The sequence below is a fragment of the Pseudomonas sp. S2_H01 genome, assembly GCF_054668305.1.
Genome location: NZ_CP162756.1, coordinates 4,943,708 through 5,001,378, shown reverse-complemented (window position 1 = coordinate 5,001,378; position 57,671 = coordinate 4,943,708). Strand labels below are relative to the sequence as shown.

At 61.9% G+C, this 57,671-nt stretch carries 41 protein-coding genes (2 of these 41 running past the window's edge); 23 read left to right on the top strand and 18 right to left on the bottom strand.

Translation table 11 applies throughout. The annotated features are described in order from the left end of the window. Together fadB and AB4N84_RS22210 are read right to left on the bottom strand one after the other, a co-directional pair. On the bottom strand, positions 1-871 hold the beginning of the coding sequence (fadB, locus tag AB4N84_RS22215) for a fatty acid oxidation complex subunit alpha FadB (protein WP_074749668.1). The gene continues 1,277 nt to the left of window position 1, outside the view; only the first 871 of its 2,148 coding nucleotides appear in the window; it begins with the start codon at positions 869-871; the stop codon falls past the left edge of the window. A 580-nt stretch (positions 872-1,451) separates the two neighbouring features. Further along, a complete protein-coding gene (locus AB4N84_RS22210; protein WP_074749667.1) occupies positions 1,452-1,889 on the bottom strand; it encodes a hypothetical protein in 438 nt (145 codons plus the stop codon). Between the two features lie 110 nt (positions 1,890-1,999). On the opposite strand from AB4N84_RS22210, the gene AB4N84_RS22205 reads away from it, so the two are divergent. Beyond that, positions 2,000-2,443, top strand: a complete 444-nt coding sequence (locus tag AB4N84_RS22205) for a universal stress protein (RefSeq protein ID WP_460043203.1) — start codon at positions 2,000-2,002, stop codon at positions 2,441-2,443. A gap of 69 nt (positions 2,444-2,512) precedes the next feature. On the opposite strand, the gene AB4N84_RS22200 is transcribed toward AB4N84_RS22205, so the two are convergent. Then, complete coding sequence (locus AB4N84_RS22200; RefSeq protein ID WP_460043202.1) at positions 2,513-4,432, bottom strand: ATP-binding cassette domain-containing protein; 1,920 nt, start codon at positions 4,430-4,432, stop codon at positions 2,513-2,515. 213 nt (positions 4,433-4,645) lie between these two features. Between AB4N84_RS22200 and AB4N84_RS22195 the strand changes: the two genes are divergently transcribed. Beyond that, the gene (locus tag AB4N84_RS22195; protein WP_460043201.1) at positions 4,646-6,574 is read left to right on the top strand and encodes a transglycosylase SLT domain-containing protein; all 1,929 of its coding nucleotides are present in this window, start codon (positions 4,646-4,648) and stop codon (positions 6,572-6,574) included. A 560-nt stretch (positions 6,575-7,134) separates the two neighbouring features. Here the strand turns inward: AB4N84_RS22195 and AB4N84_RS22190 are convergent. After that, the gene (locus AB4N84_RS22190) at positions 7,135-7,944 is read right to left on the bottom strand and encodes an MOSC domain-containing protein (RefSeq protein WP_074749663.1); all 810 of its coding nucleotides are present in this window, start codon (positions 7,942-7,944) and stop codon (positions 7,135-7,137) included. Between the two features lie 123 nt (positions 7,945-8,067). After that, positions 8,068-8,994: a chemotaxis protein CheV gene (locus AB4N84_RS22185; RefSeq protein ID WP_074749662.1), complete on the bottom strand. Its 927-nt coding sequence runs from the start codon at positions 8,992-8,994 to the stop codon at positions 8,068-8,070. Positions 8,995-9,525: 531 nt separating this feature from the next. On the opposite strand from AB4N84_RS22185, the gene AB4N84_RS22180 reads away from it, so the two are divergent. The 3 genes from AB4N84_RS22180 to AB4N84_RS22170 all read left to right on the top strand — a co-directional run bounded on the left by AB4N84_RS22180 (position 9,526) and on the right by AB4N84_RS22170 (position 12,058). Beyond that, positions 9,526-10,035, top strand: coding sequence for a hypothetical protein (locus AB4N84_RS22180; protein WP_460043200.1), 510 nt, complete (start codon positions 9,526-9,528; stop codon positions 10,033-10,035). 506 nt (positions 10,036-10,541) lie between these two features. Further along, entirely contained in the window at positions 10,542-11,402 is an 861-nt protein-coding gene (locus AB4N84_RS22175; protein WP_460043198.1) for a sensor histidine kinase, read from the top strand. Continuing rightward, positions 11,399-12,058, top strand: coding sequence for a response regulator (locus AB4N84_RS22170; RefSeq protein ID WP_074749659.1), 660 nt, complete (start codon positions 11,399-11,401; stop codon positions 12,056-12,058). The genes AB4N84_RS22175 and AB4N84_RS22170 overlap by 4 nt, the downstream gene beginning before the upstream one ends. 156 nt (positions 12,059-12,214) lie before the next feature. On the opposite strand, the gene yegS is transcribed toward AB4N84_RS22170, so the two are convergent. After that, a complete protein-coding gene (yegS, locus tag AB4N84_RS22165; protein WP_460043197.1) occupies positions 12,215-13,123 on the bottom strand; it encodes a lipid kinase YegS in 909 nt (302 codons plus the stop codon). 468 nt (positions 13,124-13,591) lie between these two features. Here yegS and AB4N84_RS22160 point away from each other — a divergent pair, with 468 nt between their 5' ends. The 11 genes from AB4N84_RS22160 to AB4N84_RS22110 all read left to right on the top strand — a co-directional run bounded on the left by AB4N84_RS22160 (position 13,592) and on the right by AB4N84_RS22110 (position 27,911). Next, on the top strand, positions 13,592-15,028 hold the full coding sequence (locus AB4N84_RS22160) for an undecaprenyl-phosphate glucose phosphotransferase (protein ID WP_460043196.1): 1,437 nt from the start codon (positions 13,592-13,594) through the stop codon (positions 15,026-15,028). Further along, entirely contained in the window at positions 15,028-16,482 is a 1,455-nt protein-coding gene (locus tag AB4N84_RS22155) for a mannose-1-phosphate guanylyltransferase/mannose-6-phosphate isomerase (protein ID WP_460043195.1), read from the top strand. Before AB4N84_RS22160 ends, AB4N84_RS22155 begins: the two co-directional genes overlap by 1 nt. A gap of 192 nt (positions 16,483-16,674) precedes the next feature. After that, positions 16,675-17,448 (top strand): polysaccharide biosynthesis/export family protein, encoded by a 774-nt coding sequence (locus AB4N84_RS22150; protein WP_460043194.1) that lies wholly within the window; start codon positions 16,675-16,677, stop codon positions 17,446-17,448. An 18-nt stretch (positions 17,449-17,466) separates the two neighbouring features. Beyond that, the gene (locus tag AB4N84_RS22145) at positions 17,467-19,461 is read left to right on the top strand and encodes a GumC family protein (protein ID WP_460043193.1); all 1,995 of its coding nucleotides are present in this window, start codon (positions 17,467-17,469) and stop codon (positions 19,459-19,461) included. A 1-nt stretch (position 19,462) separates the two neighbouring features. Further along, a complete protein-coding gene (locus AB4N84_RS22140; RefSeq protein ID WP_460043191.1) occupies positions 19,463-20,644 on the top strand; it encodes a glycosyltransferase in 1,182 nt (393 codons plus the stop codon). Between the two features lie 20 nt (positions 20,645-20,664). Continuing rightward, positions 20,665-21,954 carry a beta-xylosidase gene (locus tag AB4N84_RS22135; RefSeq protein ID WP_460043190.1) on the top strand — a complete coding sequence of 430 codons (1,290 nt, stop codon included), beginning with the start codon at positions 20,665-20,667 and terminating at the stop codon, positions 21,952-21,954. A 2-nt stretch (positions 21,955-21,956) separates the two neighbouring features. Then, a complete protein-coding gene (locus AB4N84_RS22130; RefSeq protein ID WP_460043188.1) occupies positions 21,957-23,171 on the top strand; it encodes a glycosyltransferase family 4 protein in 1,215 nt (404 codons plus the stop codon). Then, complete coding sequence (locus AB4N84_RS22125) at positions 23,162-24,271, top strand: glycosyltransferase family 4 protein (protein ID WP_460043187.1); 1,110 nt, start codon at positions 23,162-23,164, stop codon at positions 24,269-24,271. Before AB4N84_RS22130 ends, AB4N84_RS22125 begins: the two co-directional genes overlap by 10 nt. Further along, positions 24,271-25,668 (top strand): O-antigen ligase family protein, encoded by a 1,398-nt coding sequence (locus AB4N84_RS22120; RefSeq protein WP_460043186.1) that lies wholly within the window; start codon positions 24,271-24,273, stop codon positions 25,666-25,668. The genes AB4N84_RS22125 and AB4N84_RS22120 overlap by 1 nt, the downstream gene beginning before the upstream one ends. After that, positions 25,665-26,486: an acyltransferase gene (locus tag AB4N84_RS22115; RefSeq protein ID WP_460043185.1), complete on the top strand. Its 822-nt coding sequence runs from the start codon at positions 25,665-25,667 to the stop codon at positions 26,484-26,486. The genes AB4N84_RS22120 and AB4N84_RS22115 overlap by 4 nt, the downstream gene beginning before the upstream one ends. A 9-nt stretch (positions 26,487-26,495) precedes the next feature. After that, positions 26,496-27,911 (top strand): lipid II flippase MurJ, encoded by a 1,416-nt coding sequence (locus AB4N84_RS22110; RefSeq protein WP_460043184.1) that lies wholly within the window; start codon positions 26,496-26,498, stop codon positions 27,909-27,911. A gap of 11 nt (positions 27,912-27,922) precedes the next feature. Here the strand turns inward: AB4N84_RS22110 and AB4N84_RS22105 are convergent, their stop codons facing one another. The 9 genes from AB4N84_RS22105 to moaB all read right to left on the bottom strand — a co-directional run bounded on the left by AB4N84_RS22105 (position 27,923) and on the right by moaB (position 38,002). Continuing rightward, positions 27,923-28,855 (bottom strand): LysR family transcriptional regulator, encoded by a 933-nt coding sequence (locus tag AB4N84_RS22105; RefSeq protein ID WP_074749647.1) that lies wholly within the window; start codon positions 28,853-28,855, stop codon positions 27,923-27,925. 200 nt (positions 28,856-29,055) lie between these two features. Further along, a complete protein-coding gene (locus AB4N84_RS22100) occupies positions 29,056-29,433 on the bottom strand; it encodes a VOC family protein (protein WP_460043182.1) in 378 nt (125 codons plus the stop codon). Positions 29,434-29,458: 25 nt separating this feature from the next. Continuing rightward, positions 29,459-30,649, bottom strand: a complete 1,191-nt coding sequence (locus AB4N84_RS22095; protein WP_074749645.1) for a CaiB/BaiF CoA transferase family protein — start codon at positions 30,647-30,649, stop codon at positions 29,459-29,461. A 108-nt stretch (positions 30,650-30,757) separates the two neighbouring features. Further along, positions 30,758-32,158: an efflux transporter outer membrane subunit gene (locus AB4N84_RS22090; protein ID WP_460043180.1), complete on the bottom strand. Its 1,401-nt coding sequence runs from the start codon at positions 32,156-32,158 to the stop codon at positions 30,758-30,760. A 101-nt stretch (positions 32,159-32,259) separates the two neighbouring features. Further along, on the bottom strand, positions 32,260-33,312 hold the full coding sequence (locus tag AB4N84_RS22085) for an HlyD family secretion protein (protein WP_460043179.1): 1,053 nt from the start codon (positions 33,310-33,312) through the stop codon (positions 32,260-32,262). Positions 33,313-33,337: 25 nt separating this feature from the next. Further along, complete coding sequence (locus tag AB4N84_RS22080; RefSeq protein ID WP_460043177.1) at positions 33,338-34,864, bottom strand: MFS transporter; 1,527 nt, start codon at positions 34,862-34,864, stop codon at positions 33,338-33,340. 360 nt (positions 34,865-35,224) lie between these two features. Continuing rightward, the gene (locus tag AB4N84_RS22075) at positions 35,225-36,151 is read right to left on the bottom strand and encodes a glycosyltransferase family 2 protein (RefSeq protein ID WP_074749642.1); all 927 of its coding nucleotides are present in this window, start codon (positions 36,149-36,151) and stop codon (positions 35,225-35,227) included. 90 nt (positions 36,152-36,241) lie between these two features. Beyond that, positions 36,242-37,456 carry a molybdopterin molybdotransferase MoeA gene (locus tag AB4N84_RS22070; RefSeq protein WP_460043176.1) on the bottom strand — a complete coding sequence of 405 codons (1,215 nt, stop codon included), beginning with the start codon at positions 37,454-37,456 and terminating at the stop codon, positions 36,242-36,244. A 6-nt stretch (positions 37,457-37,462) separates the two neighbouring features. Beyond that, the gene (moaB, locus tag AB4N84_RS22065; RefSeq protein WP_074749640.1) at positions 37,463-38,002 is read right to left on the bottom strand and encodes a molybdenum cofactor biosynthesis protein B; all 540 of its coding nucleotides are present in this window, start codon (positions 38,000-38,002) and stop codon (positions 37,463-37,465) included. 77 nt (positions 38,003-38,079) lie between these two features. On the opposite strand from moaB, the gene mobA reads away from it, so the two are divergent. Further along, the gene (mobA, locus tag AB4N84_RS22060; protein ID WP_460043175.1) at positions 38,080-38,673 is read left to right on the top strand and encodes a molybdenum cofactor guanylyltransferase MobA; all 594 of its coding nucleotides are present in this window, start codon (positions 38,080-38,082) and stop codon (positions 38,671-38,673) included. Between the two features lie 88 nt (positions 38,674-38,761). Continuing rightward, the gene (locus tag AB4N84_RS22055; protein ID WP_074749638.1) at positions 38,762-38,986 is read left to right on the top strand and encodes a YgdI/YgdR family lipoprotein; all 225 of its coding nucleotides are present in this window, start codon (positions 38,762-38,764) and stop codon (positions 38,984-38,986) included. An 884-nt stretch (positions 38,987-39,870) separates the two neighbouring features. On the opposite strand, the gene AB4N84_RS22050 is transcribed toward AB4N84_RS22055, so the two are convergent. The 3 genes from AB4N84_RS22050 to AB4N84_RS22040 are packed head-to-tail and all read right to left on the bottom strand — an operon-like array spanning position 39,871 to position 43,653. Further along, positions 39,871-41,163 carry an NAD(P)/FAD-dependent oxidoreductase gene (locus AB4N84_RS22050; protein WP_074749637.1) on the bottom strand — a complete coding sequence of 431 codons (1,293 nt, stop codon included), beginning with the start codon at positions 41,161-41,163 and terminating at the stop codon, positions 39,871-39,873. Positions 41,164-41,173: 10 nt separating this feature from the next. Continuing rightward, positions 41,174-42,268 carry a polyamine ABC transporter substrate-binding protein gene (locus AB4N84_RS22045; RefSeq protein ID WP_074749636.1) on the bottom strand — a complete coding sequence of 365 codons (1,095 nt, stop codon included), beginning with the start codon at positions 42,266-42,268 and terminating at the stop codon, positions 41,174-41,176. Positions 42,269-42,303: 35 nt separating this feature from the next. Beyond that, positions 42,304-43,653: a glutamine synthetase family protein gene (locus AB4N84_RS22040; protein ID WP_460043173.1), complete on the bottom strand. Its 1,350-nt coding sequence runs from the start codon at positions 43,651-43,653 to the stop codon at positions 42,304-42,306. A gap of 265 nt (positions 43,654-43,918) precedes the next feature. Here AB4N84_RS22040 and AB4N84_RS22035 point away from each other — a divergent pair, with 265 nt between their 5' ends. From AB4N84_RS22035 to AB4N84_RS22015, 5 genes are all read left to right on the top strand, one after another. After that, positions 43,919-44,800 (top strand): helix-turn-helix domain-containing protein, encoded by an 882-nt coding sequence (locus AB4N84_RS22035; RefSeq protein WP_460043172.1) that lies wholly within the window; start codon positions 43,919-43,921, stop codon positions 44,798-44,800. Positions 44,801-45,055: 255 nt separating this feature from the next. Next, positions 45,056-46,075, top strand: a complete 1,020-nt coding sequence (locus tag AB4N84_RS22030; protein WP_460043171.1) for an alpha/beta hydrolase — start codon at positions 45,056-45,058, stop codon at positions 46,073-46,075. A gap of 624 nt (positions 46,076-46,699) precedes the next feature. Next, entirely contained in the window at positions 46,700-47,941 is a 1,242-nt protein-coding gene (locus AB4N84_RS22025) for an MFS transporter (protein WP_460043170.1), read from the top strand. 116 nt (positions 47,942-48,057) lie between these two features. Further along, complete coding sequence (locus tag AB4N84_RS22020; protein ID WP_460043168.1) at positions 48,058-48,747, top strand: YoaK family protein; 690 nt, start codon at positions 48,058-48,060, stop codon at positions 48,745-48,747. A gap of 466 nt (positions 48,748-49,213) precedes the next feature. Further along, a protein-coding gene (locus AB4N84_RS22015) for a BapA/Bap/LapF family large adhesin (protein ID WP_460043166.1) crosses the window boundary here: on the top strand, positions 49,214-57,671 show its 5' portion. 4,076 nt of this gene lie beyond the right edge of the window; the window shows 8,458 of its 12,534 coding nt (coding positions 1-8,458); the start codon lies at positions 49,214-49,216; the stop codon falls past the right edge of the window.

Below are 57,671 nucleotides of genomic sequence, written 5' to 3'. Positions count from 1 at the left end.
TCAGACTCTCGGCGGCCGATGTCTTGGCCATTTTGACGAAGCCAGCGGCCTCGACTTCCAGCGCTTTGTCACGACCAAAGTTCGCGGCTTTCTGGATGGTCTTGATCGCTTCGACCGGGGCCGGGTAGTTCGGACCTGCCTGGCCGGCAACGAAACCCTTGGCGGTTTCGAAGGCCATCATCTGCTCGATGGCGTTCAGTTTCAGCTTCTCCAGTTTCGGCTGGCGCTTGGCCTTGAAGTCGAACTCGCCCGAAATGGCGCGTTTTATCAGGTCCAGTGCCGCTTCCTGAAGCTTCTCTGGCGCGACAACAGCGTCCACCGCGCCCACTTTCAGGGCGTCTTCGGCACGATTATCCTTGCCGGAGGCAATCCACTCGACCGCGTTATCGACGCCAATCAGACGCGGCAGGCGGACGGTGCCACCAAAGCCGGGGTAGATCCCCAACTTGACCTCAGGCAGACCGATCTTGGCAGTCGCAGACATGACCCGGAAGTCGGCTGCCAGGCACATTTCCAGGCCGCCACCCAGCGCGATGCCATTGATGGCAGCGAGGGTTGGCACGTTCAGGTCTTCGAAGTCACTGAAGATCTTGTTCGCTTCAAGGTTTCCGGCAACCAGCTCGGCGTCCGGCAGCTTGAAGTTATCGACGAATTCGGTGATGTCGGCGCCGACGATGAAAACGTCCTTGCCGCTGGTGATGATAACGCCCTTGACTGAGCCGTCGGCCTTGATGGCATCGACAGCCTGACGCAGGTCGTTGAGGGTGAGGCGATTGAACTTGTTGACGGACTCACCCTTGAGGTCGAATTTCAATTCGACGATGCCACTTTCAAGAGCCTTAACCGTGATGGCTTTACCTTCGTAAATCATCAACTGATCTCCACAATATGGAAGCTGAACAATACGCGTCAGACGCTGAAATCCGGCGAAAAACACGACGTTTCCGTCGACGTACACACCAAACGCCAGGCACCCCGTCGACGCGATTGGGCGTCTGTAAGAGCGTTCCTACGGCAAACACTCAATTCATACGCCCGTTTGATTTGGGTGCGCCTACCTTCGGCCATATTCCAGCAATTGTCAATTCACTCAACAGCGGACAAAACCGGCAAAACACAGGTAAAAGACACAGCTGATCAACCTACATTCATCGAAATGATCACGTTGAGTGATGAGGCTGGTGAATAAACACAGGAAGCGACGACTGGTGGGCGTTTCTTGAAAAATGATTGAATCCGCAGCAGACAAACGCACCATTAAGGTCTACATTCAGCGCACTGCGCATCAAGACGGGTCGTTTTTCACAAGCATGTGAAACGAATTCGGACTTTGTTTGCGGCATTGCACCGCAAAGCGCCACGAATTATCGGCCTGCCTGGCCAACCCCCAGCCCGATGTTGTTATCGGGCTTTTTAATGCCCGCGATTTGGCCGGATGCCCCGGCTTGAGGTCATGCCAAGGCCTTGATCACAGCAGAAATGCGATGCAACACTTCCGTTTCGCCCCGCTCCCCCCAATACAGTGCAATCAGCTGCTTGCCCGCCTCGACCTTATAGACATCGGGCGGCAGCGTCAGCAAGTGCGGCAGCACACGTGCATCTTCACAAGGCTCGCGCCACTGATTCACCCAGTTTCCGGGCGTCGTCTGCCAGTACATCCACGTATCCGGTTCACGTGCTCGCCGAGGCCGGTGATATTGCGCACAGGGGCTCGGCGGCTCGACGGGCAGCCAGTGCGGCCAGTCTTGAGGGATCAACTGCATCGCCAGCCCCCTACGCCGCGCCTCCATGCGCATGGCCATCCGGCCACTCTGGGAGCGGGATGGACGCAGCCACACCAATGGACTCAAAACCACCGCAACGATTGACAGCACTATCCACACCGTCATATCTGTATGCCCCAGCTGCGGGGAGCAGCGGACAAAACGTGAAGGCTTGCCATGAGGCGCGTGAAAAAAGCCATAATCAAAACCATCGCAAACCTCAGAAGGAACATCCCATGTCCTATAAACATATTCTGGTAGCTGCGGACCTCACTGAAGAGTGCGACCACGTTATCAAGAAGGCTATCGGCCTGGCCATCGGCAGCGAAGCCAAGTTGTCGCTGGTGCACATCGTGGAGCCGATGGCCATGGCCTTTGGTGGCGATGTACCGATGGACCTGTCGCAACTGCAACAACAGCAGTTCGATCAGGCCAAGGAAAAGCTGGCAGCCCTCAAGCTGAAATACCCCGATGTGCACACCGGCGACAGCCACCTGACCTACGGCCAGCCCAAGCAGGAAATTCACAACCTGGCCAAGGAACACAACGTCGACCTGATCGTCGTGGGCAGCCACGGCCGTCACGGCCTTTCCCTGCTACTCGGCTCTACCGCCAACGACGTACTGCACGGCGCGCCTTGCGACGTTCTGGCCGTGCGCCTTGTCAAACGCACGGATTAATCGCGCCCTCAAACAAAAGCCCGAACCCTTGAAAGGGCTCGGGCTTTTTTGTTGCGAGGCGTCAGCGGATTACTCGTCCAGTTCAGCCCAGCGCTCAACCAGTGCTTCCAGTTCGCTGTTCATCTGCTCAAGAGACGCAAGCACCTTGGTCGTCTCTGCGGCAGGACGCTGATAGAAAGCAGGATCAGCGATTTCCGCCTCAACGGACGCGATCTGCTGTTCCTTGGCATCGATCTCGCCAGGCAAAGCCTCCAGCTCACGCTGCAGCTTGTAGCTGAGCTTCTTCTTCGCAACAGGTGCGGCTTCAGGCGCAGGCGCCGGAGCGGCGACCGGCTCGACAATCGCAGAGTTCAGGTCGGCCTTGCCGGATTTGCTTTCGGTGACGCCCAGCAGACGCGGCGAACCGCCCTGACGCAACCAGTCCTGGTAACCACCGACGAACTCACGCACCTTGCCCTCGCCTTCGAAGACCAGCGTGCTGGTGACGACGTTGTCGAGGAATGCCCGGTCGTGACTGACCATCAGCACCGTGCCCTTGAAGGTCAACAGCACCTCTTCGAGCAGCTCCAGCGTTTCGACGTCCAGGTCGTTGGTGGGTTCGTCGAGGACCAGCAGGTTGGCGGGCTTGCTGAACAGCTTGGCCAGCAGTAAACGCGCACGCTCACCACCCGACAGCGCCTTGACCGGCGTCCGCGCACGTTGCGGGCTGAACAGGAAATCACCGAGATAACTGAGCACGTGGCGGCTCTGACCGTCGATATCGATGAAGTCGCGACCTTCCGCGACGTTGTCGATCACGGTCTTTTCCAGATCAAGCTGGTGACGCAACTGGTCGAAATAAGCGACGTCCAGACGCGTGCCGACTTCCACCGAGCCGCTGGTGGGCTGGAGGTTGTCCAGCATCAGCTTGAGCAAGGTGGTCTTGCCGGTACCGTTGGCGCCCAGCAGACCAATGCGGTCTTCGCGCTGCAGCACCATCGAGAAATCCTTGATCAACATCGGACCGCCCGGGTGCGCGAAGCTGACGTTATCCAGGACCATGACCTGCTTGCCGGACTTGTCGGCGGTGTCCAGCTGGATATTGGCCTTGCCGGTGCGCTCACGACGCTCGCTGCGCTCTACGCGTAATGCCTTGAGGGCGCGCACACGACCTTCGTTGCGGGTGCGACGGGCCTTGATGCCCTGGCGAATCCACACTTCTTCCTGGGCCAGACGCTTGTCGAATAACGCGTTCGCGGTTTCTTCGGCGGCGAGCATCGCTTCCTTGTGCACCAGGAAGCTGGCGTAGTCGCCGTTCCAGTCGATCAGACCGCCACGGTCCAGCTCGAGAATGCGGGTCGCGAGGTTCTGCAGGAAAGACCGGTCGTGCGTGATGAACAGCACGGCACCCTGGAATTCCTTGAGCGCCTCTTCCAGCCAGGCAATCGCGCCGATATCCAGGTGGTTGGTCGGTTCGTCGAGCAGCAGCAAATCAGGTTCGGACACCAGTGCCTGCGCCAGCAGGACACGACGACGCCAGCCACCGGACAGCTCGGCAAGGGTCTTGTCGGCAGGCAGTTGCAGGCGGCTGAGGGTACTGTCGACGAGTTGCTGCAGGCGCCAGCCGTCACGGGCTTCGAGGTCCGACTGAACGTGCATCAGCTTGTCGAGGTCTTCGGCGGTGACGATGTTCTGGCTCAGGTGATGGTATTCGGCAAGCAAGGCACCCACGCCGTCCAGGCCTTCCGCCACAACGTCGAACACGGTGCGACCATCGGCCACGGGCAATTCCTGGGGCAATTCGCCGATTTTCAGGCCGGGTGCGCGCCAGACGCTGCCGTCATCGGGCAATTGCACGCCCTTGACCAGCTTCAGCATGCTGGATTTACCGGTGCCGTTACGACCGATGATGCAGACCCGCTCTCCACGGGCGATCTGCCAGGACACCTTGTCCAACAACGGCATGGCGCCGAACGCAAGGGACACATCGGTGAATTTGAGCAGGGTCATGAGCTTCTCCAAAAACCGGGCGCGCATTCTACCTGAGATAGCGCAAGGATTGGGCGGGATTCGATGACGGGTTGAGAATCCCAAGCCCACCACCTGCTTCAACTGCAAGTATTTGTTTCCTTACCCCCCTCGCCCACACCTTCGCGCTTCAACCCGCGCTGGCAAAAGGCTAAGCTAACGGCACTTTTCACGGTTCATCTGCACGGAAGTCTCATGCGCAGTCGTTTGTTCAGCCTTTTGTCCTGCCTGCTTCTGTCGGCCACCGCCGCCCAGTCCGTCCAAGCGGTCGATATCACCACCCAACGTCAATATTACGATCAAGCCAAGCGCGCGCTGGTCAAAGGCGATGCAGGCCCGTATCGCATGTACGGCGCAGCGCTGGCGGACTATCCGCTCGAACCTTATCTCGCGTACGACGAACTGACGGCTCGTCTGAATACCGCGAGCAACGACGAAGTCGAGAAATTTCTTGCCGATCATGGCGATCTTCCGCAGGCCAACTTCATGAAGTTGCGCTGGTTGCGCCTGCTGGCCTCACGAGGCGACTGGCAACCATTCGTCAAGTATTACGACCCCAAACTCAACTTCGTGGAGCTCGACTGCCTCTACGGGTCTTATCAGCTCAGCCATAATCTGCGGTCGGAGGGCTACGCCAACGCCGAAAAGACCTGGATGACGGGCAAGACCCTGCCAACGGCCTGCGACACTTTCTTCACGCAGTGGGCCGTGGAAGGCCAACTGACTGAACAGAAGCGCTGGCAACGCGCCAAGCTGGCGGCGCAGGCGCGCAACTACGCCCTGGCCAATCAACTGGTCAACAGCATGACCACCCTGGCGCCCCAGGGCCGTTTGCTGATCGCCGTGGCGCAGAAGCCGGAGATGGTCAACAACCAGGGCCAGTTCATGCCGGCAGACGAAGCCATGTCGGATGTCGTCGGCCTGGGCCTGAGACGCCTGGCCAAACAAGACCCCCAGCGCGCGATGGAGCTGCTGGACAGCTACTCCCCTGTCTTGCACTTTTCCCATGAAGAGCAAGTGCAGATCGCCAAGGAAATCGGCCTGACGCTGGCGCGCAGCTACGATGGTCGCGCCCTGGAGGTGATGACCAAATACGACCCTGACCTGCGCGATAACACGGTGACTGAATGGCGTCTGCGTCTGTTGCTGCGCCTGGGTCGCTGGAACGATGCGTACGAACTCACCCGACGCCTGCCTCAGGATCTGGCCACGACCAACCGCTGGCGCTACTGGCAGGCCCGTGCTCTGGAGTTATCCCAACCCAACAACCCGCAACTGCCTGCGCTGTACCGGACGGTTTCGAAAGAGCGCGACTTCTACGGCTTCCTTGCCGCCGACCGCATTCAGACCCCGTACATGCTCAACAACAAGCCATTGATGCTGAGCCAGGCAACGATCAATAAGGTCCGCAATACGCCGGGCGTGCGTCGGGCCCTGGAGTTCTACGAGCGTGGCGAGGTGGTCAACGGGCGTCGCGAGTGGTACCACGTCACCCGCCGCTTCACCCGTGACGAAATGGTTGCCCAGGCCAAGCTGGCCTACGACATGCACTGGTACTTCCCGGCCATTCGCACCATCAGCCAGGCGCAATACTGGGACGACCTCGACATCCGGTTCCCCATGGCGCATCGCGACACCCTGGTGCGTGAAGCACAGATCCGCGGCCTGCATTCCAGCTGGGTGTTCGCCATTACCCGCCAGGAAAGCGCGTTCATGGACGATGCCCGGTCAGGCGTCGGTGCCAGCGGCCTGATGCAACTGATGCCCGCTACCGCCAAGGAGACGGCACGCAAGTTCAGCATCCCGCTGGCCTCCCCGGCGCAGGTGCTGGATCCGGACAAGAACATTCAGTTGGGTGCGGCTTATCTGAGTCAGGTGCATGCTCAGTTCAACGGCAACCGGGTGCTTGCGTCAGCGGCGTACAACGCAGGCCCGGGCCGTGTGCGGCAGTGGCTCAGAGGCGCGAATCATTTGTCGTTCGATGTGTGGGTCGAGAGCATTCCGTTCGACGAGACGCGTCAGTATGTGCAGAACGTGTTGTCGTATGCAGTGATCTATGGCCAGAAGCTGAATGCGCCGCAGCCTCTGGTGGATTGGCACGAGCGGTTTTTTGATGACTTTTGAGCCGTAACGGCTTGATAAAAGGGGCCGATCACTTCAGCGTGATCGGCCCCTTTTTTATCGGCTGGCTGGGGCTGGTTTCGTGTGAATACCCCATTACTCTGGCCGCGCAGATACGGTTTGGCCTGCACCCAAGTCGCGGTTTGTGGTGTTTGAGCCATTAATGTAGAAGAGCAACATCAAAAGCAACAGACACGAAACTCTCAGGTTGACGTGGTCTCTGTAGGAGCGCGCTTGCTCTGGGCCGCACTCGGACGATCTGCCGTGCAGCGGTAGCAAAACCAGGCAACTCGATTCTGCCTGACACTCCGCATCCACAGGTCTTGCTGCCGGTTCCCGGCAGATCGCGGGCAAGCGCGCTCCTACAATTTGGGGCGGTGTGCGGGCGCTTGATGATCGAATCAAGAAAGCGAAGAGCGTTAGCTCCAGCCCGCCTTGCTCCAGTACTCAATAGTCCAGTCACCACAAACCGCGACTCGGGTGCAGGCTGAACGCAGGCCACGGGTTTAAACCGAAATCCCGCGCCAAAGAACACACCTGCGCGTCATTCGCACAACGCAACATCACTCCAGCACTTCAACCTCCATCCCAACCTCCACCACACCGGGCCCGTCATTTACCATGTTCTGCCCAAACCACACCTCACCCTCTTTCTCGCGGTAGGTCTTGAGCGTGCTCAGCGGTTCACGGTCTTCACTGCGCTCGCCGGTGGCCGGGTCGATCGTGGTCAGAATGCAACGGGAGCACCCTTTGAGCAGCCGAAATTCAACGTCACCAATGCGGATACGCTTCCAGCCATCTTCAGCGAACGCCTCAGCACCTTCCACCACCAGATTCGGACGAAAACGCAGCATCTCCTGAGACCGGCCGATTTTTGCGGACAGATCGTCCAGCGACGCCTGGCCGATCAACAACAACGGAAAGCCGTCGGCGAACCCGACTTTGTCCTCGACCGTGCCATACCCGGACGGCAGCCAGCGCGCCCGTTCCTGAGGGATATGCACCATGCGCGTGGGCTTGCCGATGAACTCACTGACCCAGCGGGCCGCCTCGTCGCCCGCATCGGGCACACGCAAGGTGTCGCGCCAGACTGTCACACCGCGCAGGTTGGCTTCGAGATCTTCCGGCAGCGGGACGTCCAGCCCCTCGACACCTGGCGCCGACAGCGTCACACCGCCGCGACCATTCCACAGTACCGACAGTTGCGACATCTGCGGCAAGGCGCGTTGGGTGAAGAATCGACCATTGCTCTCGTCGACCAGCATCCAGCGTCGATCACCTGTCAACCCCAACGCGTCGAAGCTGGCCTGCTGCAGCGGTTCGGCCTTGCAGGATTTCAGGGGATACCGATACAGCGCACTGAGATGCATCATGAACGCGTCCTTGAAGTGATGAGCGCAAAGCCATCACTTTATACGAGGGAAAGCCTCAAGGATCGGTACAGATACAAAAAAGCCCCTCCATACAGCAAGGGGCTCGAAACGCGTGCACGTGAATCAGTGGTCGAGCATCAGACGCTCGCGAACCACATCCACCAGTTTGTCCGGCTGGAATTTGGAGAGGAAGTTGTCGCAGCCGACCTTCTTCACCATCGATTCGTTGAAGCTGCCGGACAGCGACGTATGCAGGACGACGTACAGACCGCGCAGACGCGGATCGTGGCGTATTTCGGTGGTTAACCGGTAACCATCCATTTCAGGCATTTCCGCGTCGGTAAAGACCATCAGCAACTTGTCGGTCATCACCTCGCCGCTGTCGGCCCAGCCCTTGAGCATGTTCAACGCCTTGAGCCCGTCGCTGGCCACGTGCATCTTCACACCCAATTGAGACAAGGTGTCACGCAGCTGCGAAAGCGCCACGTTCGAGTCATCGACCAGCAGCACTTCACGACCACGGGCACGTTCCAGGACAGGGTCTTCCAGCTTTTCGCGGGACACCTTGGCACTGTAGGGGACGATTTCCGCCAACACCTTTTCGACGTCGATGATTTCGACCAACTGGTCGTCGACCTTGCTGATGGCCGTCAGGTAATGCTGGCGCCCTGCACTGCTGGGCGGCGGCAAGATGGCCTCCCAGTTCATGTTGACGATGCGGTCGACGCCGCCGACCAGGAACGCCTGGACCGAGCGGTTGTATTCGGTAACGATGATGGTGCTCGAAGGGCCCGGGACCAGCGGACGCATGCCGATGGCCTGAGACAGATCAATCACGGGAAGGGTTTGACCGCGCAGGTTCACCACGCCACAGACAAACGGATGACGCTGGGGCATCAGCGTCAACTTGGGCAGTTGCAGCACTTCCTGCACCTTGAATACGTTAATCGCGAACAGTTGCCGACCCGCCAGGCGGAACATGAGGATTTCCAGGCGGTTCTCACCCACCAGCTGTGTTCGTTGGTCTACTGTGTCGAGAATGCCAGCCATCTGTTGCTCCTGGAGCAGGTTCTAGTAAGTCCGCCTACCCTTTATCGGCAGAACCGGTGCAGACCTTAATGCTGATAAAAATGCCCGCCGGTACAATTGATATCACATTAACATCATGCTTTACTGACGTGCATCTAAAACACTGAAACTGCTGACGAATAGTGGCTTTTCGCCTAATCTGCAGACGGCCTCAGTGCATCCCCTAGGGGTATTCCTTAACGACAATCAGGGCAAACCTGATATTCGCGGTTTCTAATAGCCATTATTGTGAGGCCATTCTCATTGAATGAATGGAGTCAGGTACGTGGTCGTGTTCGTGGAATCCCCCGATCCCCTCGTCAAACCAGTGATAACAGACCGGACTGTCTGGGCTGCGGCACGAGGTATCGCACACAACTGCACCTTGCTGACTGCAAACAAATCACAACAATCAGAAACGCCCTACAGACATTCAATTGCCTTCAACATTAACTTTGGGCCACTCGCCCCCTGCGACCTTGATTCGCTGTCCATGAAGAGTGGAGATTTCAGATGCTGAACGGCAATGAGTGGCATCAACTGCACGGTGATTTTCTCAGCGACACCCAACACCTGATGGGCCGCGCAGACGAATGCCTGAGTCACCTGGAACTGATCAGTGACGATAAGGATGCAATCGAGTGCCTACTCGGCACGCTGCAACAGATCGCCGGCAAATCAGACGCAGCTCACGTCCAGGCGATCGCCAGCTTCGCCAGACAATTGCGTTACCTCTTGTACTTTGCAAGTGCTGCCGGACGCTTGCAGCCCAAAGCACTTATTTCCCTGCGCCAGTGCCTGTCGCTGCTGTCGTGGCAGATCGAACTGGTCGACCCCCTCACCGGTCAATTGCCGCTGGACGACAGCGAACAGCAACATCTGCTGGAACAGTTCGGCTGCTGTTGCGGCATCGGCCAGGTTGAAAGCAGCCCTGCCGTTCCTGTTGAGTGGCCCGTCCCTCTGACGTCGGTTCATTCGGAAACCGCTCTGGGCGAACGTGCCGAGCGCTCCAGCACACTCTGAGTTCCCCCCGTTGCGCCCTGCCGCTGATGTTCGCCAGGGCGACCCGCCTTGATCAACAGACCTTGTTGCGCGCCCCTCAATTGATCAGATTCAGACCCGCCATGTCTGTGCGCTTCTGTTGCAGCGTAACTTGGCAAGCGGCACGCTGAAGTTCTGCGATACAGACAACGGGCTTATATCTCGCCCGCCGCCTTATTAGCACTGTCGTGCCAATCATAAATCCTGACTAAATGGACAACCTTGTTGCGTGCGTTGTTTGCACGCGATGCTTAATAACGGCGGCATTTAAGGTAAGATCGGCGCCCGCGAATGAAAGCGGGAAGTTTGTGAACACGTTGTTCCTGTTGAAAGTCGACTCCTGGTTTTTGTACACACGTATAAAGGTGAACAGAGCCGTGCCGCTCTGTTGACCACGATAAGTGGCCTGACACATCCTGTTCAGGTATCCGCAACAATTATCCGATGGCTTCATCCGCTATGCATGGCAGCAACAAGACCTTCACGTTATGGCCTATGAGCTCGAACACCGTATTTCGATGGGTAGCGATGGTCTGTCTCGCGATCACCGCGTGCAATGTCGTCGCTTTTTTCTCGACGATGGCCTTTCATCCGCGCTGGCGCTCATTAACGTGCTCGCCTTGCTGGGCATCTGTTACTGCGTAAGTCGCCCCAGCAAAACCATACAGTTCCAGCCCCAAGAGCTGGCCGATCACATGCTGCAGGTTCAAGAAACGGAGCGCCATCGTCTGAGCCGCGAACTGCATGACGATATCGGTCAGATGCTGACCGCCGCCAAACTGCAAAGTGACTGGCTGCAACGTCGGGCGACGGAAGACCTGCATCCCCACTGCGCCATGCTCAACAACATTCTCGACGAAACCCTGGCCAAGGTACGGGACGTGTCGGCCATCCTGAATCCAAGGCAGCTGGCAAGCCTGGGGCTCGAAGCCAGCCTGCGTGCGCACCTGCTGCGCACGCTGGTGGACACCCCTGTGCTCTGGAGTCTTGAATGCCACCAGCGGCTGGCTGGCATTCCTGAGGAAATGGCCGTGGCGGCCTTTCGCATCACGCAGGAAGCGGTCACCAACATGCTGCGCCACGCGCAAGCGAAGAACCTGCTGGTGCGGATTCAGCGTCGCCCCGACGGTCTGGCGCTCAGCATTTCCGATGACGGGCTGGGATTTTTGCCCGCCGCCAATCCGGGTCAGCAAGGGCAACGCGGCATGGCGGGCATGGTCGAGCGGGCCACCCTGCTGGGCGGGCATCTGACCGTAGAAAGCGAGCCTGGTCGCGGCACTCACATTCAAGCCTTGTTTCCCTGGGCACCCCGCGCTCGGGAACGCGCCGACATAAGTAAGCACTCATGATCTGCAATCTTCTTCTGGTCGACGACCACGCTCTGATTCGTGCGGGTGTCCGCGCACTGGTTTCCGACATTCCCGGCTATCAGGTTATCGGCGAAGCCGCCGATGGCGAGCACCTGCTGGAGATGACACAGGAATTGAAGCCGGACATCATCCTGCTCGACATTTCGATGAAGGACAGCAACGGACTCGATGCGCTGGAGCGGCTTCACAAAGCTTTGCCGGACAGCAAGGTGCTGATCCTGTCCATGCACACGGAACCGCAGATGATCATGCGGGCGCTGGAGGCCGGGGCGCACGGTTACCTGCTCAAGGACGCCACCGGCACCGAGATCGAGCAGGCTCTCGAGGCGCTGAGAAACGATGAACGCTACCTCAGCCCCGCCATCGCGCACACGGTGATCAACCAGGCATTGGTCAGTGCTCAGTCGAATAAGGTTGAGCCGGTCGAGAACCACAATCTCACCGCACGCCAGCTGGAGATCCTGCGCCTGATCGTACGCGGCAAATCCACGCGGGAAATCGCCAACGGCCTGAACCTCAGCGTCAAGACCGTCGAGACCCATCGCTCGCAGATCATGAAGCGATTGCAGATCTACGACGTGGCGGGCCTGGTGCTGTTCTGTGTGAGGGAGCAGATCATCAGCCTTGATGATTGACGCTCGCCGCACCGCGCAAACGTTTGTCCATGGTCGGCTGCCCCCCCATGGCTTCGCATTCCTTTCGCAGACGAGCGGGCTGATTGCTGCAACCCCTGAGATTCAAAGGCTGAGTCGCGAAGGCACGCCCGCCTGCGGGTCAAGGCAATGTACGCGTCAGCCGATCCGCTTCGACTGCCCCAGCAACGGCGAATGCGCGGGCAGGTGAATGCGCAATGCGCCGGGACGGGCCTCGAAACGCAGGCTTTCGCCACGCAACGGCTCACCGTCCAGATTGATGTCAAGGCCCTCGGCAGACTTCAATTCAACCCACGGCAAGCGCGCGCGAACGAACAGGTTGTCGATCCCCAACCCGCCCTCCAGCAAGCTCTTGAGCGTACCGACGATTTCCTGTGGCGCCGGCAGAATACTGATGTCGAGCAGACCATCGTCCGCTAACGCATCGGGGCACAACGGATGCCCGCCACCCGCCTGTCGACCATTGCCAATCCCCAACGCGAGCAGGTCGCCGCGCCAATGGAAGTCCGGACCGTTCAATTCGCCGTAAGCCGCTTTCAACTCACTGAAACGCGATAGCCCCGTAAACAGATAGGCGGCGCCGCCCAGCACCTTTTTCAAGTCTTCCGAGGTGTTGGCGGTGACCTGACTGCCGAACCCTCCCGTGGCCATATTCAGGAACATCTGGCCGTCGACAACGCCCATGTCGACCTTGCGCGCCGGCACATCCAGCAAGTCGAGTGCGCGTTCGATCTCCAGTGGGACGCCTGCAGAACGGGCGAAATCGTTGGCGGTGCCCAACGGCAGGATCGTCAGACTCGCGTCGCTGTCCGCCAATGCCAGCGCCTCGGCGATATCGCGCAGCGTCCCGTCGCCGCCGCCTGCAATGATTTGCGTGTGTCCGGCCGCCAGCGCTTCTGCGACCAGACGCTGCGCATCGCCGCCTTCCCACGTCAATCGAACGTCCAGTTCCCAGCCATGCTTGCGTTTACGGTTAACCGCGTCGCGAACGTCGTCGTTGAGCGCCTGTTTACCATGAAGAATCAAGAGTGCCCTGCGCTCCGTCATACCTTTCCCTCTTCCTGTGCGATTCATTGCGTGAAGTGTTGACCTCAAGCCCGCGAAAAAAAGCCCGGACACCGATTTTTTTTTGCATCAGGGCGAAAAGAGCGGAATGCCCATGATCATTGGATCCCAACCGCCACGACTTGCCGTGATGGTCCGGCCCGGGCATCGCCCCGATGGGTCATGACCGCCTTCAGCATGACAGTGGCTGTTTCATGGGCTTTACTCTCGTAAGCACTCGTTTGAGGGACTTTCTGACCTGCTTTTGGAAGTAGTCCTACGCCGCTTGAGAAGAAATAGGATTTTTTCCTAACGACGGGATTGAAAAGCAGGGCAATAGGGTGCTTAATCGACAAATTATTGGCTTATTTTGAATTACCCCGCAGAAAAGTCATTAAATTGACTTTAGGATGGAATGCGGGGCAGCTAAGCCAGTCATGGATTCATGGATCGAAGATGTGAGGACGATGTATGCGACTGCAACCGGTCGACAGCCTTGTGCTGACGCGCACCAGCCTGATCGAGTATTTCCTGTTCGCCGTCCGGCTGGTTCATGGAGTCACAGCCGTTCTACCCGGCATCCTGATCCTCGCCTACTGGAAAACCGACACCCCGACACCGCCTCAAGGCTACCTGATGGTGCAGGTCTTCTTCGGCGTGGTGTGCGTGCTGATGTTTCAGGCGCTGGGGGTTTATTCGGAAAGCATTTTCACCAACCGCTCTCGCTTCAAGATGATCCTGTTCGTCTGGTCGTCGGCGTTCTGCGTGTTGTTGTTCATGTACAAGGCGATGGACCTTTTCGACTACATCACCCAGGAACAACTGATGGTGTGGTTCGTCGCCAGCCTGGCGATGTTCTGCGCCGACCGCATACTGCTCCTGCTGATCTACAAGCGCCTGATGGCGCGCGGGTTCTTCCTGCAGAACGCAGTGATTCTGGGCGCCACCGAGAACGGACAGCGCCTGGCCGAATACATGCTGCAGAACCAGGACATTCGCTCCGGGGTATTGGGGTTCATAGACGACCGCATCGGTCGCCTGCCGAAGACCATGGCCGGCCTGCCCCTGCTCGGTAACACCAAGGACCTTGAAGGCCTGATCCGCGAGGAGAAAGTCACGCAGGTGCTGGTCGCCCTTCCCTGGTCGGCAGAAAACCGCATGGACTACATCATTCGTGAGCTGCGCAGGCTGCCGGTCAACGTGCTGTTGGTGCCGGACATGGTCGCCTTCAGGCACGCGCACAACCGCATCACCGAGGTCGCCAGCCTGCCGATGTTCAATGCCTCCGACGTGCCGTTGCGCGGCTGGTCGCCATTGTTCAAGCGGGTCGAAGACATGTTGCTGTCGAGCCTGGCGATCCTGCTGCTGTCCCCGGTCATGCTGGTCATCGCCGCGGCCATCAAGCTGGACTCCCGAGGGCCGGTGCTGTTCTGGCAAAAACGCTATGGCTACAACAACCGCTTGATCACTGTGTGCAAGTTTCGCTCGATGCACACCCATCATGCGGACGCTACGTCTGAGCAGCAGACCGTCAAGGGCGATGCCAGGGTGACCCGCATCGGCCGTTTCATCCGCAAAACCAGCCTGGATGAGTTGCCGCAATTGTTCAACGTGTTCGCGGGCAGTATGTCAATGGTGGGGCCGCGCCCACATGCCACGGCCACCAAGGCCGCCGGCATTTTATTCGAACAAGCTGTCAAGGAGTACACCTCGCGTCATCGGGTCAAACCGGGCATTACCGGGCTGGCTCAGATCAACGGTTTTCGTGGTGAGACAGATACGGTGGAAAAGATCGAAAAGCGTGTCGAATTCGACCTTGAGTACATCGAAAACTGGTCCGTCTGGTTCGATCTATACATCCTTTTGCGCACTGTTCCGGCAGTGCTCTTCTCCCGCGAGGCTTACTGATGGGCACCCTTATTCCCTGCATTATCGCCGGCGGTGCCGGCACCCGATTGTGGCCAGTGTCACGTGAAGCCATGCCAAAGCCCTTCATGCGGCTGCCAGACGGCGAAAGCCTGCTGCAAAAGACCTTCAATCGTGCCAGCCACCTGGACGGCGTCGAAAGCCTGCTGACGGTAACCAACCGGGAAGTCTATTTCCGGACCGTCGACGACTATCGCCTGTTGAACAAGAACAAGATTCACCTGGACTTCCTGCTGGAGCCGTTCGGACGCAATACCGCGCCTGCCATCGCCGCTGCCGCGCTTCATGTCCAGGCGCTGCGGGGTGACGACGCTCAGTTGCTGATCCTGCCTGCCGATCATCTGATCCACGACGTGGAGGCGTTCGCCACGGCGGTCACAGACGCCCGCAAGCTGGCCGATGAAGGCTGGATGGTGACCTTCGGCCTGATCCCCACACGTGCGGAAACCGGCTTTGGTTACATCGAAAAAGGCCAGGCTTTGAGTGACAAGGCGTACCAGGTGGCGCGATTCGTCGAGAAACCCGACGCGACCACCGCCAACGAATACCTGAACGGTGGCCTGCACCTGTGGAACGCCGGGATGTTTTGCATGCGCGTCGACGTGCTGTTGCACGAACTGGAAACCCACGCCCCCGATGTGCTGGCGGCTGTGCGTCACTGCCTTTCCCAATGCAACAGCAAAGAAGGCAGCAATGAACGGCAGATGGAACTGGACGCCACCACGTTCGCCCTCGCTCCGGACATTTCGATTGACTACGCCTTGATGGAGCGCTCGCAAAAAGTGGCCGTGGTGCCGTGCGAGCTTGGCTGGAGCGACATCGGCTCGTGGTCAGCGATTCGCGAACTGGCTCCGGAGGACGAAAACGGTAACCAGTGCAATGGCCAGGTCGTGCTGCACGACGTCACTAACTGCTACATCGACTCCAAGAAGCGACTGGTCGGTGCCGTCGGTCTGGATAACCTGATCATCATCGACACCCCGGACGCCCTGCTGATCGCCGACGCCGAGCGCAGCCAGGAAGTCAAAGTCATTGCTCAGGAGCTCAAGCGCCAGGGCCACCCCGCTTACCTGTTGCACAACACCGTGACCCGTCCGTGGGGCACCTACACGGTCCTTGAGGAAGGCAAGCGCTTCAAGATCAAACGCATCGTGGTCAAGCCCCAGGCGTCGTTGTCGCTGCAAATGCACCACCATCGCAGCGAGCACTGGATCGTCGTCAGCGGCATGGCCCGCGTCACCAACGGCGAGCGCGAATTCATGCTCGACACCAACGAATCGACCTTTATCAAGCCTGGCCACACTCACCGTCTGGTCAACCCCGGCGTGATCGATCTGGTGATGATCGAGGTACAAAGTGGCGAGTACCTGGGTGAAGACGACATCGTGCGCTTCACCGACGTCTACGGCCGCGTACCGGCTGCACCGTCGGCCTGATCAGCCCCTGAACCGGCCGCGCGCGTCGCGGCTGATACCTCTTCAACGCAGCGAGGCCAGCGTTCTCCCCTGAGCAGCACCCCGTCCACGGCCAAGCCGGGGCACCACAGACATTGGACTTGGCAGTATTGCCGACATGATTGTTTTACCCGCAAGGGAGCCGTATTCATGCATGACAGGAGTTCTGGACCAATGAAAAACACGTTGATGCTCGTCAGCGTGCTGTTGCTGTGCGCGTGCAACACACCCGCACGGATAGGGCTGCCGGAATCACCGGAAATCAAGGCCGCGCAGGATGCAGGCCGAGCCCTGGCCGGCAAACCGCTGCCGCCTGAACGCATTCACGCAGGTGACACCCTGCGTATCGTGCGCAACACCGGCGAAGCGCCTTCGATCTCGGCGTTCACGGCCAACTCCATCTATGAGCTGACGCTGTTCCCGGTGCTCAACGACGGCACGTTTTCCTACCCGTACATCGGCTCGGTGAAAGCGGCCGGGTTGACCGTGCCGCAGCTCATCCAAGTCCTGGAGGACAAGCTGGCGCCGGTCTACCGGGAAACCGCGTTGACCGTCAACATCAGCCAGGCGCCGAGCAACATGGTGTTCGTGGGAGGCGCGGTTCGCAATCCCGCCAACCTGCCCGTGTCGGTGGTCACCAACCTTGAGCAGGCGCTGGTAGGCGCCGGAGGCATCAACCCGGATGCCGATGCGCGCCTCGTCGCGCTGCTACGTCAGGGCGACGACGGCCTCTACAAGACGTATTTCTTTGATTACAGCAAGCTGCTCTACGCGGGCAGCGGAGGCCCGACGGCGCCGGTGTTGTTGCAGCGCGGTGATGTTGTATTCGTCCCTAAATCCGGGGTCGGCAACAAGATCGACGGCGTGAATCTGTACTTCAACCAATTGATCCCCTTCTCTAAATCGTTGGGCTTCGGTGTGAATTACAACTTGCGCGACAACAACTAACCGGAAGGGACCGCCGACATGATAACCATCCGCTCATTGCGCGATGTACTGCGCCTGTTTTTCATCTTCCGGCGGGAGGTGCAGATCACCGTGGTGGCGACGTTCGCGATCATCGTGCTCGGCGCTTTCCTGTTGCCCAACCGGTATGAGTCCACGGCCCTGCTGCTGGTCAAGCCTGGCCGCGACACCAGCACTGTGCCGATCGAACTCGCAGACCGGCAGTCGATCGCCGTGCCGAGTGCCCTGCGCGACCCGTTACTCGACGAAGAGCGCATGCTGACGGGTCGCCCCATCATCCGGCGGGTCGCGCAGCAGTACATGGAAAAGCTGGCCGAGGCACCGAAGCCCTCCGGCGTTTTCGCCGCCATCAAAAACGCCCCAGGTGCGGCCTTCCGAGCCATCATCGATGTGATTCGCAGCGGGCTGGAAATGGTCGGACTGGTCGAGGCCCGTTCACCGGAAGAGCGCCTTGCCGAGGACCTGGAAAAGAATTTCAAGGCCAGTCACGAACCGGGCTCTTCGGTGATGGAGCTCACCTTCACCTGGAACGATCCCGAGGTGGCCCAGGCAGTGTTGAAAAACTGGGTCGATGAGTACGGCAACGAGCGCGCCCGGACGCTGGGCCGGGTAAACCTCTATGCGTTTTACGAGCAAGAGGTGAAGGACACGCAAGCCAACATTCTTTCTCACAAGCACGACATCCAGACACTGCTCGACCAGCTGGGCACCGTGAGCATCCATCAACGAATGGCCGATATCGCCCAAGGCCTGAATGACCTGCGCACCGAGCGCAACAACACCGCCCGCTCCATTGCCTCGACCAAGGCCGGGATGGACAAGATTCAGGAGCAGATGAACAAGCAGACACGGCTGATCAGCTCGGGCAAGGAGCTGGCCCTCAATCCGAGCCGTCAGGACTTGCAAAACCGCATCAACAGCAAGGAAGTCGAACGCCAGGAATTGCTGCGCTCGTTCAAGGAGAGCGCGCCGCCGGTCCAGGCGTTGGACAACGAGATCAAAAACCTCAAGGCGCTGTGGAGCAGTCAGGCAACAACGGTGCAACGCACGGAAAATATCGCGCCCAATCCACTGTTCACCCGCCTGCAAAACATCCTGAACGACCAGCAGGCCAGTTACACCCGCCTGCTGGTACAGCGCGAGCAACTCGACGCCCAACTGGCGCAACTGGAGAAGGATCGTACTCAGGCACTGGACCTCGAACCCCGATTCTCGCGACTGCAAAGCGAGCTGAATGCCGAGGAGAAGAACTTCATTCTCTACACCGACAGCCTGGAAAAGGCGCGCATCGACCGCGAGCTGGATAACAAGCGCATCAGCAATATTGCGATCATCGAACACGCCACGCTCAACCCCAGCCGGGTATTTCCGAAAAGCCTGTTGATGTTGCTGCTGGCCATTCCGTTGAGCCTGGGTGTCGGGCTGCTGGCCTTGTACCTGTTCTATCTGCTGGACCAGCGCATCCACGACGGGGACAGGATCGAGGCGCAGTTCGGCGTGCCGCTCTGGACCAGCCTGCAGGACACGACGGTGGCGCAACCGCATCGCAACAGCGCCTTCATCGCCAGTCTGTATCGCCTGTACAGCGTGCTGCCGCTCAAACAAGTGCCTGACAAAGGGTTGAGCATCGGCCTGACCTCCGCGCATTCGGGCGAAGGGGTGAGCTTCGTCGTCGAACACCTGCGCGCGCTCCTTGAAGAGCATGGCCACAGCGTCCGTGTGGGGGCTGGACGTGCGGCACAACCGGGTGAAATCCAGCTGATCGCTGCGTCCGATTTCTACGCGAACCAGCAAGCGTTCGTGCACTTGCGCGATGCCGACCTCATCGTGCTGGTGGTCCGGGCAGAAAGCTCCACCCTGCCGATGCTGCAAAACGCACTGACGACGCTGACCACCGCGTTCAAGCGTGTCGACGGGATCATCCTCAACCGCCGTCGCTTCGAAATTCCGGAGAGCGTGCTGGCCTGGATCGGCCGTTTCCGGAGGCAGCATTAACATGCAAATTGCCCTGCTCGCCCCTTTGCCGCCGGAACAGAACGGCATCGCCGATTACGCCGGCCACCTCAAGCACGCCCTTGAGGACCTGGGGGTGAGGGTCCGAACGCCGCTTCAAGGCATTGGCAACGATCCCGAGGCGGCCCGGCAGCGTGTGGCCGATGCCGACTGGGCGGGCATCGACCTGGTGCATGCGGAAATCGGCGGCGGGCGACTCGCCGAATTTCACGCCTTGCGCGCGTTGCGTGAGCGCTACCCGCAGTTGCCACTGACCGCTACGGTTCACGACCCTGAACGCCTCGTCTGGCGTCGGCACACCCTGCCCTGGCCGCTCTCGGTGGCGGCGTCGCTGCGCTCGCCCCTGCCGGAAATGGCCACCGTGCTCGCTGACCCGCTCTGCTTGCGCGAGGAACGTCAACTGGCGCGGCACATGACCCGGCTGGTGACCCTGACCCACACCGGGAATCGCTGCCTGCAACAACGCATGGGGCTGCAACAGGCCCAGATGGCCGTGATCCCTCACGGCAATCTGCCGATCGCACCGTTGCCGTTGCCTGCGCTGCAACCCCTCAAGCTGCTCTATTTCGGCTTCATCTATCGGGGCAAGGGCATTGAAGATTTACTCGAAGCCCTGGCGCAGCTGTTTATCGAGAAACCGGCCTTGCGCGCGCGGGTGCGCCTGACCCTCGCGGGCGGCAGTGAGCCGGAAATGGCGTTTGGCCCCTCGGGCAGTTATCTGCAACAACTGCGTCAGCGTATCCGTGAGCTGGGGCTGGCGGACCTGATCGGCTGGCACCTGGACCTACCGGCCGCCGATATCCCGCAGGTGATCCAGGCGCATCACGTGATGGTCCTGCCGTATCGGGAGTCGAGCAAGCTGAAGATCCTCGGCAAACTGCGCGGCACCAGCGGCGCCCTCTCGTGGGCCATGGCCTGCGGGCGAGGCGTGATCACGTCCGATGCCCGCTCGTTTGCCGAAGAGGTGTCCCATGGCAATGGCGACATTTACCCGCAAGGCAACGTTCCGGCGCTGATGGCGGCGTTGTCTCGTCTGTGCGAGCAACCCCAAATGGCTCAGACGTGGGCCGACCGGGCGTCTACGCTAGGACGCGAGCGGGTCTGGAGCCTGACCGCCGAACGTTTTCAATCACTTTTCCAACAGGCTTGCGGGGTTCGTCCATGAAGGGCAGAGCGTTACGGGCAATGGCATGGATCAGCGCCTGCGCATTGACGATGAGCAGTCCGGCCGTGGAAGCCGAAACCGTGTTGCGCGCGCAACGGACGGTGACCTGGAAAGACTTTCTGGGGGTTAACGTGCAATTCCACTATTTCACCCCGGACATTTACCAGAAGCAGATGACGCGGCTCGATGCGTTGGGGCTGAACTGGATTCGCTGGACGTTGCACTGGCCAATTCTCGAGCCAGCGCCCGGGCAGTACAACCTGGCGGACCTGGACGCCGCGATGGCTGCCGCCGCCCCACACAACTACAACACGGTGGCCTACCTGGTGGGTTCGGCAACCTTCGACAGCAGCGGACCGCAGGGCGCCAGCAACGCGGACCAATACCCGCCACGCGACAACAGCATCTTTGCCGAGCGCATGACCGCCCTCGCCCAGCATTACCCGCAGGTCAGCCACTGGCAGGTCTGGAACGAGCCCAACATCATCTGGCTCCCGCAAGCGGATCCCGTGGCCTATTACAGCCTGCTGACAGAGACCGCCAGCGCCATCCGCACCGCGTTGCCCGGCAAACCGATCGTCACCGCCGGCGTTGCGTATTACGGGCAAATGCGCGGTTCCACCGGTTACATGCTGCAATCGATGGTCGACCAGGGCTTGGCCAGTCAAAAGATCACGGCGGCCTACCATCCGTATTCCGAATACCCCGAAGGCGACTCGATCGGCGACCGGGATTTTCTGGTGCGTGGCAACGCCCTGAACAAGAGCCTGCATGACGCAGGCGTCAAAGACGTCTGGGCCACCGAATGGGGCTGGTCGAGCTACAAAGGGCCGGTGGAAATGCAGCACATCATCGGGCTTGATGGCCAGGCTGACTACACGCTGCGGCGCTTGGCAATGATGAGCACGATGGATTATCAGCGCATCTTTGTGTTCAACCTCAGCGACCTCGATCAACGCGCCAGCACCCGCGATCGAGGTTACGGGCTGGTGGACCTCGATGGCGAACCCAAGCCGGTGTACACCGCGCTGAAAAATTTCTTCGACGTCACCGGCCCCACGCTGATGCCTGCCGATCCACCGCCGGCACTGGCGATCCCCGAAGACCTGTATGCCATTGCATGGAACCGTGCGGACGGCGCTCATCTGTTGATGGCCTGGAGCGCCAGCAGCTCGCACCTGAACTTCCCTGGCATCAAGACCGCCACACTGTATGACCCACTGACCGGCAACCACAGCGAGCTGGCCAGCGCCAAGGGCGTCGATGTACCGCTCACGCCCACGTTGCAAATCCTCGTCTGGAAGCCTTGACCATGCGTATTCTCTGGACATTGCCCTACCTGCCCTGGCCCACCACCAGCGGCGGCAAGACCCGGCAGTTTCATCTGCTGCGCAACCTCGCTGCGCGCGGGCATCGCATCACGTTGCTGGTGCAATCCAAGACCGAACTGGACGACGCCACCCGCGCTGCGCTCGAACCCTGGCTGGAGCGGCTGATCGTGATCCCGCGACGGCCGTTGCGCAGCGTTCGCACATTGCTCGCAGTGGCGTTCGCCCGACCGCCGATGCTCGCCAGCGCGAACGGTTTCTCCGCCCCCCTGCAACAGCAATTCGAGGCCCTGCTGCAAGAGCAATGGGACGTGATCCAGATTGAGCACAGTTACAGCTTTCAGCCTTTCGAAGCGCCGCTGCGTCGTACCGGCAAGCACTTCATCATGACCGAACACAACGTCGAGTCGGGTCTGGGCGCTGCCAGCTATCACCACTTTCCGGAATGGGCCCGCCCGTTCACCCGCTTCGATCAATGGCGTTATCGGCAATGGGAAACGCGGGTATTCCGTCAGACCAGCGAACTGATCGCGGTCACCGAAGAAGACGCCAAAGGCCTGGCCCGATTGACCGCCAGAGCCACGGCGGTGGTGGTCAACGGCGTGGATTGCGATTACTACGCCAAGGTCTGCCCGGACCGCTACAGCCGTCGCCTGCTGTTCATTGGCAACTACGAATACGGGCCGAATCTGGACGCCATGGAATGGGCACTCGAACACATCATGCCCAGGGTCTGGAACCTCGACCCGATGGTGCGCCTGACCGTTGGCGGCTATGCGCTGCCAGAAGAATGGAAGGAACGCTGGGCCGATCCGCGCATCGACTGGCTGGGTTTCGTGCCGGACCTGCGCACGGTCCAGAAGGAAGCGGCGATCTTCTTCGCCCCGCTGCGTGAAGGCGGCGGCTCCAAGCTCAAGGTGCTTGAGGCCATGGCGGCGGGCCTTGCGGTGGTCACCACCGAGCAAGGTTGTTCGGGGTTGAACGTGATCAATGGCACCCACTATCTGGGGTGCGAGGACGCACACGGTCTTGCGCGGCTGCTGGTACAAGCCATCGAGCAGCCCGCCCGACTGGCGAAAATCGGCGAGGCCGGCCGGGCCTATGTGCGCAAGCACCATGACTGGTCGGTGTCGGCTGCGCAGCTGGAAGGCATCTACTCTCGGGTTCACCAGCAGGAGGACGCTGACGCATGCGCGTAGGTCTGGATTACCGCCCGGCGACGGGCTTTCCCAACAGCGGCATCGGCCGACAGAACATCGCGCTGGAGGACGCTTTGCGCGCCAGGCCCGACGTGCAGCTGCAACTGTTCAGCATCGGCCCGCTCGATCACGGGGTTCGCCAGGTTGCCCATTGTCCGCGCTGGGCGACCCCGCTCGACGGCATTCACCGTCTACCGGAACGCCTGCGTTTCGAAGCCTGCTTTCTCCCGCAGGCATTGCGTGATGCCGAGGTAGACGTCTACCTGGCCAACCTGAACATGGGCCTGCCGATTGCCCGCAAGCCAGCGGGCATGCGCTACATCCTGCAACTTCACGACGTGTTCCAGCTGACCCTGAACAACGCTCACGGTTCGAAGATCAAGGCCAGGGTCTACGGTCAGACCGATCGGCTGTCCATCGCTCATTCGGTGCGGGTCGCCGACCGCATCTGGACGCCCTCGCAGTTCACGGCCGATGAAACCGTACGCCTGTTTCCCCATGCTCGGAACAAGGTGCGGGTGCTGCCCAATCTGGTGGACGGTTTTACCGCCGAACCCGTCGACCTCGACACCCCGCTGCCCGAGCGTTACTGGTTGTGCGTGGGCACCCGCGAGCCGCGCAAGAACATTCCCTGGTTCGTCGAGGCCTGGCAGATCGCTCGCCGGCAGTTTCCCAAAACGCCCGACCTCATGCTGGTCGGCGGGCCTGACGGATTGACCAGCGCGCAACGTGAATTGCCCGGCCTGCACATCGTCAGCGGGATCAGCGACGGCCAATTGCATCAGGTTTATCGGCGGGCAGATCGCCTGTGGCATCCGTCGTACGGTGAGGGTTTCGGGTTGCCCGTCGTCGAAGCATTGGGTGTCGGGACGCCCGTTGCGGTGGCCAGCGGCTCGTCACTGGACGAGGTGACGCCCGACGCCAGCCCACGTTTTTCACCTGACGATCAGGCCGCGCTGGTGCGACTGATGGGCATGCTGTCCACGGAAGAACAACACGACCCGGCGCCGCTGCTGGCATGGGCGCAGCATTACGGCGTCGACGCGTATCGCCGACGCTTCAATGAACTGCTGGACGAGCTGTCCAGGGAGCCCGATTGATGCCATTGGCCATGCCGGTAGGCGTATTCATCGCACTGCTGTTCGGTGTGCTGGTCTGGGTGTTGCCCGCCATCAAGGTGACGGCGGCACTGATCGGTGTCGCCGCGGTGGTGACGATCATTCGCCGCCCATTGCGTGGCCTGCTGCTGTTCGGTGTGCTGGCGACCTTTTTGCCGTACGCCACCGTGCAGATCGGTCTGCGCACCACGGTGTCGGAAGCCCTGGTGATGCTGATCTGGGCCAGTCTAGTGGCCCATCGGCTGTTTGCCTTGTACACCCCGCCGCTGCATCTGTTGCGCACTGAACGCTGGTTAATCGCCCTGATGATGTTCAGCGCCCTGCCCTTCGTGGCCGGACAACTGACGGTGAATGCCGACGGCAACGGACCGGTCAACTGGGTGCGCTGGCTGTTCAACCTGTCTCCCCTGTTTCTCGTCCCTCGATTGTTGAACGATGAAAAATCCCGTGAACAGATGACGGTCGCGCTCCTGTTGGGGACGCTGTTTCTGTTGCTGCTGTCGATTCCGGTGTACCTCAAGAGCGGCAGTTCGACGGCGATTATCTCGTTCATCGGCGGGCTGGGTTACAGCAACCTGGACACCCTCAACGAAGGGTTGTCCGGCTTGTCGACACGCATGGGCACACCGTGGACGCATCCCAACATCGCCGGCGGTGCCCTGGCCATGCTGCTGCCGCTGGCGTTCTGCATCGGCGTCACCCGTCAAGGTCCGGTGCGCACTCTGGGGCTGGCGGTGGCCGGGCTGGCCGCGGCCGGGCTGCTGTTTACCGGCTCACGCGGCGCCTTGCTCAGCCTGATTCTGGTGATGTGCTGGATGGCACGCAGGCGGGTACCGTATGTCGGCCGACTGCTGATGGCGGGCGTGTTTCTCGGCGCATTGCTGCTGATGTTCTACCCGCCGCTGCAAGAGCGACTGATCGGGCTGTTCTCCAGCAATGACGCCAGTACCGCGATCCGTTTCCAGGAATACTCGCACTTTCCAGACGCCATGAAGATGTTCCCACTGGGCATCGGCTTCAAGGTCGACCCACCTGTCCCCGGGACCGGGCTGTGGGGGATTTCCAATCTGTGGCTGAACTACGTCTACAAGCTGGGCATCCCCGGCATGCTGCTGTTCACCGCCGTCACCGTCAGTTGGTGGATAGAAGCGCGGCTCGACAGCCACGTCGTCCCGTTGAATCGCGACACCGCCTTGTGGTTCGGTACCCGTGCCGGTGTCATGGCGGCATTACTGAGTGGCGTCTTCGACCACTATTTCAGCTTCACCACGGTGCTGATCGCGCTGTTCTGGCTGCTGCTCGGGCTGAACCTGCACGAAGCCCGACGCCTGCAGAACCCGCAGCACCGCGCGGCAACGGAATCAGGGGAGAGACCATGAAACACCGCATGATGCATTCGCACGACCTGCGTCAACGACTGCCGGAATACGCGCGCAAGATGGGGGTCAGCGCGGAGGAACTCGAAAGCACGTATGCCTGGATGCTTGAAAATGACGTGTGCTTCGAAACGCCAATGAAGGACAAAACCCTGTATTTCATCAGTTACCTGAATATCGAGCCGCGCATTGAGCCGCCCCTTGCCCGACGTTTCTACCGGTTGTTGGCCAACGAAACGCCAGGCGCACTGATTCCGCTGTACGGGATCAACTGGCCGACCCTGCGCGACCGCATGTTGCGCACCTGGGAGCAGGCCTACAACATCCTCATCTGCAAGATCCCCAGCCACACGCTTCGGCTGTTATGGCTGCGCGTTGGCGGGGCGAAGATCGGCAAGGGGTCATCAGTGTGGCGCAACACGGAAATCCTCGGTGTCGACGGCCTGAGGATCGGCAACGACAGCACCGTAGGCTGGCATTGCCAACTGGACGCGCGTGGCGGTCTGATCATCGGTGACCACGTCACCATTGCCTCGCACGTCCTGATCATTGCCGGTGGCCACGACCTCAAGGCACCTGAATTCTGGGCGGTGGGCGGTCCCGTGTTCGTCCGCGACTACGCCTGGATCGCCAGCCGTGCCCTGCTCTCGTTCGGTGCCGACATTGGCGAAGGCGCCGTTGTCGGCGGCGGTTCGGTGGTGTCCAAAGCGATTCCACCCTACGCCATCGTCAGCGGCCCGAATGCCGAGATCAAGGGCGAGCGCGCCCGGGGCCTCAACTACAAAGTGGGCGGCAAAGGCCTGTTCACTTTGTTCCACTGAGGTCAACCCATGTTCGGTTCGACGCTGTGGCTGACCCTGGCGACCCTGACAGGGCTGGCGGCAGGGTTCGCGCGCGAGTGGCTGGTGGTGGCCGCCTGGGGCGCGGGCGGCCGCAGCGATGCGTTTCTGGTGTCGTTGTTTCTGCCCGAGGCAGTGCGCATGGCGCTGGCCGCCGGGCTACTCAGCGCCGCCGCCCTGCCCCTGTATCAGCAGCGTTCGCCACAGGCACAACACGACTGGCTCGGCGCATTGGCGCCGCGACTGCTGCTGTGCGGGATTGGCTTGAGTGTGTTGCTCAGTGTTGGTTCGCCTTTCTGGGTAAGGCTGATCGGGCCGGGACTGGACGACTCGGGGTACGTATTGGCGGCAGCGTCACTTCAGTGGCTGGCATGGTCGGCGCCAGGTTTTCTGTTGCATGCGCTGTTGTGCGTACCCTTGCAGGCCCGCTCGCGCTTCGTGCTGGCGGGTTTGGGGTCCCTGCTGTTCAACCTGCCGCCGGTGATTTACCTGACACTGATGCGCCACGCGGCCACGCCCACGGGGCTGGCCAGCGCGTGCGTGCTCGGCAGCCTGCTGATGCCCGCAGCGCTGCTGCCCACGCTGCTTCGCGACGGCTGGACGCCGTGGCGCCTGAGCCGCGCGCCCGGTGCGGGCCGTGAACTGCTGCAGCGCATCGGCCCGTTGCTCAGCAGTAACCTGGCAAGCCAGGGTCTGGCGTTACTGGAGCGCATGGTCGCTTCGTTGCTGGGCGAAGGTGCGGTGACCTGGGTCAACCTGGCGCGCAAGCTGATCAACCTGCCATTGATCGCCCTCATGAGCTTGAATCAGGTGCTGTTGGGGCTCATGAGCGGCACCCAGGGCGATCAACGCCTGGCGTTGTTGCGCAAAGGGTTGAGCAGCGCCACGTTGCTGACCGTGCCAGCCGTGGCCGGGTTGATTGGCGCAGCCGGCGCGCTGGTTGCGTTGCTGCTGCCCCATCAAGCCATCGACAGCCCCTTGCCTGCACTGCTGGCCTGGTTTGCGGTGCCGCTGATGTTTGGTGCCTGGAACGCGTTGCTGGCCCGGTATGCCTACGCAGCGGGCGACACGCGCCTGCCACTGCACTGTGAACTGGCGGGCAGCTTGCTCAACGCCGTCCTGCTGGCGGTGCTGCCGTTTTTCTTCGGTTTGATCGGCATCGCCATGGCGGCGGTCTGCGGCGCGATCCTGACCGGGCTGCTGTTGATGCGTCGTCAGGACTTGCTCAAGCGTTTGCCGTGGCGTCAGCAGTGGCTGCTGGGTGTCTCGATCATGCTGCTCGCGGCCATCGTGTTGCATCCGCTGAGCGACACCTGGCTGCAACTGGGCTTGAGTAGCGTGTATGGCGCGGTGTTGCTGGCCGGTCTGGCGCTGTGGTTGAAGCCTTGGCGTGCCGTGAGCGCTTGACGTTTCCGGCGCTACCTCTGCGGCCAGATACCCGCGTAATGCGCATTCACTGTGCCGCAGATTTCCTTGACCGTCTGACGCAGCCAGCGGTGTGCCAGGTCCTTGTCGAAACGCGGGTGCCAGGCCTGAACGACCTGAACCGGCTCGAACTCAAGGGGAATCACGAACGGACGCATGCGCAGCCCTAGCTCGCGCAGCCCCCACAGCACCGTCTCCGGCAAAGAGACGATCCGGTCGGAACTCGCCGTGGAGAAAATCGCGGAGTGGAAATTCGGCGTGGTCAGGGTGACACGCCGAGACAGCCCAAGGCGCTCCAGCGCCAGGTCAATCGGTCCGTGAGGGCGACCCCGTCGGGACACGCTGACGTGGTCGTAACGAGCGAACGTCTGTGGGGTGATCGGCGCGTCGAAGATCGGATGGTCGCCACGCGCCAGCGCAACAAAGCGGGTGGTGAGCAGTTGTTGCACCTTGATTTCAGGCCCGAAGTTACGCCGCGCGGTCACGTGCAGGTCAATCCGGCCTTCACGCAGGGCATCGTCGTCACCCTCGCCCTCAGGCGCAAAACGCAGGGTACTGTCAGGCGCATGGACCCGCAACGCGTCGACCAGTCGCCCGCCAAACGCGCCGAAGAACACATCGTTGGAGCGCACATTGAAACAGCGCGCCAGCGTGCTCATGTCCACCTCATCCCGCGCCTGGAACACCTCCGTCGCCTGTTCGACCAGGTTGCGCACCTGCGTCTGTAACGCCAGCGCTCTGGGCGTGGGCACCAACCCGCGCCCGGCCCGCACCAGAACCGGATCGCCCAGCGCCTCGCGAATCCGTGTGAGCGTACGGCTCATCGCCGCCGGGCTCAGGTGCATGCGCCTGGCAGCACCGACGACACTGCCCTCTTCCAGCAAAGCGTCGAGGGCGATCAGCAGGTTCATGTCAGGTAAAGGCATGGCGCGGTATCCGGTGTCAGTGGACGCCGATGATGCGGGAAATGGCGGGGTTTGAGAATGACGGGAGAAGCAGAGGCCGCTGTTCCCTCGGTTGGAATTCGCTTGAGAGGGGTGGTTCGGTTGGAAACAGTCGGGCCGTTAGGCCAAACCTGTCAGCCGCGCCCCTCAACAGCGGATTTGCACATGCCCTATGAGCCCTTTTAAACGATCTCTGAAATCTCAATCAGATTCAGGTCAGGATCGCGCACGTACACCGACCGAATCGGCCCCGTCGCACCGGTTCGCAGGATCGGCCCCTCGATGATCGGCCACCGGGCCTCGTTCAGCCGGGCAACCACCTGCTCCAGCGGAATTGACGCGATGAAACACAGGTCCAGCGCACCGGGCACCGGCACGTGAGCTTTGGGCTCGAACTCCTGCCCGCGAATGTGCAGGTTGATTTTCTGGTTGCCGTACCTGAACGCCATGCGACCCGCGCCAAACGTTTCCAGTTGCATGCCCATCACACGGGTGTAGAAATCCACGGTAGCCTCGGCGTCGACCGCCGTCAGCACCAGATGGTCGAGATGATCGATCATGGTGTTGCCTCCCGACAGGTAAGCCTCAAATCAATCCGCGAGCGCGCCATTCGGCCCGTTGTCCGGCATCGATACCCAGCTGCTCCAGCACCTCGTCGGTGTGCTGCCCCAACGTCGGAGCAGGACGACTGACACCGCCCGGCGTGCTGCCCAGTTTGGGCACGATGCCCGGTAACGTGACCGGCGTGCCGTCCTCCAGCTGGCTGTCCAGCAGCATGTCGCGCGCCTTGTAATGCGGGTCACTGGCGATGTCGGCAGCGTCGTAGATCTTGCCCGCCGGAATACGCTCGGCGGTGAGTTTGGCCAGCACCTCGTCGAGGTCCAGGCTCGCGGCCCAGGCGGAGATCGCCGCGTCGATCAGCTCGACTTGCTTCACCCGGCCATCGTTGTGCGCGAGCGCCGGATCGGCGGCCAGATCAGGCCGTTCGATCAAGGCCATCAGACGCTGATAAATACTGTCGCCGTTACCCGCAATCAGCGCATAGCGGCCATCCCGGCAACGGTAGGCATTGGAAGGTGCGATACCCGGCAGGCTGCTGCCCGCGGGCTGACGCACGGCGCCAAACACCGAAAACTCCGGGATCAGGCTTTCCATCATGTTGAAGACCGACTCGTACAGCGCCACGTCGATCTCCTGACCTTCGCCACCGTTCTGGTCGCGATGACGCAGCGCGAGCAGCACGCCAATGACGCCATGCAGGGCCGACAGCGAATCACCGATGGAAACGCCGACCCGCACCGGCGTGCGGTCAGGCTCGCCCGACAGATGACGCAGACCGCCCATGGCCTCACCGACCACACCGAAGCCCGGGCGATCACGGTACGGGCCGGTCTGGCCGTACCCCGACACCCTCAGCATCACCAGTTTTGGATTGAGCGCATGCAGGTCTTTCCAGCCCAGACCCCACCCTTCGAGCGTGCCGGGGCGGAAGTTCTCCACCAGCACGTCGGCTTCGGCGATCAGCTTGCGCACGACGTCCTGACCTTCCGGCTCGCGCAAGTCAAGGGTCACCGAGCGCTTGTTGCGGGAGGACACGGCCCACCACACCGACGTCCCTTCGTGCAGCAAGCGCCATTTGCGCAGTGGATCACCGGTGCCCGGCGGCTCGATCTTGATCACGTCGGCGCCGAACTCCCCCAGCATCTTGGCGGCGAACGGGCCGGCGATCAGTTGACCGAGTTCAATGACCCGGATCCCTTGCAAAGGCTTTTGCATGACATGCCCTTTGTTGTTCTGGAAAAAGTGGGCCAATTGTCTGCTCTGACGCGCGGGATGAAAATGCCTAATTTTTCCACACGCCTTTCTGTTTCGGAAAGGCTCGACTCACCACCCGCCGCCCAGGGAGGCGTACAGACCCACCAGTGCCAGCGTCTGTGCGGTCGCGCTGTCCACCTGTTGTTCCTGACTCGCCAGCAGCGCCTGCTGCACGGTCAGCACGTTGAGAAAATCCACCGCGCCGGCCTTGTACTGCTCCTTGGCGTTGTTCAACGCGATCTGATTCTGCCGCACTGCTTCCTGGAGCGTGTGCTGCTGCAACTGGCTGGCGTTGTACAGGCTCATGCTGTCATCGATTTCCTGCCAGGCACGCAGCACGGTTTTCTGATAATTCAACGCCGCTTCCTGCTCCTGCGCTTCACGCAGGTGCAACATGCCGCGCAGCCGCCCGCCTTCGAAAATCGGCACGCTCAACTGAGGGCCTATCCCGAACTGGCGAGCACCCCAACTGCCGAAATCCGCCAGTTGCAGAGACTGAAAACCGACGTTGCCCGACAACACGATCCGTGGATAAAAATCCCCTTCGGCCACCCCGACACTCGCGGCGGCAACGTGCAGGCGTGCTTCGGCCTGACGAATGTCTGGCCGCCGCTGAGCGAGCTCCGACGGCAGACCGACCGGAATCGCAGCGGGCAATGGCGTCGTGTCGACGGGTTTTTCAAGCGCCGACTGCAAGGTTCGGGGCGTCTGCGCGAGCAACAGGCTCAGCGCGTTGATCAACTGCGCCTGACGTTGCTCGAGCAACGGAACACGTGCCTGGATCGTCGCCACTTGCGCGGCGGCCTGGGCCACGTCCAGGTCGGTCGCGACGCCGCTGGCCAGCCGTGCGTTCGACAGCTCCAGGCTGTTGCGCGACACCGCGAGGTTGTCCCGGGTCACGGCAAGGGTGTGTTGCACGCCCCGCAGTTGCAGGTAATCGCGCGCAGTTTCCGCCTGCACCGACAGCAGCACGCCGCGTCGGTCATTGTCAGCAACGGCCACGCTCGCGTCGGCCGCTTCGACCTCGCGTTTGACCCGGCCCCAAAGGTCCACTTCCCAGGAGGCATCCAGCCCGCCGTCCCACAGGTTGAACGCTGACTTGCCGTTCACGCCGGCCGGATCGAGCAACCCTTCCCCACTGTTGCGTGCACGCTGGTAACTCATGCCTGCGGAAACGCTCGGCAGTTGATTGCCGGCCACGACCTGACGCGCCGCGCGGCTCTGCTCCAGTCGGGTGCTGGCGATCTTCAGGTCAAGGTTCGCGTCGCCGGCCTGGTCTATCAGCGATGAAAGCAGCGGGTCGTTGAACACCTCCCACCAGCGCGGCTTGATGGGCGTGGCTTGAGGGCGGCTCGGGGCCTGCTCGCCCTGGGTTGGCAGCCAGTCGACCTGCACCGTGTTCACCGGCGGCTGAAAATCGTGACCGACCTGACAGGCGGCCAGTGCAACGGTCAGCGCCGCCAGCGTCAATCCACGAAACCTTGTGGGCCTGAACGTGCTCACGGACGCTGACGGCCCACTGCTCGAAAAGTTACCGCCAACTCGTGCCCAGAGGGTCAATACCAAGCGGCTCATCGAACACTGACCTCTGCGCGGGGTGCAGCGTGGGTATCGATGCTGGCGTCCACCGACATCCCCACCCGCAGGCGACTCAACACAGGTTGCTGCGCATCCAGCACGATTTTGACCGGCAACCGTTGCACGACCTTGGTGAAGTTGCCCGTGGCGTTGTCCGGCTTGATGGCGGCAAAGGTCACGCCGGTCGCCGGGGCCACGCTCTCCACGCGGCCTGTGAGGGTTTCACCGGGAAACGTGTCCACGCGCACTTGCACCGCCTGACCGGGCGTGACGTCAGTCAACTGGGTCTCCTGAAAGTTACCCACCACGTACACCTGATTCAGCGGCACCACCGACAGCAAACGGGCACCGGGGCTGACGTAGTTGCCGACGCGTACGGCGCGCTCGCCGACCATGCCGTCCACGGGTGCGACGATGCGCGTGTACGACACCTGCAACTGCGCCTGATCATGCGCCGCTTGCGCGCGTTTGAGCCCCGCTTCGGCGGCGTGTTGCTGGGCGGTCAGGATGTCGACCTGTTTACGATCAGCCGCCAGCGAGGCCACCGCGCTGTTCTGCCGCGCCCGCGCCGTGTCGATCCGGTTACGCGCCTGCTGCGCGTTCTGCACCGTGCCGGCGCCCATGCCGGCCAGATGCGCGTACCGCGCCTGCTCCTGCTCGGCGAAGGTCACTTCGGCCTTACTGGCAGCCAGCGCCGCTTCAGCCTGAGCGATCACCGAGGCCTGGCGTTGCAGCACCGCGCTCGCCTGTTCGTACTGCGCTTTGGCCGTGAGCACGTCAGCCTCGGAGGCCGCCAGTGCCGTCAGAAAATCCCGGTCGTCAATCACCGCCAGCAACTGGCCCGCCTTGACCTGTTGGTTGTCTTCCACCAGCACCTGGCTGATGAAACCGGCGACTTTGGGCGCGACATTCGAATAGTCGGCAGCGATGTAGGCGTCGTTGGTGCTCTGGCGCCCGCCCGTGCCGGTGAAAACGTAAATACCTACAGCCGCCACTGCGATCACGGCGCCGCACAGGGCCAGGGTTTGCTTGGAGGTCATGCTCATGAAGGTCCTCTCAAAGGTCGTGGAATCAGGCAGCAGCGCGCGGCGGGTAGACCCGGCTTGGCATCAGCGGGATGAGCAGGATCAGCGCAGCCGCCACCCAGCCCATGCAGTAATAGAGGTCGATGCTGGTCAGGGTCACAACCTGCTCGTGAAGGCGGTGCGCCAGTGACGCCAGCGCGTCCTGCCCCGCCAACTCCGGCGTGTTGCCCAGGCGATCCACCAAAACATGGGAATGAAAGTGCTGACGCGAGGTGGTCAGGGCATCCAGCACCCCGGTCGCGATCACCGAGGCCAGCCCGCGCACGGTGTTGAACCATGCCGAGGCGAACGGGCCGTCGGGCGGCGCAATGCCGCCCGTGGCTTGCATCAGCAACGGCAGGACGGCCATGGGTTGCCCGACCGCCTGCAGCAGTTGCAGCGCGTAGAAGTTGTCACGAATCCACTCTGGGCTCATCCGGGTTGCGGCGAAGCAATACAGCGCCAGCAGGCCCAGTCCGGTGGTCAGTACCCACCGGCAATCGATACGGCGAATGTTGCACAGGGCGGCCATCAGCGGCAGCACGAGCAATTGCGGCAACGCGACGAGGAGCATCATCGGCGCGGTCTGCAACGGTCGGTAGCCATGAACCTGGGCCAGGTACGCCGAGGGAATCGAGCCTGTTGCGGTCAGCACCACCAGCACGCCACCGAGCGTGATCAGCGCGTGGGACAGGTTGAGATTGGAGAGCATCTGCAGCTTGAAGAACGGGATCGGCGCAAACCACTCGTTGACCAGAAACAGCACCAGCAGCAACGTCCCGCCACCGAGCAAGCCGACGATCAACGTTGACTCGAACCCGTCCAGACGGTTGCCCTGCAAGAGGCCAGTGACCAGCATGCAGATCGCAGGCGTCCCCAGCAGCACGCCACGCCAGTTGAACGACTTGAACCGCTCAAGGCGCAGTGGGTCCTGCGGAATGCCGTGGGCAATGGCGATCATCGCTACGGCGCACGGCGCGATGACCTGCCAGAAGGTCCAATGCCAATTGAAATACTCAGTCCACAACGCGGCCAGCGGTGTGCCGAGACTGGGCGCGAAGGTGGCCGTCAGCGCATAACCCGCCAGGCCATAGAGCTTGATGCCTGGCGGCAGAAATCGCAGCGCCACGGTCATCAGCATCGGTGGCAGGCAACCCGCCGCAAGCCCCTGCAAGGCGCGCAGCAACAGAAAGCTTCGATAGTCCGGTGCCAGTGGGCATAGGAGCGCCAGCACGATAAACGCCGCAATGGCCCCCAGGGTGAAGCGGCGCAAGGACAGGGTGACGGCGAACCAGGGCGCGAACGCGGTGGCGGTCAACGAGGTGGCCGAATACAGCGAAGTGACCCACGTGGCTTCGTCGTAGCCGATGAACATCGCCCCGCGAATATCTGCCAGGGCGATGCGGGTCACACCCTCATTGATGCCCGCGACGAGGACCGCGATCAATACACCCACCAGACCGATGATGGTTTGCAGGCCGAACGCGTTGGGCGCCGGGGCTTTGAGCGGCGGCAGGGTGGCAACCGCCGTCACGGCCGGGCACGCAGGTTTTTGCGCGGCGCACCGATCAACGCATCGCGAAACATAGGCAATCAACTCCGGAAACCAGGTTTATGTCCGGCAGTTTAAAAAGCCTTGGCAATGAGAAAAATTGACATTTGAGCAGTGTATGAGTGCACCAGACGCACGAATCCAGCGGAATCGCTGTTGCTGAATATATTCCTTAGTGATTGATGCCAGACGCAGCGTGACGCGCCAGACGTGCTCCCTGTGGGAGACGTCCGAGGTTACGAGGGCAGCGAACGCGGTGTTACAGTCGACATCTTCATCGCTGACCCACCACATTCGTCCGACCGACGCCCGCACCCAACTCCCTCACCGTTCGCAAAGGGCTCAAGCGTGCTCACTGTCCCAGAAGCGTTTGTACATCCCCAGTTTGCGCTTCAAGGGTCGTGACAACCGGGCCTCTTCCTTGCCCAGCTTGAACGCCACCAACTTCAGGCCGTTGCGCACACACGATGCCGGCCACAAATACCAGCGCCGCACGCCGAGAAAATCCAGCTCGGACTTCACGTAGCGAAACCCCTCCCCTCGTACACCGCCGAACCGCGCATGAATCCAGGATTCGCGGGCCTGAAAGACACCAATGTCGAAGTACCGGCGAAATTCTTCCCGCAGCGTGTAGTTGTGCGAATGACGGCAAACGGCGGAGCCCTGATAAGCGACTTTCCAGTGGGTCAGCAGCATTTTTGCGGCGACGTACATGTCTTCGGACAGAATCACGTGCCGAGGGAACCCGCCCACCGCACGCAAGGCATCGCGGCGGTAGGCCGAAAACGAGTTGGACATGAACGGCACCTTGATACCCAGCTCCGGCACGTCGGCCATGCTCTTGATGCGAGACACCGGCGGGTAGTTGAACCAGCGGGCATGCTGGGACAGGACGGTGGCATCCAGATGCGGCAGTTGACGCCCGCACACGGCGCCGACCAAGGGGTCCTCGAACGGCATCAGGATGTTTTCAACCGCACGGGGGTCTTCGAGATAAGTGTCTTGGGTCAGGTACACGAAGACGTCATACCGGGGATGAGTCTCGGCCATCATCTGCCGGGTGCCACCGTGGTTGAAGTCCTTGCTGTCGATCCGGATCACGTCATTGCAACGTGAGCGCGCCAACTCCAGCGTGCCGTCGGTGGAGCTGGAATCAACGATCAAGGTGTCGAACTCTGCGGTCTGGGCCCAGAGAGAATCGAGCAAACGCTCAAGCTCCCTGCGCCCGTTGTACGTCGGGATCACACACGCCACGCGCAAAGACTGCATAACAATACTCCAAGGCAAATGCTGGATGCCTACTTGTCATGACACGCTTTGAGGGTAGCGCAGGATCCCGAGACTGGATCCAGCCGCTTGTCAGCCCATGACCTCGCTCAACGGGATGAAGTTGAGCAAGTCACCTTCGGCGACCGTGGTGCCTTCGATCACTTCAATCAAACCATCGGCCCACGCTGCGCTGCGCAGCACGCCCGAGCTTTGGTTGCGGTAAGCGATCAGACGTCCCTGCTCCAGACGCCCGCGCAGGTACTCGCGACGGTTGCCCGGCTTGTCCCAGACAAACCCGGCGGGCACTTTGAACTGCAGCGGTTTGACCTCCTGCACGCCAAGACGGCGCAGCAGGTAAGGCCTGGCCAACAGCGCAAAGGTCACCAGCGTGGAAGCCGGATTGCCAGGTAAACCGATCACCGGAACGCCACGAAAATGACCGAAGGTCAGGGGTTTTCCCGGCTTGATCGCCAGTTTCCACAGCGCAATCTCACCTTCTTCACGCAACGCATGGCCGAGGAAATCCGCCTCGCCCACCGACACCCCGCCCGTCGACAGGATCAGGTCCACGTCACCCAGTGCGCCCAGCGCGGTACGGGTCTTTTCAAGGTTGTCGGGCAGAATCCCGGCATCCACGACTTCGCAGCCCAGACGCTTGAGCCAACTGCACAGCAGAACGCGATTACTGTTGTAAATCTGCCCCGGTCCCAACGGCTGCCCCGGCTCGATCAACTCGTCGCCGGTCGACAGCACGGCAACACGGGCGCGCCGGACAACGTCCAGTTGGCCCAGGCCCAGAGTGGCCGCCAGTCCCAGCTCGATGGACGTCATGACCGTGCCCGCGTCGAGCACCTTGTCGCCGACGGTGGTCTCCTGGCCTTTGGGACGGATGTTCTGCAGGGCGCTCAACGGTTCAACGAAGCGCACGCGCGCGTCGGCCTGAACCTCGGCGTTCTCCTGCATTTCCACACAGTCAGCGCCTTCGGGCACCGGAGCGCCGGTAAAGATCCGCGCGCACGTGCCAGGCTGCAAGGGTTGCGGCGCCTGGCCAGCGAAAATCCGCTGGCTGACCGGCAACGGCTCGCCGGTCCAGTCGGCCACGCGCAGTGCATAACCGTCCATGGCGCTGTTGGGCCACGGCGGCAGGTCCAGCGTTGAGATCAAGTCATCGGCGAGCACCCGGCCCTGTGCATCGGCCAGCGCCACCGTTTCACGCTCGGTGATCGACGTGGACTCGGCCAGGCTCATCAAGCGTTCCATGGCCTCTTCCACCGGGATCAGGCCACGCATTTCAGGCTTGCTCATTGGTTCTCACCCACGGGTTGCGCACGGTTCAGCTTTTTTCAGGTGAGGCACGAAGTTGCACGGGCGAAAACTGTTGTTCAGCTGATCGGCAAGGATGCCGTCCCAGCCCGTGCGCACCGCATTGGTCGAACCCGGCAGGCAGCAAACCAGCGTGCCATTGGCCAGGCCCGCCAGCGCACGAGACTGGATAGTGGAACTGCCGATGTCCGGCACCGAGATCTGGCGGAACAGCTCGCCAAACCCGTCGACCTGTTTGTCCAGCAGACAGGCCACGGCTTCAGGCGTGCTGTCGCGACCGGTGAAACCGGTTCCGCCAGTGATCAGCACCACCTGCACCGAGTCGTCTGCGATCCAGGTCGCGACCTGAGCGCGGATCTTGTAAAGATCGTCCTTCAACAACACGCGCTCGATCAGCCCGTGACCGGCTGCGGTCAGACGGTCGACGAACATCTGTCCGGAGGTGTCATTGTCAAAAGTACGGGTGTCGCTGACGGTCAAAACCGCAATGTTCAACGGCACAAAAGGTGTGTCAGCCTTGGCTTTCATCGGCAGGTCCAGTTGTAGGGGAAACAGTCCGGTGTTATATCACAGCACTCCTTTTTTCTCCGCTGAACGAGTTCGCCATGACCGCTTCCGACGCCCTGCCGCCCTGCTCGATTCTGCTGTTGGCCGGCGGACGGGGGCAACGCATGGGCGGGCGCGATAAAGGGCTGATCGACTGGCGCGGCGAGCCGCTGATTCAGCACCTGCACCGCCTGACGCGCCCCTTGACCGACGACCTGATCATTTCCTGCAACCGCAACCGTGAGCAATACGCGCGTTTCGCCGACCAACTGGTTCAGGATGACGAGAGCGATTTTCCGGGGCCCTACGCCGGGATTCGCGCGGGGCTGGCGGTGGCGCGGCATGCGTACCTGCTGGTGATGCCGTGCGACTCGCCTTTGCTGGATATCGACGTGCTGGAGGGTCTGCGGCGCAAGGCACTGGCGCATCCCGCACAGCCGGTGATGGTGCGTCAGGGTGAGCAATGGGAGCCTTTGTTGTGTTGCATTCCTGCGGTTCACGCGCCGGTGTTCGAGGCGCATTGGCAGCAAGGCCAACGCAGCCCGAGGCGGACCATGGCCGAACTGGGCGTCGTGCCGTTTCAGTGCCCGGCGAACGATCCGCGGCTGGCGAATCTGAATACGCCGGATTTATTGACCGACGTCAGGCCTTGAAGCGGCGAATGAGGTTTCATGGAACTTTGCTGACATCCCCTGCGTCAGAAACTTCACTACATAAAGAATTACCCTCGGAGACACAGTAATGAACCAACGGACCCTTCCCGCAGCCTTTCTGCTCGCCCTTGGCCTGGCTTCCCTCGCCGGTTGCTCTTCGCCGACAGTGATCACTCTGAACGACGGCCGTGAGATCCAGGCTACGGATGCGCCAAAATACGACGAAGAATCCGGTTTCTATGAGTTCAAGCAACTGGACGGCAAAGAGACCCGTATCAACAAGGATCAGGTTCGTACCGTAAAAGAACTGTGATGTTTGATTGATTGAAAAGACGCCCCGACTGGTTCGGGGCGTTTTTTTGGTGATGATTTTGAGTACACGTCTGTTGTTTGTGGTGACGCTGATTTTCGGTTCTGCCTAACGGCCGAACTGTTCCGCCTTCGGCGGGTTACTTGAAAACCGGAATGCCGGACCATCCCCAAGTAACCAAGGGTCTGAACTCCCGGTTAGGCCCTCCTGCGTCGGGTCCCTTCACTCCGGCGACGCTCCGTGGGCCCGCCGCCATCCGCCATCCATGGCGGGGGGCGGCTCTCGCGGCATCCATGCCGCTCGGCCCACTCCGCATCGCCTGCGTTCAGCCTGCACCCAAGTCGCGTTTTGTGGTGTCTGGACTGCTACGGTTTGAAGATCAACAACTAAGCCCGCTTACGCGCTTGATCGTTCCCCCGCTCCGCGTGCGAACGATCAACGAAATAAGTGTCATGGATGTCCGCTGTGCTGTTGATTCTGCCGAAGGCGTAGGAGCGCGCTTGGTCTGGGCCGCACTCGGACGATCTGCCGGGAACCGGCAGCAAGACCTGTGCATGCGGGGTGCCAGGCATAGGCGAGTCGCCTGATTTTGCTACCGCTGCGCGGCAGATCGCGGGCAAGCGCGCTCCTACAGGTATCGCGTCCACCTTCAATGTCTGCTTCTGCTGTTGATGTGCTTTTCGACATCAATGAGTCAAACACCACAAAACGCGACTTGGGTGCAGGCTGAACGCAGGCGGCGCGGGCCCACGGAGCGTCGCCGGGTACTTCGACGAAGGAGCAACTGTGATCGCATTCCCTCGCCCTTCGAGATAAATGCGTACACCCCAACCCAAATCCGCAGAATTAGCAGAGGTAGGTGTACCCACCAGCGTCCCGCCCTACCCTCAAATCAACTCCTTGAACCGATACCACATCATCCCCAACGCCAACAGCGGTGAACGCAGCCGCTCCCCGCCGGGAAACGTACGGTGCGGAACCTTGGCAAACAACTCCACTGCCCGGCTGTCCCGCTCGGCAATCGCCTGCGCCAGAATCCGCGCCGCAAAATGCGTGACGTTCAAACCGTGCCCCGAATAACCCTGTGCGTAAAACACATTCGGTGCCTTCGGCAAATACCCGATCTGCGGAAACCGATTGGCACTGATCCCGATCATCCCGCCCCACTGAAAGTCGATTCCCACCCCTTTCAACTGCGCAAACACCCGCTCCATCTTCGGCCGCATGTAATCACCGATGTTCGCCGGATCACGCCCCGAATAATGACAGGCGCCGCCGAACAACAGCCGGTTGTCCGCGGACAACCGGTAATAGTCCAGCGCCACCCGCTGATCACACAACGCCATGTTCTGCGGGATCAACGCCCTCGCCCGCGCCTCGCCCAACGGCTCGGTGGCGATGATGTAACTCCCCGCAGGCAGAAGCTTGCCCGTCAGTGCCGGCTCCAGCTTTTCAAGAAACGCATCGCACGCCAGCACCACCTGACCGGCCGTGACCTGACCCTGATCGGTGAACACCTGGACCTTGGCCCCGTGCACGATCCGGCGTACCGGGCTGGCCTCGTAGAGGATCGCGCCCTTCGCCTCCGCCAGCCGTGCCTCGGCCAGGATCAGCTTGAGCGGGTGCAGATGCCCCGAGCCCATGTCGATCAACCCGCCCACATAGGCAGATGAATTCACCACTTCATGCAGCGCGTCCTTCTCCACCAGCCGCAGCGGATGCGGATAACCCTGGGCCGTCAGCGCGCCCAGTTCTTCCTGCAAACCCTTCCAGTGCGAGGGCGTATTCGCCAGGTCGCAGTACCCCCAACGCAGGTCGCACGCCAGGCCGTTGTCGTTCACCCGCTGCCGCACGATGTCGACCGACTCGGAACCCGCCTGCTGCAGATACCGCACGCCCTCCTTGCCGACCCAGCGTTCGACACCGCTGACGTCATGCCCCAGGCCACGAATCAACTGCCCTCCGTTGCGGCCACTGGCGCCCCAGCCGATGCGCTGCGCTTCCAGCAGCACCACCGACATCCCACGTTCGGCCAGTTCCAGCGCGGTGTTCACCCCGGTGAAGCCACCGCCGATGATGCAGACGTCTGCGTTGATGGCGGTGTCCAGTGAGGCGCGCTCGGGCTCGGGCGCGACCGACGCGGCATAGTACGAACCCGTGTGTGGCAGTGCAGCAGGCATAAAGCGTTCCTTAACGATTGGATTTGATGTCGGTCCACTTGCGCGTCATCAGGCGCAGGGTCGCGGGCTTCAATTCCGAGGAGATGTAGAACCGGCTCATGACTTCAGGTGTCGGGTAGATCGACGGGTTCTCGGTGATCTCCTTGCCCATCAGCGCATTGGACGCCGGGTTCGGGTTGGCGTAGCCGACGGTCTCACTGACCTTGGCAATGACCTGAGGCTCGAGCAGGTAGTTGATGAACGCCAGGGCTTCTTTCGGGTGCTCGGCGTCCTTGGGAATCGCCAGCATGTCGAACCAGACGTTGGCCCCTTCCTTGGGAATGGAGTAGGCGATCTTCACGCCATTCTTCGCTTCTTCGGCCCGGGACTTGGCCTGAAGCACGTCGCCGGAATAACCGAACGCCACGCAGATGTCGCCGTTGGCAAGGTCCGACACCCATTTGGACGAGTGGAAATAGGTGATGTACGGGCGCACCGCCTTGAGCTTCTCGGTCGCCGCGTCGTAGTCCTTGGCGTTCTCGCTGCGGGGCGACAAGCCCATGTAATTGAGCACGGCGGGGAAGACTTCATCGGGCGAGTCCATGTAGGACACGCCACATTTTTGCAGCTTTTTCATGTTTTCCGGTTCGAACAGCACGGCCCAGGAGTCGATGGTGTCGACACCGAGCACGGCCTTGACCTTGTCAACGTTGTAGCCGATGCCGTTGGTGCCCCACAGGTACGGCACGGCGTACTGGTTGCCCGGATCGTTGGCCTCCAGTTGCTTCATCAGTTTCGGGTCGAGGTTCTTCCAGTTGGGCAGTTGGGCCTTGTCCAGTTTCTGGAACGCACCGGCCTTGATCTGCCGACCGAGGAAATGGTTTGACGGCACGACCACGTCGTAGCCCGAGCGCCCGGTCAGCATTTTGCCTTCCAGCGTTTCATTGGAGTCGAACACGTCGTAGGTCGGCTGGATGCCGGTGGCCTTCTGAAAGTCCTCCAGCGTCGTCGGGCCGATGTAATCGGACCAGTTGTAAATCTTCACGGTGTTGCCTTCGGCGTGAGCCTGGGTGACTGCTCCGGCCAGCACAGCCGGCAGAAACAGCGTGGTAACGATCAACTTCATGGTGCCCCCAACGTCAATGGAAAAGACCGCTGCGCTTAGACGCTCATCATCAGGAACTGGCGTTCCCATGAGCTGATCACGCGCTTGTAGTTTTCATGTTCGGCGCGTTTGACCGCGACGTAACCCTGCACGAACTTGTCGCCGAGTACCCTGCGTACGGCAGCGCTGGCCTCCATGCGTTCCAGCGCATCTTCGATGGTCAACGGCAGGCGCAGGTTACGTCGCTCATAGCCTCGGCCCTGCACCGGCGCGCTCGGGTCGCAGCCTTCGATCATGCCCATGTAGCCGCACAAGAGGCTCGCGGCGATCGCCAGGTACGGGTTGGCGTCAGCGCCCGGCAGCCGGTTTTCGACCCGCCGTGCCTGAGCGTCGGAGGCTGGCACGCGCAAGCCGACGGTGCGGTTCTCCTCGCCCCATTCCACGTTGACCGGCGCCGAGGTGTCCGGCAGAAAACGGCGGAACGAGTTGGCATTGGGTGCGAACAGCGGCAGCACTTCGGGGATATAGCGCTGCAGACCGCCGATGTGTTGCAGGAACAGCTTGGTGGGCTCGCCTTCCGGGGTGCTGAAGATGCTGAGCCCGGTCTTGATGTCGACCACACTCTGATGCAGATGCATGGCGCTGCCGGGTTCGTCGGTGATCGGCTTGGCCATGAAGGTCGCCGCCACGTCATGTTTGAGTGCTGCCTCGCGCATGGTCCGTTTGAACACCGTGATCTGGTCGGCCAGGTCCAGCGCGTCGCCATGGCGGAAGTTGATTTCCATCTGCGCCGGGCCGTCTTCGTGGATCAGCGTGTCCAGGTCCAGCCCCTGCGCTTCGCACCAGTCGTACACGTCCTCGAATAACGGATCGAACTCGTTGGCCGCTTCGATAGAGAATGATTGACGGCCGCTCTCAGGACGTCCGGATCGCCCGGTCGGCACTTGCAACGGCAAGTCAGGGTCCGCGCAGCGCTGGGTCAGGTAGAACTCCATTTCCGGCGCCACCACCGGCTGCCAACCCTGCGCCGCGTAGAGCTCCAGGACTTTCTTGAGCACGTTGCGCGGTGACAGCTCGATGGGATTGCCGTAGCGATCAAAGGTGTCGTGGATGACCATCGCCGTCGGCTCGATCGCCCAGGGCAGCACGTAGACCGCCTGCGGATCGGGGCGGCAGGTCATGTCGATGTCGGCCGGATCGAGCAGGTTGTAGTAGATGTCGTCGTCGACGTAATCACCGGTCACGGTTTGCAGCAGCACGCTTTCCGGGAGGCGCATGCCGTGTTCGTTGAGGAATTTGTTGGTGGGCAGAATCTTGCCGCGGGCGATGCCGGTCAGGTCACTGACCACGCATTCGACTTCGGTGATGCCGTAGCTCTTCAACCACTCGGCGAGTGGGTCTTTCACGCTGCTGTCCATGGGACCTCTGGGGGTGACGACGAATCATGGCGCGGTGGGCTTCGGCCCGAGCGCTGTGCTGGGCCTTATGCTGGAAGATCGTCGAGCAGCCGGTCTATCCACTTTCGCGCAACCTGTCCGCCCTGTTTTGGTGCGAACGCAGATTCAGTCAGCGGGGCACCGAAAGCCCCGGAAAACGTGGGTTGCGGGGCGCCAAGGCGGGCTGCTATGGTGCCCGCACCTCATAACAACAGCGCTCAAGCGCAGGCTATTTATGTCGGTCAAGGTATTCGAAACCGTCGCCGCCGATCAGCAAGGCACTTCTTACGCAGGCTGGAGCCTGCACTACGCGCAGATGTCGTCGGGGCAGTTCAAGGGACGGCTGGTCGAGGCGGAACTGGGCGGCGTGCAAGTCTACGAAGAGCACATGAATACCCGCATCGAGCAGTATTACAAAGCGCCAAGCGATGCCTTGGTGTTCAGCTTCGACATGGCCGACCGCGCGCTGTACCTGCTGGACGCCAGCACGCAGAACCTGTGGATCACACCGGAGAACTACCGCGAAATCGCGGTGGTAATCAAACAGGACAGCCTGGGCACCCGCCATCTGCACCGCACCTTCGAAGACCTGCTGCTGACCCCGCTCAAATCCCCTCACGGCGCGCTGTTCAGCGGTTGGCTGAGCACGATGCTGACCCGCATGACCCACGCTGACACCGCCGAGTCGATTCACTTGGGTGATCAGTTGATCGAGGACTGTCTGTACGTGCTGGAACAGTCGGAATGCTCGCCCTTATCGGGCAGAAATCTGCGAGTCCGTGATCAGCGAAAGATCGTGCAGCGGGTGTTCGAACAGGTCAGCGCTTACCCCACGGAAAATTTCAGCGTCGTGCAATTGGCCGAGACCGCGGATACGTCGTTCCAGCAATTGCGCAAGGCCTTCAATGAATGCGTCGGCATGGCGCCGACCGCCTGGCTGCGGACTCGACGCCTGAACCTGGCACGTCAGGATCTTTTGTCAGCCAGGCGCGAAGGCACCAACGTTGCAGAAGTTGCGATGCGCTATTCGTTCTGGCATCTGGGGCGGTTTGCGGAAACCTATCGGTCGCTGTTTCTGGAATACCCCAGCCAGACCCTTGCCCGGTCTTCTCGTTAGCACAGGCAAGCGCACGCCGACCGGCTCCCGCCCTGCAAAAATCCCTCCACCGCGCTGCACCCGGACATTCGTTGCCTGCGAGCGACACGTCGCGCATTAAGTGTCCCCAAATCAGAAACAATGATTCCCCATTTAGCCTAATTGTTCCCTCATCGTTTAGTCCGTACATTCACCTCCAAGCCAGCAAGCATCCCGCTCAACGAGCGTCAGCGGCCACCCACTCTCGACTCATTCGACCTAAAGGACTAAGCCCTCATGAACACCCTGAAAAAGACCCTGACCGCTACCCTCCTCGCGCTGTCCATTGGCACTGCGTTCGCCGCCGAAACCACCGTGCCTGAGCACCAGACTCAAGCCTTCCTCAACGCCCTCGCGGCAGGTGGCGGCCGACCGCTGGAGCAAATGACGCCCAAGGATGCCCGTGCGGTGCTCACCGGTGCACAGAACTCGGTGAAGGTCGAGATGTCCGGCATCCAGGTTAGCGAGAAGACCATCAAGGCCGACAACCAGACCATCAAGCTGACGATCGTGCGCCCCGCAGGCGTCAAAGGTGAGCTGCCGGTGTTCATGTATTTCCACGGCGGTGGCTGGGTCCTCGGTGATTACCCGACGCATGCCCGCCTGATTCGTGATCTGGTGGTGGGTTCAGGTGCGGTGGCGGTTTACGTGGACTACACGCCTTCGCCGGAGGCGCATTACCCGACCGCGATCAATCAAGCCTACGCCGCGACCCGCTGGGTGGCCGAGCACGGCAAGGACATCAATGTCGACGGCTCAAGGCTCGCCGTGGCCGGTAACAGCGTCGGCGGCAACATGGCAGCCGTGGTAGCGCTGATGGCCAAAGAGCAGAACACGCCGAAGCTGCGTTTCCAGTTGCTGCTGTGGCCGGTCACCGATGCGAACTTCGACACAGGCTCCTACCAGACCTACGCCGAGGGTCACTTCCTCACCAAAAACATGATGACGTGGTTCTGGGACAGCTACACCACCGATGCGAAACAGCGCGCCGAGATTCACGCATCGCCACTGCGTGCGACTACCGAGCAGCTCAAGGGCCTGCCACCGGCGCTGGTGCAGACGGCCGGCCTGGATGTGTTGCGTGACGAAGGCGAAGCCTATGCCCGCAAGCTGGATGCCGCTGGCGTCGATGTGACCGCGGTGCGCTACAACGGCATGGTCCACGACTACGGGCTGCTCAATCCGCTGAGCAACATTGCGGAGGTCAAGGCAGCGATGCGTCAGGCGGCGGGCGAGCTCAAAGCTCACTTGAATTGATTTCCTGATCCGGCTGACTGGCTAAGCGGTGGGTCAATTGAGGACGATATTGACTGACCTGCCGTATTCGCTGCCGTCGTAACCTCCGACGTCTCCTACAGGGACCGGGCGGACCCAGAACTCGCAGCTGCCGCAATACCTGTGGTTGCCGCGGAACCTGTTGGAGCGAGCTTGCTCGCGAATGCGCTGGGGCCGTTACATCGATGGCGACTGACACACCGCATTCGCTGCCGTCGTAACCTCCGACGTCTTACAGGCACCGGGCAGATCCAGGACTCGCGGCTGCCGCAAGACCTGTGGTTGCCGCCGAACCTGTGGGAGCGAGCTTGCTCGCGAATGCGCTGGGGCAGTTACATCGATGGCGACTGACACACCGCATTCGCTGCCGTCGTAACCTCCGACGTCTCCCACACGGACCGGGCAGACCCAGAACTCGCAGCTGCCGCAAGACCTGTGGTTACCGCGGAACCTGTGGGAGCTGCTGGAGGTTACGACAGTGGCGAACGCGGTGTTTCGGCCACTGCAACGCTGGCTGACTGGACACCGCAATCAAACGCACATCGGTACAAGGCTTTTTCGCCTGTGCACCTTAACGTCATGACTGACACCCTCGAGGCAACTGACATGAGCCAAAACTCCCGCACATGGGGCCGCAAACGCAGTTTCTGGGTGGCCGCTGCCGTGGTTGTCCATACGCTGTGGACCAGCGCCGCACCGGCCATGATGTACCCGCTTTACGCGCATCAATGGCAACTGACACCGACCGTGACCACGCTGATTTTTGCGGTGTTCCCCGTGTTCGTGGTCGCGACGCTGATTGCCCTTGGCGACCTCTCCGATTACATCGGCCGCCGCGCCGCGATGCTGTGGGGACTGACGGCGTCGTTGATCGGCGTCCTGCTGTTTGCGGTCGCCCCTGACGTCACTTGGTTGTTGGTGGGCCGGGCGTTCATGGGCATTGGCGTCGGGCTTTCCGCCGGCCCTTCAGCGGCCGCCGTGGTGGAGTTCAGCGCGCCGGGCAAAGCCAAACTCGCCGGCGCCATTACCACCGCGGCGCAGGCGTTCGGTCTGGCAGCGGCACTGATCATGGGGGGCGGGTTGATCCAATACGCACCCTTCCCCACCCGTTTGAGCTTCTGGGTGCTGGTGGTGGTGCTGGTCGCCACGATGGCCGGCGTCTGGCACCTGCCGCGTCACACCAAGGCTGAAAGCAGCAAACGCTGGTCGCTGAAGTTGCCGCAAATTCACAAGCCGTTGCGCCGCGTTTTTCTGGTGTCGGTGAGCGCGGTGCTCAGCGCCTATTCAGTGGGCGCGACCATGTTGTCGCTCGGCTCGCAGATCGCCCATGACCTGATCGGCTCCAGCAATGCACTGGTCAACGGCGGTGCAATCTCACTGTTCGCCATTCTGGTGGGTTTCACCGGGATCGTTGCCAAACGCTTCAGCTCCAAGCTGTCCATCATTGCCGGTGCGAGTTTCTCCATTGCCAGCCTGTTGTTGCTGATGCTGGCGACCGCGACCCATGCGCTGCCAGTGTTCCTGTTGTCCAGTGCCGCCAGCGGCGCCGGTTACAGCCTATTGTTCATGGGCGGTCTGAACCTGATCAACGCCCATGCGCCGATGCACCACCGGGCCGGAACGCTGTCGGCGCTGTTTCTGGTGGCCTACCTGATGCAAGGCGTGGTCGCGATGCTGCTGGGCCGCGCGGCAACCGCCTGGGGCCTTGATCTGGCGATCGATGTGGGCTCTCTGGCACTGGCCGGATTGAGCCTGGGCGCGATGTTGTTGGCGATTTTTGTCCGAGAGCCGCAAAAACCGCCCGCCGACCAACCGGTTTCCAGCGCTCAACCTGAGGCCGGTCGTTGATTGATAGCACGGCGCACACCCTGCAAAACGCGTTCATTCGCGAGGGTCGGCATCCTGATTGCCTGATCGTTTCTCGCGAATGAAACCGCAGCCCTGCGATCTGACGGAGTTTCAAAATGCCCGCGATTCATCGCTCCATGGCCCCGGCCCTCAGCTTCAACGGCGGCTTTGTCGACACCGTCGGCTTTCTCGCCCTGCAAGGCCTGTTCACGGCTCACGTGACCGGCAACTTCGTGACCCTGGGCGTCAGCATCGTCCACGGCACCTCGGGGGCGCTGGCCAAACTCCTGGCATTGCCGCTGTTTGCCGTGGTGGTTGGGCTGAGCCACCTGGCAGCCGTTTCGATCAACCGGCGTGGATGGACACCCCTGCGACCGCTGCTGATCCTGCACACCCTTTTACTCGCCGCGTTCGGTGTACTGGCTATCGAATTGGGGCCCTTCAGCGACGGCGACAGCGCCTCGGCGTTGATCACCGGCATGACCGGCGTAGCCGCCATGGCGATTCAAAACGCGATCTCGCGTCAGCACCTCAAAGGCGCGCCGCCCACCACCCTGATGACCGGGAATGTCACCCAGGGCGCTATCGATGTGTTTGCGCTGATCGGTCTGCGCGACGAGCAAGAACGCGGTGTGATCAAGCAGCGACTCAACCCCATCGCGCTGAACCTGCTGGGTTTCACCGCCGGTTGCATCGGCGCCGCGCTGTTGTATCTGGCGCTCGGTCTGTGGAGCCTGACCGTGCCGGTGCTGGTTGCGGTCTGGACGTGCGTCAGCACGTTTGGCAGCAGTGACAGTCTGGCGTGAAATCCTGCGCCTCTGCGCGTCCCAATCGCTGAGGCGAACCCGAAGCCGTAAACCTGCCGGCGCTCTTCATGGGCGCCACGCCACTGACTTCAATGCTGCCATGGCCGGGCGCATGGCCATCCGCTGCTTCGGCCATCCAGATGAATACATCGGTTTTTCACCCCCCTGCGTTAGGACTCATGTCCCTCTTGCTCCGACGACCGGCACGCAATCCAATTATCAGCCATTACCTGATAGTTATCAGTCTGTTAACGCTACTGGCAGTGCAAAAAACAGGCGATTGTCAATTTAGCAGGCATTGAAACCCGCGGGATCCAATCTAGCTTTCTAACCAAACGGATAACCGCAGACGAATAAAACAGCACTCACTCTGACGGTATTAACACCCAAAGAGCGGCGGCCAGCTTGATGGAACGGCTGCGCGGTTGTTGTCCCGAAGCAAACTATGGAACCAGGATTCAACGAAATGGAAAACATCGTCGTCGCTGACAAAATAACCTCTCAACTCACTGCCACTACCTGGGGCGATCTGGCCCTCAACCACCCCTCTGTCGTTCAAATGCCGATCGCGCCCGACCGAGTCGCCTCGGCGAGCCGCAGTGGGCAGGACCTGGTGGTCAATCTCAAGAATGGCGAACACATCAGGGTCGCCAACTTCTTCAATACCGGACCGGACGGCGTCCACAGCGACATGGTGTTTCAAGGCGACGACGGCGCACTGTGGCAGGCACAGTACGACGCACAAGTGTTCAAAGGCTTTACCTTCGAGGAAGTCTCTTCCATTGACGAGCTGATTGCCGGTGCCGGTGTCGTGGGCAGCGCCACACCTACATGGGCGATCGCCGGATTAGGGTTGCTCGGCGCAGGCGGTGCCGCTGCGGCGGCAGGTGGCGGCGGTGGAGGCGGCAGCGGAGGTGGCGCAGCGTCCCCTGATACGACAGCGCCCGATGCCCCCACAGGACTCGGCTTGTCCGCCGACGGTCTGTCGTTGAGCGGGCTTGGCGAAATAGGGTCTCGAGTCACCGTGTACGATGCCGCCGGGAACGTGTTGGGCTCCGGAACGGTAGGCAGCGACGGCCGTTTCCAGGTCGTTCTCAATGCCCCGCAGACCAACGGCCAGGCGCTGGATGTGACGCTGACCGATGCGGCGGGTAACGTCTCGACGCCGGGCTCGGTGACCGCGGCAGACACTACAGCACCTGATGCGCCTGGCAGTCTGGCCGTCAATGCGGATGGCACTGCCTTGAGCGGCACCGGTGAGGCCGGTGCAACGATCCAGGTCCGGGCGGCAAATGGCACCTTGCTCGGAACCGCCACCATTGCCGCTGACGGCACGTTTAACGTGACATTGAATCCGCCGCAGACCGACGGCCAATCGTTAACGGTCATCGCCATCGATCCAGCAGGTAACACCTCGACACCGGCCCAGGCCCAGGCGCCCGATACGGACGTCACGACACCGGGCAATGGCGATGCCACGCCACCGGACGCCCCGACGGGTGTCGCGATAAGCGGCAGCGGTTCGTTGGTCAGCGGACACGGCGAAGCAGGCAGCACGGTCAACATCATCGACGCTAACGGCGCGTTGCTGGGGACCGGCAGTGTCGGCGCTGACGGGACCTTCAGCGTAGGGCTCAATCCAGCCCCGCATAACGGTCAAGTCCTGCAGGTGACCTTGACTGACGCGGCCGGCAATGTCTCATCCAATGTGCCGCTGCAGGCGCCCGACACCACCGCTCCGGCGCAGCCGGGCACCTTCGTCCTGTCGGCGGACGGCTTGACGCTGACCGGTGTCACCGAAGCCGGCGCCCGGGTGCTGGTTCGCGACGCCTCAGGCGCGGTGATCGGCTCGGCACGCGCCGGCCTGGATGGCACGTTCAGCGTGACGTTGGCGAGCGCCCAGACCAATGGTGAACATCTGGACGTCAGCGCCACTGACGCCGCGGGCAACACATCCTCCACGCCCCTGACCGCGGCCGACACCACCGCCCCGGCTCAGGTGACCAACGTGGCGATCAGCGTCGACGGTGCGCTGCTGTCCGGCAACGGCGAAATCGGTGCAACCGTTACCGTGCTCAACGCGGGCGGAACGGCCATCGGCACCGGTGTTGTCAGCGCAAACGGTACGTTTTTGATCACGCTGACGACGGCGGCCGCTCCAGGTGAACCGTTGAAGATTACCCAAGCCGATGCCGCAGGCAATCCTTCGCCGGCGCTCGACGTCCTCACGCCTGATGCCCAAGGTCCAGGGACGCCTGGCAATCTGGCGTTGAATGCCACAGGCACTCAATTGAGCGGTAACGGCACGGCAGGCGACTTGATTGAGGTTCGGGACGCGAACGGCACGTTGCTGGGAAGCGCAGTGGTTGGTAACGGTGGCACCTTTACGGTGACGTTCTTTGAGCCACGGGCCAACGGTGAAATGCTCAATGTCACCGCCACCGACAGCAATGGCGAGACGTCGGTCAGCGTGCCGGTCACAGCGCCGGATATCACAGGGCCTGTTGCGGCGGCCGATGTCGCGGTTGCCCACGACGGTCTGTCCGTCACCGGTCGTGGAGAACCCGGGGCGACAATCACGATCACAAACGCTCAAGGTACCGTGCTCGGCACCGGCACGGTCTCTGCGACCGGCGCGTTTTCCGTGACCCTGAATACCGCACAGACCAACGGTCAGACCTTGCAGGTCGTGCTGGCGGATGCCGCCGGAAACCCGTCGGCGTCGGCACCGGTGGTTGCCGGGGACCTGGACGGGCCCCTGCAGCCTGATGGTTTCTCGCTCAGCAGTGACGGTACGTTGCTCAGCGGCCACGGTGAAGCGGGATCGAGAATCACCGTCACCGACGCCAACGGCAATGTGCTTGGCAGCGCCAACGTCGCCGCCGACGGCTCATTCAGCGTGATCCTCAGCAGTGCGCAGAATAACGGGCAGACGTTACTGATCAACGCGAGCGACAGCACCGGGAATCCTGCAACGCCTGTTCCCTTCACGGCGCCCGATACCCAGGCGCCGACGCCGTTGACCAACGTTACGCTGGATACTTCGGGCGGGGTGCTCACCGGTCGTGGCGAACCTGGCGCGACTGTGACCGTACGCGATGCGCTCGGCACCATGATCGGCACGGGCAGCATTGGGAGTGACGGTCGCTTTACGCTCAACCTCACCACGGCGCAGACCGACGGGCAGGTGCTGCAGGTCACCCAGACCGATGCCGCAGGCAATCCATCCACGCCGGTACCCGTCAACGCGCCGGACCAGAGCGTGCCCGATGCGGTAACTAACGTCGAGATCTCTACCAATGGCGCGGTGGTCACCGGTAATGGCCAGATTGGCGCGACGGTCACCGTGACCGATGCCTCAGGCAATTCACTCGGCACAGCGGTGGTGGGCGCAAACGGACGGTTTGAAATCACCCTTTCCAGCCCGCAGATCAACGGCCAGGGGCTGAACGTGAGCCAGGTGGATGGTTCGGTGACGCCATCGACGCCAGTGCCTGTCGACGCCCCGGACATTCAGGCACCCGACGCCCCCGACAACCTCAACCTGGACAGCACAGGCGTTCTGTTGAGCGGGCAAGCCGAACCGGGTGCGACCGTGTACGTACGGGACCAAAGCGGCAACCTGTTGGGCACAGCGACGGCGGATGCCACGACCGGTGCTTTCCAGGTGACGCTGTCTCCTGCTCAGAACAACGGCCAGACAGTCCAGGTCACGCAAACCGATACTGAGGGAAATCTGTCGGTTTCCACTCCGGTGACCGCGCTGGACACGACGCCCGCCGACGCCCCGAGCAACGTGGCGATCACTGCGGACGGGCTTCATGTTTCGGGCAATGGCGTTGCGGGCGACACCATTGAAGTCCGCAGTGTGAACGGCACGCTGCTGGGGAGCGTGGTGGTGGCAGCCAATGGCAGCTTCACCGTCATCCTGACCAGCCCTCAACAAAACGGCGAAACGCTGAACGTGACGCAAGTTGACGCCAGTCAGATCCCTTCGGCTGCGAGCAACGTCACCGCCCCTGACATTACCGCGCCGCTCGCGCCGACTGACCTGGCCGTCGACGCCAATGGCGTGCTGAGCGGCACGACCGAAGCCGGCGCCACGGTCAATGTGCTGGATGCCAACGGCAACCTGTTGGGCACCACCACAGCCGGACCCAATGGCGAATTCACCTTTAGCCTCCCCGGCACACTCAATAACGGCCAGTTAGTGCAGGTCGTCGTTTCCGACGGCCTCCATGACTCGCTCCCGGTCAGCACTCAGGCGCCCGACACCACGCCTCCGCCTCCAGTGGCCAACCTCGCCGTCAGCCCGGACGGCGCTCAGGTGTCCGGGACCGGCGAGCCCGGAACGACCATCACCATCACCGCCCCCGGCAACCTCGTGATCGGGACGGGCGTTGTCGGCAACGATGGTGTCTTTGTCATCGGTCTGAACCCGCCTGCGGAAAACGGCAGCATCAGCACGGTCATCAGTACCGACAGCAGCGGCAACCCCTCCACGCCGGTCGACCTTTCCGGCCCCGACGGCACTCAGGTAGCCATGCCGACGGACCTCGTCATCAGCAGCGACGGCTTCACCCTGACCGGGGCGGGCACCCCTGGCACCACGGTCAATATCGTTGCGGCCGACGGGACGACCCTGGGATCGGGCACCGTCAACAGTCTGGGTCGCTTCACCATTTTCATGCGCTTTGCTCAGTTGAATGCGCAGACGTTGCAGGTGACCGCCAGCGACGGCAGTGGCCACCACTCAGTGCCCGGTACAGTCACTGCTACTGACGCGACGGCGCCTGACGCGCCCTCGGATCTGACCATCAACGCCAACGGCAGCGCAGTCACGGGCAAAGGTGAAGTCGGCGCCACCGTTACCATCACCGACAGCAGCGGCACCGTATTGGGCACAGGCGTGGTGGCCAGCACCGGTCACTTCAGCATTGTCCTCAACCCTGCTCAGCTCAACGCGCAACCCCTGACCGCCACCCAGAGCGACGCGGTCGGTAACGTTTCGCAACCGGGCAGCGTGGTCGCCCCGGACCTGCAGGCACCGAATGCCGCGACCGGCTTAGCCATCAACGGTGTCGGAACCGTGATCAGCGGCCAGGGTGAAGCGGGTGCCACGGTCACCGTTCGCGATGCAGCGGGCAACGTGCTGGCCACCGGAACCGTCGACCAGAGCGGTCAGTTCCAGGTGACGTTGCCCAGCGCGCAAACCAGCGGCGCGGCCTTGCAGGTCAACCTCACCGATGCGGCGGGCAACACCTCGCCGCAGAGCAGCCTGAATACGGTGGACACCACGCCTCCGGCCCTCGTCCAGAACCTCAACATCAGCGCCAGTGGCAACACGCTCACCGGCACCGGCGAAGTGGGCGCTACCGTTCGTGTCACCGACAACAATGGCACCCTGCTGGGCACGGCCGTCGTGGCGGCCGACGGTGCATTCAGTGTCACCCTCGCGCCACCTCCGAACAACGGCCAGACACTGGACATCAGCCAGGTCGACCCCAGCGGCAACGCATCGCCATCCGCCACGTTGCAGGCACCGGATATCAGCCCACCGGCGGCGCTCACTCAGGTCGCGGTCAATGCCGACGGCGTGACCGTCACCGGCCACGGCGAGCCCGGGGCGACGGTTTCCGTGCGCAGCGTGGACGGCACCTTGCTCGGCACCGGGCTGGTCGGGGCGAACGGTTCATTCAACCTCACGCTCAGCTCGCCACAGACCAATGCGCAGGTGCTGACGGTCATCCAGGAAGACCCGCCGGGCAACGTCTCCACTGCGGTGAACGTGGTAGCGGTCGACCTCACTGCGCCGGATGCACCGACTGCGCTTGTGCTTAATGGCGCTGGTCTGCAACTGACCGGTAACGCCGAAGCCGGTAGCACGGTGATCGTACGGGATGCCGCTGGCGGAATAATCGGTACCGCCACTGCGGCCGCGAATGGAACCTTCCAGGTCACGCTCGGCTCGCCGCAACTCAATGGTCAGGCACTGACCGTGACGGCCACCGATGCGGCAGGCAATGTATCGAATCCGGCAGCCTATGCCGCGGCTGACACCACCGCCCCGCTGGCAGTGAGCAACCTGGCCGTCACGGCGGACGGTCTGTCGCTGGCCGGTCACGGCGAAGCGGGCGCGACCGTGGTGGTACGTGATGCCAACGGTGTCCAGTTGGGCACGGCAACGGTGAACGCCAACGGCAATTTCAACCTGACGCTGAGCCCGGGGGCCGCCGCAGGCACCGTCCTCAACGTCATTCAGACCGATGGGGCGGGTAATGCATCGCCGCAAGCGGCCGTCACCGCGCCGGGCAATCTGGCAGAGCCGGCACCGGCCAACCTCGCCCTGAGTGCTGACGGCCTCACCTTGACCGGTACCGCCACGGCGGGCAGTACGGTGAGCATACGCAGCCCGTCCGGCACCCTGCTGGGCTCGGCGCTGGTCGCCAGTGACGGTACTTTCAGCGCCACGCTCAATACGGCGCAACTGAACGGCGAGCAGCTTTCGGCGACGGCGACGTCCAGCGACGGTATCAATTCCTTGCCCACCGGTTACACCGCCGCAGACGTCACCGCCCCTGCGCCACTGAGCAACCTCGTGCTTTCTGCCGACGGCGCGCTCCTCTCCGGCCATGGCGAAGCGGGCTCGACCGTCACGGTGATGGGCACAGGTGGCGTGATTCTGGGTAACGCCCTGGTCGCCGCCAATGGCACCTTCAGCCTGACCCTGACCACGCCGCAAATTGCAGGGCAAACCCTGAACCTGAGCCAGACCGACGCGGCCGGGAACGAATCCCCCAGCCTGAACCTTGTGGCAAGGGACCTCGTGGCGCCCGACGCGCCGGCCGCGCTGGCGGTCAGCAGCGACGGCAGTGTGCTCTCCGGGACGGGGGAAGCCGGCGCGACGGTCAACGTCTTCAATGCCGCCGGCGCACTGTTGGGGTCCGGCAGCGTACGCCTCGACGGCAGCTTCCAGATCACGCTGACCAACCCTCAGGCCAACGGCCAGACGCTTGCCGTCACCCTGACCGACGCCGCAGGGAATACCTCGGCCGCCACCAACCTGATCGCCATCGACACCACCGCACCGATAGCGCTTACGCAATTGGCCATTTCCAGTGACGGTGCAACGCTGACCGGACATGGCGAGGCCGGCGCCACGGTGACGGTCAGCGACAGTGACGGCAACGCACTGGGCACCGTCGTGGTCGGCAGCACCGGAACATTTACGCTGGCGCTGAGCCCACCGCTGACCAACGCCGAAGTGCTGACGCTGGTGCAGACAGACACCGCAGGGAACGTGTCGCCCAACGCCACCCTGGTGACGCCGGACTTCACGCCGCCCGACCCGCTTGCCAACGTCGACATCAACGCCGCGGGTGCAGTGGTGACCGGTACCGGTGAGCCCGGCGCGACGGTCACCGTCAAAGACCCTGCCGGTAATGTCCTCGGCAGCAGCGTGGTATTGGCCGATGGCTCGTTCAGCGTCACGTTGAGCACGCCGCAGATCAACAATCAGATCCTCAACGTCCAGCAGGCCGACCCACCGGGCAACGTCAGTGCGGCCGTGCCGGTGACCGCGCCGGACCTGACGCCCCCAACAGTGCCCACTCAACTGCTGTTGAACGCAGACGGCGGTGTGCTCAGCGGCAGTGGTGAAGCCAACGCGACCGTGCGCATCACCTTGGCCGATGGCACCCAGATCGGTACCGGCTCGGTCGGTGCCAACGGCACGTTCCTGATCACACTCACGCAAGGCCAGACCAACGGCGAGCAAGTCTTCGTCGTGCTTACCGATGCCAAAGGCAATGCGTCGGCGGCGGGCACTCTGTTCGCCCCGGACACCACCGCGCCAAACGCAGTGGCCAACCTGGCGATCGATGAAGCAGGCCGAGTCGTCAGCGGCACCGGTGAAGCAGGCGCGGCCATTGTCGTCAGCGATGCCGCGGGCAACGTCCTCGGTACCGCAACGGTCAGCGCGGGCGGCACCTTTACGCTCACGCTGTCAGTGCCTCAACTCAATGGCGAGACGCTTTCGGTCATTCAACGAGACACGGCGGGGAATCCTTCGACGCCAACGACCGTCGATGCACCGGACATCACAGCGCCTGCCCTGCCTGTCGTCACCGGGCTAAGTGCCGATGGCGTGACCCTGAGCGGAGCCGGGGAAGCCGGTGCAACGGTCCAGGTCACCAGCGCAACCGGCCTGGCGCTGGGCACTGCGACGGTCGATCCCGATGGCACCTTCAGCATCACGCTCAGCCCCGCGCAGCTCAACGGTCAGGTACTCACCCTGTCACAGACCGACGACGCCACTAACGTCTCAGGCAACGCAACGTATCAAGTCCCGGACGTGACCGATCCGGCGCCGGTCGACAACCTCGCCGTCAGTCTCAATGGCCTGGTGCTGACCGGTACCGGCGAAGCGGGCGCCACAGTGAATGTGTCCTTCGAAGGCGCCTTTCTGGGCACTGCGACCGTTGCGGCCGACGGGACGTTCAGCGTCGACCTGTCGACCGCGCAGCTCAAGGGACAGTTGCTGTCTGTGGTTCAGGTGGATGCCGGGACCAATGATTCAACACCGGCGACCGTCAACGCACCGGATATAACAGCCCCGGCGCTGCCGACCGTCACCGAACTGGCGGGTGGGACTGCCCTGACCGGCACCGCTGAAGCGGGCAGCACCGTGACCGTGACCTCGGCAAGCGGCGCGTTTCTGGGATCGGCGGTAACAGGGAATGACGGCACCTACACCGTCACGCTGAATGCGCCACAAACCAACGGCCAGACGCTGTTGGTGACCGCCACCGATGCCGCCGCCAACCCGTCGGCCACCCTGCCCTTTACGGCGCCCGACACCACCGATCCGGACCCGGTCAGCAATCTGTCGATCAGCCCGGATTACACCCAACTCGCCGGCCGTG

What these genes read in the sequence shown, in the direction of transcription:
- AB4N84_RS22210 (WP_074749667.1), bottom strand. Translation starts at nt 1,889, where the DNA reads ATGACGGTGTGGATAGTGCTGTCAATCGTTGCGGTGGTTTTGAGTCCA.
- AB4N84_RS22205 (WP_460043203.1), top strand. Translation starts at nt 2,000, where the DNA reads ATGTCCTATAAACATATTCTGGTAGCTGCGGACCTCACTGAAGAGTGC.
- AB4N84_RS22200 (WP_460043202.1), bottom strand. Translation starts at nt 4,432, where the DNA reads ATGACCCTGCTCAAATTCACCGATGTGTCCCTTGCGTTCGGCGCCATG.
- AB4N84_RS22195 (WP_460043201.1), top strand. Translation starts at nt 4,646, where the DNA reads ATGCGCAGTCGTTTGTTCAGCCTTTTGTCCTGCCTGCTTCTGTCGGCC.
- AB4N84_RS22190 (WP_074749663.1), bottom strand. Translation starts at nt 7,944, where the DNA reads ATGATGCATCTCAGTGCGCTGTATCGGTATCCCCTGAAATCCTGCAAG.
- AB4N84_RS22185 (WP_074749662.1), bottom strand. Translation starts at nt 8,994, where the DNA reads ATGGCTGGCATTCTCGACACAGTAGACCAACGAACACAGCTGGTGGGT.
- AB4N84_RS22180 (WP_460043200.1), top strand. Translation starts at nt 9,526, where the DNA reads ATGCTGAACGGCAATGAGTGGCATCAACTGCACGGTGATTTTCTCAGC.
- AB4N84_RS22175 (WP_460043198.1), top strand. Translation starts at nt 10,542, where the DNA reads ATGGCCTATGAGCTCGAACACCGTATTTCGATGGGTAGCGATGGTCTG.
- AB4N84_RS22170 (WP_074749659.1), top strand. Translation starts at nt 11,399, where the DNA reads ATGATCTGCAATCTTCTTCTGGTCGACGACCACGCTCTGATTCGTGCG.
- yegS (WP_460043197.1), bottom strand. Translation starts at nt 13,123, where the DNA reads ATGACGGAGCGCAGGGCACTCTTGATTCTTCATGGTAAACAGGCGCTC.
- AB4N84_RS22160 (WP_460043196.1), top strand. Translation starts at nt 13,592, where the DNA reads ATGCGACTGCAACCGGTCGACAGCCTTGTGCTGACGCGCACCAGCCTG.
- AB4N84_RS22155 (WP_460043195.1), top strand. Translation starts at nt 15,028, where the DNA reads ATGGGCACCCTTATTCCCTGCATTATCGCCGGCGGTGCCGGCACCCGA.
- AB4N84_RS22150 (WP_460043194.1), top strand. Translation starts at nt 16,675, where the DNA reads ATGAAAAACACGTTGATGCTCGTCAGCGTGCTGTTGCTGTGCGCGTGC.
- AB4N84_RS22145 (WP_460043193.1), top strand. Translation starts at nt 17,467, where the DNA reads ATGATAACCATCCGCTCATTGCGCGATGTACTGCGCCTGTTTTTCATC.
- AB4N84_RS22140 (WP_460043191.1), top strand. Translation starts at nt 19,463, where the DNA reads ATGCAAATTGCCCTGCTCGCCCCTTTGCCGCCGGAACAGAACGGCATC.
- AB4N84_RS22135 (WP_460043190.1), top strand. Translation starts at nt 20,665, where the DNA reads ATGGCATGGATCAGCGCCTGCGCATTGACGATGAGCAGTCCGGCCGTG.
- AB4N84_RS22130 (WP_460043188.1), top strand. Translation starts at nt 21,957, where the DNA reads ATGCGTATTCTCTGGACATTGCCCTACCTGCCCTGGCCCACCACCAGC.
- AB4N84_RS22125 (WP_460043187.1), top strand. Translation starts at nt 23,162, where the DNA reads ATGCGCGTAGGTCTGGATTACCGCCCGGCGACGGGCTTTCCCAACAGC.
- AB4N84_RS22120 (WP_460043186.1), top strand. Translation starts at nt 24,271, where the DNA reads ATGCCATTGGCCATGCCGGTAGGCGTATTCATCGCACTGCTGTTCGGT.
- AB4N84_RS22115 (WP_460043185.1), top strand. Translation starts at nt 25,665, where the DNA reads ATGAAACACCGCATGATGCATTCGCACGACCTGCGTCAACGACTGCCG.
- AB4N84_RS22110 (WP_460043184.1), top strand. Translation starts at nt 26,496, where the DNA reads ATGTTCGGTTCGACGCTGTGGCTGACCCTGGCGACCCTGACAGGGCTG.
- AB4N84_RS22105 (WP_074749647.1), bottom strand. Translation starts at nt 28,855, where the DNA reads ATGCCTTTACCTGACATGAACCTGCTGATCGCCCTCGACGCTTTGCTG.
- AB4N84_RS22100 (WP_460043182.1), bottom strand. Translation starts at nt 29,433, where the DNA reads ATGATCGATCATCTCGACCATCTGGTGCTGACGGCGGTCGACGCCGAG.
- AB4N84_RS22095 (WP_074749645.1), bottom strand. Translation starts at nt 30,649, where the DNA reads ATGCAAAAGCCTTTGCAAGGGATCCGGGTCATTGAACTCGGTCAACTG.
- AB4N84_RS22085 (WP_460043179.1), bottom strand. Translation starts at nt 33,312, where the DNA reads ATGAGCATGACCTCCAAGCAAACCCTGGCCCTGTGCGGCGCCGTGATC.
- AB4N84_RS22075 (WP_074749642.1), bottom strand. Translation starts at nt 36,151, where the DNA reads ATGCAGTCTTTGCGCGTGGCGTGTGTGATCCCGACGTACAACGGGCGC.
- AB4N84_RS22070 (WP_460043176.1), bottom strand. Translation starts at nt 37,456, where the DNA reads ATGAGCAAGCCTGAAATGCGTGGCCTGATCCCGGTGGAAGAGGCCATG.
- moaB (WP_074749640.1), bottom strand. Translation starts at nt 38,002, where the DNA reads ATGAAAGCCAAGGCTGACACACCTTTTGTGCCGTTGAACATTGCGGTT.
- mobA (WP_460043175.1), top strand. Translation starts at nt 38,080, where the DNA reads ATGACCGCTTCCGACGCCCTGCCGCCCTGCTCGATTCTGCTGTTGGCC.
- AB4N84_RS22055 (WP_074749638.1), top strand. Translation starts at nt 38,762, where the DNA reads ATGAACCAACGGACCCTTCCCGCAGCCTTTCTGCTCGCCCTTGGCCTG.
- AB4N84_RS22050 (WP_074749637.1), bottom strand. Translation starts at nt 41,163, where the DNA reads ATGCCTGCTGCACTGCCACACACGGGTTCGTACTATGCCGCGTCGGTC.
- AB4N84_RS22045 (WP_074749636.1), bottom strand. Translation starts at nt 42,268, where the DNA reads ATGAAGTTGATCGTTACCACGCTGTTTCTGCCGGCTGTGCTGGCCGGA.
- AB4N84_RS22035 (WP_460043172.1), top strand. Translation starts at nt 43,919, where the DNA reads ATGTCGGTCAAGGTATTCGAAACCGTCGCCGCCGATCAGCAAGGCACT.
- AB4N84_RS22030 (WP_460043171.1), top strand. Translation starts at nt 45,056, where the DNA reads ATGAACACCCTGAAAAAGACCCTGACCGCTACCCTCCTCGCGCTGTCC.
- AB4N84_RS22025 (WP_460043170.1), top strand. Translation starts at nt 46,700, where the DNA reads ATGAGCCAAAACTCCCGCACATGGGGCCGCAAACGCAGTTTCTGGGTG.
- AB4N84_RS22020 (WP_460043168.1), top strand. Translation starts at nt 48,058, where the DNA reads ATGCCCGCGATTCATCGCTCCATGGCCCCGGCCCTCAGCTTCAACGGC.